Origin of the sequence: Enterovibrio nigricans DSM 22720, assembly GCF_900167155.1 — a bacterium.
GTDB classification, from domain to species: Bacteria; Pseudomonadota; Gammaproteobacteria; order Enterobacterales; family Vibrionaceae; genus Enterovibrio; species Enterovibrio nigricans.
This window is the reverse complement of record NZ_FUXU01000001.1, coordinates 115,344-173,014: the sequence shown is the minus strand read 5'-3', so window position 1 is coordinate 173,014 and position 57,671 is coordinate 115,344. Positions and strand designations below refer to the sequence as shown.

The 57,671-nt window shown below is 47.3% G+C and carries 38 protein-coding genes, 2 pseudogenes and 1 other annotated feature (2 of these 41 cut by a window edge); of the genes and pseudogenes, 17 read left to right on the top strand and 23 right to left on the bottom strand.

From position 1 onward, the window contains the following. The 4 genes from B5D35_RS00690 to hemL form a co-directional block, all read right to left on the bottom strand. Positions 1-1,674 carry the beginning of a hybrid sensor histidine kinase/response regulator gene (locus B5D35_RS00690; RefSeq protein ID WP_078750708.1) on the bottom strand. 1,707 nt of this gene lie to the left of the window's left edge, so only the first 1,674 of its 3,381 coding nucleotides appear in the window; it begins with the start codon at positions 1,672-1,674; the stop codon falls past the left edge of the window. 224 nt (positions 1,675-1,898) lie between these two features. Then, positions 1,899-2,924, bottom strand: a complete 1,026-nt coding sequence (gene rsmC, locus B5D35_RS00685; protein WP_078750707.1) for a 16S rRNA (guanine(1207)-N(2))-methyltransferase RsmC — start codon at positions 2,922-2,924, stop codon at positions 1,899-1,901. 80 nt (positions 2,925-3,004) lie between these two features. Next, the gene (locus tag B5D35_RS00680; RefSeq protein WP_078750706.1) at positions 3,005-4,090 is read right to left on the bottom strand and encodes an AI-2E family transporter; all 1,086 of its coding nucleotides are present in this window, start codon (positions 4,088-4,090) and stop codon (positions 3,005-3,007) included. Positions 4,091-4,356: 266 nt separating this feature from the next. Continuing rightward, the gene (hemL, locus tag B5D35_RS00675; RefSeq protein ID WP_078750705.1) at positions 4,357-5,646 is read right to left on the bottom strand and encodes a glutamate-1-semialdehyde 2,1-aminomutase; all 1,290 of its coding nucleotides are present in this window, start codon (positions 5,644-5,646) and stop codon (positions 4,357-4,359) included. Positions 5,647-5,869: 223 nt separating this feature from the next. Here hemL and erpA point away from each other — a divergent pair, with 223 nt between their 5' ends. The 3 genes and pseudogenes from erpA (at position 5,870) to B5D35_RS00660 (ending at position 10,605) form a co-directional block, all read left to right on the top strand. Beyond that, positions 5,870-6,211 (top strand): iron-sulfur cluster insertion protein ErpA, encoded by a 342-nt coding sequence (gene erpA, locus B5D35_RS00670; protein WP_078750704.1) that lies wholly within the window; start codon positions 5,870-5,872, stop codon positions 6,209-6,211. 118 nt (positions 6,212-6,329) lie between these two features. Next, a complete protein-coding gene (locus tag B5D35_RS00665; RefSeq protein WP_078750703.1) occupies positions 6,330-7,418 on the top strand; it encodes an efflux RND transporter periplasmic adaptor subunit in 1,089 nt (362 codons plus the stop codon). 11 nt (positions 7,419-7,429) lie between these two features. Continuing rightward, positions 7,430-10,605 (top strand): annotated as a pseudogene (locus B5D35_RS00660) (efflux RND transporter permease subunit). Between the two features lie 57 nt (positions 10,606-10,662). Here the strand turns inward: B5D35_RS00660 and shyC are convergent. Continuing rightward, positions 10,663-11,982, bottom strand: coding sequence for a peptidoglycan DD-endopeptidase ShyC (shyC, locus tag B5D35_RS00655; protein ID WP_078750702.1), 1,320 nt, complete (start codon positions 11,980-11,982; stop codon positions 10,663-10,665). 188 nt (positions 11,983-12,170) lie between these two features. Here shyC and tyrS point away from each other — a divergent pair, with 188 nt between their 5' ends. After that, a complete protein-coding gene (gene tyrS, locus B5D35_RS00650) occupies positions 12,171-13,358 on the top strand; it encodes a tyrosine--tRNA ligase (RefSeq protein ID WP_078750701.1) in 1,188 nt (395 codons plus the stop codon). Between the two features lie 41 nt (positions 13,359-13,399). Here the strand turns inward: tyrS and B5D35_RS00645 are convergent, their stop codons facing one another. The 10 genes and pseudogenes from B5D35_RS00645 to gltB (B5D35_RS00600) all read right to left on the bottom strand — a co-directional run bounded on the left by B5D35_RS00645 (position 13,400) and on the right by gltB (B5D35_RS00600) (position 30,360). Then, positions 13,400-13,951, bottom strand: a complete 552-nt coding sequence (locus B5D35_RS00645; protein WP_078750700.1) for a flavodoxin family protein — start codon at positions 13,949-13,951, stop codon at positions 13,400-13,402. A 27-nt stretch (positions 13,952-13,978) separates the two neighbouring features. After that, positions 13,979-14,394: pseudogene (locus B5D35_RS00640) on the bottom strand (VOC family protein). Between the two features lie 147 nt (positions 14,395-14,541). After that, a complete protein-coding gene (locus B5D35_RS00635) occupies positions 14,542-15,153 on the bottom strand; it encodes a TRIC cation channel family protein (protein WP_078750699.1) in 612 nt (203 codons plus the stop codon). A 103-nt stretch (positions 15,154-15,256) separates the two neighbouring features. Further along, entirely contained in the window at positions 15,257-16,078 is an 822-nt protein-coding gene (gene btuF / locus B5D35_RS00630) for a vitamin B12 ABC transporter substrate-binding protein BtuF (RefSeq protein ID WP_078750698.1), read from the bottom strand. Continuing rightward, complete coding sequence (locus B5D35_RS00625; protein WP_078750697.1) at positions 16,078-17,043, bottom strand: cobalamin biosynthesis family protein; 966 nt, start codon at positions 17,041-17,043, stop codon at positions 16,078-16,080. Before B5D35_RS00625 ends, btuF begins: the two co-directional genes overlap by 1 nt. Then, a complete protein-coding gene (gene mtnN / locus B5D35_RS00620; RefSeq protein WP_078750696.1) occupies positions 17,043-17,744 on the bottom strand; it encodes a 5'-methylthioadenosine/S-adenosylhomocysteine nucleosidase in 702 nt (233 codons plus the stop codon). The genes B5D35_RS00625 and mtnN overlap by 1 nt, the downstream gene beginning before the upstream one ends. Before the next feature lie 206 nt (positions 17,745-17,950). After that, on the bottom strand, positions 17,951-19,369 hold the full coding sequence (locus B5D35_RS00615) for an FAD-dependent oxidoreductase (RefSeq protein WP_078750695.1): 1,419 nt from the start codon (positions 19,367-19,369) through the stop codon (positions 17,951-17,953). A gap of 11 nt (positions 19,370-19,380) precedes the next feature. Then, entirely contained in the window at positions 19,381-23,847 is a 4,467-nt protein-coding gene (gene gltB, locus B5D35_RS00610; RefSeq protein ID WP_078750694.1) for a glutamate synthase large subunit, read from the bottom strand. A 503-nt stretch (positions 23,848-24,350) separates the two neighbouring features. Beyond that, complete coding sequence (locus B5D35_RS00605) at positions 24,351-25,820, bottom strand: glutamate synthase subunit beta (protein WP_078750693.1); 1,470 nt, start codon at positions 25,818-25,820, stop codon at positions 24,351-24,353. Next, positions 25,813-30,360 (bottom strand): glutamate synthase large subunit, encoded by a 4,548-nt coding sequence (gene gltB, locus B5D35_RS00600; protein ID WP_078750692.1) that lies wholly within the window; start codon positions 30,358-30,360, stop codon positions 25,813-25,815. The genes B5D35_RS00605 and gltB (B5D35_RS00600) overlap by 8 nt, the downstream gene beginning before the upstream one ends. A 579-nt stretch (positions 30,361-30,939) precedes the next feature. Here gltB (B5D35_RS00600) and mnmL point away from each other — a divergent pair. From mnmL to arcB, 3 genes are all read left to right on the top strand, one after another. Continuing rightward, the gene (gene mnmL / locus B5D35_RS00595; protein WP_078750691.1) at positions 30,940-31,848 is read left to right on the top strand and encodes a tRNA modification radical SAM protein MnmL/YtqA; all 909 of its coding nucleotides are present in this window, start codon (positions 30,940-30,942) and stop codon (positions 31,846-31,848) included. Between the two features lie 154 nt (positions 31,849-32,002). Next, positions 32,003-33,748 (top strand): sensor domain-containing diguanylate cyclase, encoded by a 1,746-nt coding sequence (locus B5D35_RS00590; RefSeq protein ID WP_078750690.1) that lies wholly within the window; start codon positions 32,003-32,005, stop codon positions 33,746-33,748. A 109-nt stretch (positions 33,749-33,857) separates the two neighbouring features. Next, positions 33,858-36,203, top strand: coding sequence for an aerobic respiration two-component sensor histidine kinase ArcB (gene arcB, locus B5D35_RS00585; RefSeq protein ID WP_078750689.1), 2,346 nt, complete (start codon positions 33,858-33,860; stop codon positions 36,201-36,203). 50 nt (positions 36,204-36,253) lie between these two features. Here arcB and arcA read toward each other — a convergent pair whose 3' ends face one another. Beyond that, positions 36,254-36,973 (bottom strand): two-component system response regulator ArcA, encoded by a 720-nt coding sequence (arcA, locus tag B5D35_RS00580; protein WP_078750688.1) that lies wholly within the window; start codon positions 36,971-36,973, stop codon positions 36,254-36,256. Between the two features lie 832 nt (positions 36,974-37,805). On the opposite strand from arcA, the gene B5D35_RS00575 reads away from it, so the two are divergent. Next, on the top strand, positions 37,806-38,300 hold the full coding sequence (locus B5D35_RS00575) for a putative 4-hydroxy-4-methyl-2-oxoglutarate aldolase (RefSeq protein ID WP_078750687.1): 495 nt from the start codon (positions 37,806-37,808) through the stop codon (positions 38,298-38,300). Positions 38,301-38,358: 58 nt separating this feature from the next. On the opposite strand, the gene B5D35_RS00570 is transcribed toward B5D35_RS00575, so the two are convergent. Continuing rightward, complete coding sequence (locus tag B5D35_RS00570) at positions 38,359-38,832, bottom strand: hypothetical protein (protein ID WP_078750686.1); 474 nt, start codon at positions 38,830-38,832, stop codon at positions 38,359-38,361. Positions 38,833-39,052: 220 nt separating this feature from the next. Beyond that, positions 39,053-40,768 carry a bifunctional isocitrate dehydrogenase kinase/phosphatase gene (aceK, locus tag B5D35_RS00565; RefSeq protein WP_078750685.1) on the bottom strand — a complete coding sequence of 572 codons (1,716 nt, stop codon included), beginning with the start codon at positions 40,766-40,768 and terminating at the stop codon, positions 39,053-39,055. A gap of 243 nt (positions 40,769-41,011) precedes the next feature. Continuing rightward, positions 41,012-41,129, top strand: a sequence feature (Thr leader region). Between the two features lie 89 nt (positions 41,130-41,218). Here aceK and thrA point away from each other — a divergent pair. The 3 genes from thrA to thrC are packed head-to-tail and all read left to right on the top strand — an operon-like array spanning position 41,219 to position 45,919. Next, positions 41,219-43,678 (top strand): bifunctional aspartate kinase/homoserine dehydrogenase I, encoded by a 2,460-nt coding sequence (gene thrA / locus B5D35_RS00560; protein ID WP_078750684.1) that lies wholly within the window; start codon positions 41,219-41,221, stop codon positions 43,676-43,678. A 1-nt stretch (position 43,679) separates the two neighbouring features. Then, positions 43,680-44,639 (top strand): homoserine kinase, encoded by a 960-nt coding sequence (gene thrB / locus B5D35_RS00555; protein ID WP_078750683.1) that lies wholly within the window; start codon positions 43,680-43,682, stop codon positions 44,637-44,639. After that, a complete protein-coding gene (thrC, locus tag B5D35_RS00550; RefSeq protein ID WP_078750682.1) occupies positions 44,636-45,919 on the top strand; it encodes a threonine synthase in 1,284 nt (427 codons plus the stop codon). Before thrB ends, thrC begins: the two co-directional genes overlap by 4 nt. Before the next feature lie 67 nt (positions 45,920-45,986). On the opposite strand, the gene grcA is transcribed toward thrC, so the two are convergent. Further along, the gene (grcA, locus tag B5D35_RS00545) at positions 45,987-46,364 is read right to left on the bottom strand and encodes an autonomous glycyl radical cofactor GrcA (protein ID WP_078750681.1); all 378 of its coding nucleotides are present in this window, start codon (positions 46,362-46,364) and stop codon (positions 45,987-45,989) included. Between the two features lie 334 nt (positions 46,365-46,698). Between grcA and nfo the strand changes: the two genes are divergently transcribed. From nfo to B5D35_RS00530, 3 genes are all read left to right on the top strand, one after another. Next, positions 46,699-47,565 carry a deoxyribonuclease IV gene (gene nfo / locus B5D35_RS00540; protein WP_078750680.1) on the top strand — a complete coding sequence of 289 codons (867 nt, stop codon included), beginning with the start codon at positions 46,699-46,701 and terminating at the stop codon, positions 47,563-47,565. Positions 47,566-47,607: 42 nt separating this feature from the next. Then, positions 47,608-48,288 carry a uracil-DNA glycosylase gene (gene ung, locus B5D35_RS00535; protein WP_078750679.1) on the top strand — a complete coding sequence of 227 codons (681 nt, stop codon included), beginning with the start codon at positions 47,608-47,610 and terminating at the stop codon, positions 48,286-48,288. 189 nt (positions 48,289-48,477) lie between these two features. Further along, a complete protein-coding gene (locus B5D35_RS00530; RefSeq protein WP_101210041.1) occupies positions 48,478-48,987 on the top strand; it encodes a hemerythrin domain-containing protein in 510 nt (169 codons plus the stop codon). A gap of 163 nt (positions 48,988-49,150) precedes the next feature. Here B5D35_RS00530 and B5D35_RS00525 read toward each other — a convergent pair whose 3' ends face one another. Continuing rightward, positions 49,151-49,333 (bottom strand): DUF3545 family protein, encoded by a 183-nt coding sequence (locus B5D35_RS00525; RefSeq protein WP_078750678.1) that lies wholly within the window; start codon positions 49,331-49,333, stop codon positions 49,151-49,153. Positions 49,334-49,944: 611 nt separating this feature from the next. On the opposite strand from B5D35_RS00525, the gene B5D35_RS00515 reads away from it, so the two are divergent. Continuing rightward, positions 49,945-51,390, top strand: coding sequence for an alanine/glycine:cation symporter family protein (locus tag B5D35_RS00515; protein ID WP_078750676.1), 1,446 nt, complete (start codon positions 49,945-49,947; stop codon positions 51,388-51,390). A gap of 110 nt (positions 51,391-51,500) precedes the next feature. Continuing rightward, positions 51,501-52,274, top strand: a complete 774-nt coding sequence (gene yaaA, locus B5D35_RS00510) for a peroxide stress protein YaaA (protein ID WP_078750675.1) — start codon at positions 51,501-51,503, stop codon at positions 52,272-52,274. Positions 52,275-52,347: 73 nt separating this feature from the next. Here the strand turns inward: yaaA and B5D35_RS00505 are convergent, their stop codons facing one another. The 3 genes from B5D35_RS00505 to B5D35_RS00495 all read right to left on the bottom strand — a co-directional run bounded on the left by B5D35_RS00505 (position 52,348) and on the right by B5D35_RS00495 (position 56,215). Further along, positions 52,348-53,892 (bottom strand): alanine/glycine:cation symporter family protein, encoded by a 1,545-nt coding sequence (locus B5D35_RS00505; protein ID WP_078750674.1) that lies wholly within the window; start codon positions 53,890-53,892, stop codon positions 52,348-52,350. Positions 53,893-54,126: 234 nt separating this feature from the next. Further along, entirely contained in the window at positions 54,127-55,380 is a 1,254-nt protein-coding gene (gene srmB / locus B5D35_RS00500; RefSeq protein ID WP_078750673.1) for an ATP-dependent RNA helicase SrmB, read from the bottom strand. Between the two features lie 112 nt (positions 55,381-55,492). Beyond that, positions 55,493-56,215, bottom strand: coding sequence for a tRNA1(Val) (adenine(37)-N6)-methyltransferase (locus tag B5D35_RS00495; RefSeq protein WP_078750672.1), 723 nt, complete (start codon positions 56,213-56,215; stop codon positions 55,493-55,495). Between the two features lie 278 nt (positions 56,216-56,493). On the opposite strand from B5D35_RS00495, the gene brnQ reads away from it, so the two are divergent. Further along, positions 56,494-57,671, top strand: partial view of a branched-chain amino acid transport system II carrier protein gene (gene brnQ, locus B5D35_RS00490; protein WP_078750671.1) — the 5' portion only. Its footprint extends 127 nt past the window's final position; the window shows 1,178 of its 1,305 coding nt (coding positions 1-1,178); it begins with the start codon at positions 56,494-56,496; its stop codon lies off the right edge, out of view.

The following is a 57,671-nucleotide window of genomic DNA, read 5'->3' as shown; positions in this document are numbered from 1 at the left end:
ACGGACAGGTTTACCACCCAGTAAATGACTGGAAAGCTCAATTACCAAACGCGCAGCCGTAGCGGTATCAACGGCTTGTGGTGAAATTTCAAGGTCACCATATCGCATTTTGTGGTAATCGAGTAAATCATCAACCAGCGTAGACAGTCTTTCGCCACTGTTGATGAGCATTTGAAGCTGCAGTTTCTGTCGTTCAGGCAATGGCCCTTCAACGCCAGCAAGAATGGACTCTGCAATACCAATCATGCCGTGCAACGGTGTGCGCAGTTCATGAGATGTAGTTGCGAGGAAGTCATCTTTCATTCTGTCGGCTTGCTGTAACTCTTCATTCTTTTGCTTGATGGTTTGAATGTTGTGTTCCAGCTCTTTGTTTTGCTCTCGGATCAATGCCAATTTTTCTCGTACAGAACGCTGCATCCGCGCGAAGCTAATAGCAAGTCTTCCGATTTCATCGTCACGGTCTGTGCTGCTAATCTTTTGGTCTAAGTCACCGGCAGACACTTGCTCCGCAGCCCATGTTAAACGTAGCAAAGGCGCTGTAATGGAGTTGGAGAGTAAGTGAGACGCAAATACCACAAGCAAGATAGCGATCACCATGACAACGATGAAAATTTTCTCTAACTGATAGATACGCGCAAACGCTTCTTCCTCGGGGAGCTCTAAAATAAGTGCCCATTTATTGCCGTACACGGATATTGGGGAATAAGCCCCTAGTACGCGTTCGCCATCAGCACCGAGAAAACTACCGACTTCGGTCAGTCCTGATAGCGCTGCATCTATGGCTGAGCTAGTGATGGGTGTAATAGGTTGTGAGTCGTTTGCATTGCGAGGAATTAAGTCTGCGCCTACCACCAAAGAGCTAATAAAGCCTTTCTCTCGTGGTTTGTCATTTAGCATGCTTGCCAGCGCAGTATTGGGCAGCTTAAACAACACATAGCTGTGAAGGTAGCCTTGTTGTTTAATAGGAGCTGCAAACCACGCGTAAAGTTTGCCATCGCTGGACTGCGAAAAGTCAGTAAATGCAATCGGTGTCGAATCTAAGTCGCTTGCGGAGGCGTTAGTGAGTGTTTGAATTTCTGTAAATGTGTTACCAACGGCGGTATTCGCCCAAAGTGGTTCGAGTAAATTTGCGCCGAAGTTACTTTCTTTCAACGCTGAATACACGACATTCCCATCAATATCGACGAGGAGAATATCGGTAAAATCAGAACGTTTTAGATGTTCCTTGAACGCCCAGTCATAACGTTTGTGTAATAGTCGGTAGCGCTCGCTGCCAACATAGTTACTGTCATTTGTAGGGTTTGCCTCGGTACCTGCATTTTTGCCCGCATCGTTACCATAGTCTTTACGAGCTATTTTTCTCGCTTCCTCCCGCGTGTCCCCCAATAAATGAAACGACGCAACTAACCCGTAAAAGCGTCCGCCTGTGACGGTTGCTAACTCAGAGCGTGAAAACGATTTTACTTCGGAGTGCTTAGCATCAAAGTAACTGTTGATTTGTTCTTGTTTGTTGTCGCGGAGAAACGCCAAATGCGTGGTGCTTTGGGTTTCGAGGTCACTGCTGTGGGATTCGAGGAAAAAAATCGCGAGCAAGGTGAGTGGCGTGATACTTAACGCCAAGAAAGCGAGCATAAGCGTATGCTGCAATCGCTTAAATCGTTGTTTCTTTTGCATGTCTCTGCCTGACAAGTGAAAATCAATTAGCGCGGGAATTCAGCCGAATTTGTCGGTTTTGACGGCTATGAAAGCAAGCGCAGATGAAATAATCCTTATCGGGCTCTTATACGGACTTAATTTTTGTTGGCAAGTAAGTTATCAATGAAGTACGTGCTGGGGCGCAAAATTAACGTAATTAACGTTGGGCTATGGTGTAGCCCAACATGCTGGGTAAGTAGTTATTACGCGTTTTTTATCGCGTGATAAATGGCAAATTTGTTGTTTTTTGCTGGTGTGTTGCAATGGCCAAAGGCTGATTCGATGAACGCGGGATAGCGAAGAAAGCTATTTGCCACAATCATCAATTGGCCGTTTTTGGATAGGTGTTTTGGGGCAAGTTCCAAGAAGGTTTCTGTCGCAGCATAGTGCGTTTTTAACCCTGCATGGAACGGAGGGTTGCTGATCACATTGTCATAATGACCGTCGATATCGCTGTAGACATCAGACGCCAGTACCGTTCCGTCAAGATTGTTAAAACGCAGCGTTTCCTTGGCGGATTCTACTGCTAAGGCACTGATATCAACCATGGTGATATGCGCATTGGGATTGAGCAGTTTGATCGCTGAGCCAATCACACCTGCACCGCAACCAAAATCTAAAACTGCCCCTTTAAGCGCGGGTAACGTATTGAGTAGCAGTTGGCTTCCTGCATCGAATTCGCCGTGACTGAATACGCCCGGCAATGAGCGAACGGTCAGTGTCTGACCGTGGATATCGAGAGGGTAGCTTTTATACCAATCATCAATATTAAACGGTGCAGGCGTATTGATGCACTGGCCCCAGTAGAAACTGCAGCGTCGGGCTGAATCAAATTTCGTTACGCGACCGTATGGAGGAAACATCTTTTCGATGCTTTTCACACCACTGCGGTTTTCACCGACGACGACAATCTCAGTGTCTTTGCCTAATGCGGCCATGAGCATAGCGAGTAAAAATTCGGCTTCCGCTTTGGCTTTTGGCCAATACAACAACACCATGTCTACATTTGGTTGTGCTTGATAGCTGGCACCAAATTGCACGTTAAGGTTGTCAAAACGCTTCATCTGATTGGCATAAGCAAGATTGGTCGTAAAGATGCTGACGCTAGCTGCAGTGCTCAGAAGTTGCGTTGCGAACGTATCTTCGAGTTCGCCAGCAAGCAGGACGTGTTTACCGTCGAAGTACTCAAGTTGACGCTCAACCACTTGGCTTGGAGTGCTGTAAGACATGGATGCCTCTGGGATTCAAAATGGAGCGCGGATTCTCCCACAAAGACAGCAATGTGGAAACAATCCGCGCATCAAGATTGTCAGGTGTTGTCCTGTTTCTCTAGAAAGTTGTGGAACTCTGCTTCATACATACGAAACAGAACCAGGGTCAGCGAAAAAATAATAGGGCCGTAAACCAAACCCATCAGGCCATAAACCTGAAGACCACCAATCAAAGAGAAGAAGATCAGCAAGGTATTCATGCCCGAATTGCCCTGCATGAGTAGCGGACGCAGAATGTTATCAACCGAGCCGACGACGACGACGCCCCAAATTGCTAAGAACAGCGCCCACTGCCATTCACCAGTCAGGAGTAAATACCCGGAAGCGGGAACCCAAATGAGTGCGGTACCGACGACTGGAATAAATGAGGCGAATGCCATCATTGTTCCCCAGAAAAGACCAGCGAAGCCTGCAATCCACATCGCAAATCCACCCACGAAACCTTGAGCGAGTGCAGTTAAAAAAGAACCCATTACTGCAGATTTAGCGACTTTTTCGACTTCATCGAGGATCATATCCTCTTGAGTTCGAGAAAGAGGGCTGACGTGGCGCAGGGTCTGAATGATTTTCTCGTGGTCACGCAGCAAGAAGAACAACACGAACAACATCAATAAGAAATTGACGAGTACGCCCGTTACATCGCCGAGTATTTTTGAGCTCATCCCTATCATCTCAGAACTCAACGAGGAGACCGTTGATGCTGCGCGAGAGATCAGTTCCTGAGGTTGAATAGAGTCGAAAGGGAGCCACTTGTTGAGATACTGCAAAGACGATTGCACAAACGTCATGGAAAGAATTTCTTTCGCCCCTCCTGTACTTAACCATTCGTAAGCCCCTGTAAAAAAGGTGATACCTTGACGAAGAATGGCGATGGCGACAAATGTCATTGGGATAATGATAATGACGGTCAAGAGTGTGCATGACAGTGCAGCGGCGATGTTTGGATGAGATTTAAGTCTATGCTCTATGCGGTCGTGTACGGGGAAGAATAGCAGCGACACAATGAATGCAAGGACGATTGAACCCATATAGGGGGCAATAAGTGCGTAACAGGCGTATGCAGCGAGTGCTAATGCGCCAATAAGTGTCCAGTGCCTCGGTTCAACCTTAAATGATGATGCCATTCATAGGCTCCTTTTATTGTCGCCAGAGAGATCTGGAGAACAGTGTAGTTTGAGGCGTATGATACGTTGTGACTTTTAATGGAAAAAGGATAAATATTGTGCCGTGTTGCGAAGGTCAATGTCAGTCCAAGAAAAAACGCAAAATTACGCTGCCTTTCGTCATCTTTGGTGTGTTGTTATTACTGGTGATCGTCAACTGGCAATAGCTCAACAAAAAAGCGGAGCCAGAGCTCCGCTTTTGAACCATGCTATGCGTGCTTTTGGGCTTATTTAGCCGCCAATTTGGCAAATGCACGATCGGCTGCTGCCAATGTTGCTTCTAACTCTGTCTCGCCATGAGCAAGGGAAGTGAAGCTTGCTTCGAACGCCGAAGGCGCAAGGTAAATACCTTCCTCTAGCATCAGGTGAAAGAAGCGCTTGAATGCGTCGATATCACATTGCTGTACATCAGCAAAACAGGTGATTGCTTCTTTATCGGTAAAGAAGAAACCAAACATGCCACCCACTTGGTTAGTGGCCAGTGCGATACCATTTTTTTCTGCAGCCGCTTTAAATCCGTCAGCCAGGCGTTTGGTGATACTTGCCAAATGAGTTTCATTGCCCTCTTTGCGCAGCTCGTTCAGTGCGGCTTCACCCGCCGCCATCGCAACTGGGTTACCTGACAGAGTACCTGCTTGGTAAATCGGGCCTGTTGGCGCGATGTATTCCATCACGTCACGGCGACCACCGAATGCACCCACTGGCATACCACCACCAATGACTTTGCCCAGCGTTGTCAGATCCGGTTTGATGTTGTAATGCGCTTGTGCGCCACCCAGAGCTACGCGGAAACCCGTCATCACTTCATCGAAAATTAGCAGTGCGCCAAATTCGTCACACAGTGCACGCAGGCCTTCCAAGAAGCCTTCTTGTGGTGGGATACAGTTCATGTTACCCGCAACCGGTTCTACGATGATGCACGAAATGTCTTCTGGGAACTGCTCAAAAGCAGCACGTACAGAGTGCAAGTCATTGTAAGTACACGTCAGGGTATGCTTTGCAAAATCTGCGGGTACGCCAGGGGAGGTAGGTTCACCCAGTGTGAGCATTCCTGAGCCCGCTTTTACAAGCAGGCAGTCAGCATGGCCGTGGTAACAGCCTTCAAACTTGATGAATTTATCGCGGCGAGTAAAACCACGCGCCAGACGAATTGCACTCATAGTCGCTTCAGTACCTGAGCTCACCATGCGTACCATTTCCATCGATGGCACCAATTGGCTCACTAGTTCTGCCAATGTGATTTCACGAGCAGTCGGTGCACCGAAGCTCAAGCCGTTTTGCGCTGCGGCGATCACTGCGTCACGAATAGCTGGGTGGTTATGGCCCAGAATCATTGGCCCCCAAGAACCGACGTAATCAATATAAACTTTGCCGTCTGCATCGTAGATGTATGCGCCGTCTGCACGCTCAATGAAAATAGGGTCACCGCCAACACCGGCGAATGCACGAACCGGAGAGTTCACACCGCCAGGGATTGTTTTGCGGGCTTGCTGGAATAACTCGGCTGATTTGGTCATGGTTCTTTCCTAGGCCTGAATTTTTATTTTGTGTTGGCGTATTGTAAGGGATGCTCGATTCTCAGGCGAGTTTGTTGATGAGGTAAGCATCACATCCACACCGATATTGGTGTATATTTCGACCTCCCGCAGACTCTCTTTGGTAAAGATGAGCAATACTTGAACAAAATAGTCAGGTATTGGATAATGCGGCACTATATAAGAAGAAGTTTGTGAGGTTGAAATGAGTGATGCCCCATTGCCGCTGAAATTTACTGACGCGGCAGCGATTAAGGTTAAGACGCTGATCCAAGAAGAAGAAAACCCTAACCTGAAGCTGCGCGTATACATTACCGGTGGTGGTTGTAGCGGCTTCCAATATGGTTTTACGTTTGATGAAAGCGTCAATGATGGCGACATGACAATTGAAAACAGCGGTGTGACCTTGGTCGTTGACCCAATGAGCCTGCAATATCTTCTTGGTGGCGAAGTAGATTACACAGAAGGGTTAGAAGGCTCACGTTTCTTCGTTAACAACCCTAACGCAACCACAACTTGTGGTTGTGGTGCGTCCTTCAGTGTGTAAAGTATTAGACACTCATTGAACAATGGGTCGCTGAATTAAGCGGCCCTTTGATTCTCTACAGGCCAGATGGAACGAGCCTGTTTCAATTTTCTGCAGTAACCGCGTTAGGACGAATACAATGGCGAATGCAGGCACAATAGTCTCTTTTCTCTCGCAGCGCCCATGGATCTATTCACTGGTATTGTTGTTCGTACTTGTTTTTTGGATAGGCAGTGGAGACAGCGAAGCTGAAGTAACCGTCCAAGAAGAGAAATCTGAGGCACCTCTAAGCCGTGTCTCGGTTGAGACCTTCATGACCGAGCCTGTTACGCGTTCAATTTCACTCTATGGAAGAACGGCACCTGACAGGGATGCCACCATTTCTGCAGAAGCCGATGGCCGTATCGTTTCCGTGCGTGCAAAAAAAGGCGCTTTTGTGGAAAAAGGCGAGCTTCTGGTCAACATAGATAAAGCTGATCGTGAAGCTCAATTAGCGCGTGCGAAGTCACTGTTAATTGTGCGTCAAAAAGAGTTCAACGCCGCAAAGTCTTTGAAGAAGAAAGGGTTGCAAGGAGAAGTGGCCTTTTCGCTAGCGGAAGCCAATCTTATTGATGCAAAAGCAACTGTTGAAAACCTCAATCTTGCTCTGTCTAACACGGAAGTGCGTGCACCTTTTGATGGGATAGTTGATGATCTGATGGTGGAAGTGGGTGACTACCTGAGCGTTGGCGATCCTATTGCAACCATCGTTGATCTTAATCCGCTGATTGTCACCGCGGACGTGAGTGAAAAGCATATCAGTCATGTGAATGCGAATTATCCTGCGCGTATTATTTTGGTCAATGGCACCGAAAAAGCGGGGACACTTCGCTATCAATCCAGTATTGCATCTCCGACTACAAATACCTTTTTGATAGAACTTGAAATCCCCAATCCACAGCAAGCTCTACCTGCTGGTATTAGTGCTGAAGTTGATCTGATTTTGGATGAACAACAGGCGGTGAAGCTGAATCCATCTATGCTGGCTCTCGATGAAAAAGGCAACCTAGGTGTGAAAATCCTGACCGATAATAAAGTCGCTTTTATCCCAGCTAAAGTCGTCAAGGCTGAGCAAGATGGCGTGTGGTTATCAGGGTTGGGCGATCAGGTTGAGGTGATAACGAAAGGGCAGGGATTTGTGCGTGATGGCGACGATGTCATTGCCGTTCGTGAATCTCAAGCACAGTAAGGAGAACGACGGTGACTAACCTAATCGATGCCTCCTTAGCACGTACACGGACGATGGTTACCCTGCTGATATTTCTCATCGTTGCAGGTTTTTATACCTATCAAACTATTCCCAAAGAATCTGATCCTGATATTACGATCCCTGTGATTTACGTGTCAGTGGGTCATGAAGGCATATCGTCAGAAGATGCAGAAAGGCTTTTGGTTCGCCCAGTAGAACAAGAACTCCGTTCTATTGAGGGCATTAAAGAGATGACGGCAATTGCGTCAGAAGGCCACGCTTCTGTCACGCTGGAATTCAACGTAGGTGTCGATCTTGATCAGGCGATGGCAGATGTTCGTGAGGCTGTTGACCTTGTGAAACCGCGTCTTCCTGATGACAGTGATGAGCCCACCGTTAATGAAATTACACTCGCAAATCAACAGCCAGTATTGTCCGTAGCCCTCTATGGCGATGTGTCCGAGCGTGCCATTGTAAACATCGCGCGTAAACTTCAGGAAAAATTAGAAGGCTTTAAGCAGGTTCTGGAAGTCGAGATTGCCGGTGACAGAGACGATGTGGTGGAGATCATCGTCGAACCGCTATTGCTTGAAAGCTATGGCTTGGATCAGGAAGACATCTTTAACTTGGTATCCAGGAACAATCGAGTTGTCGCGGCTGGATATGTGGATACAGGTTATGGACGTTTCTCGGTCAAAGTACCGTCAGTGTTTGAGTCAGTTACGGATGTGCTAGATCTGCCGATCAAAACAGATGGTATACAAGTCGTTACCGTCGGAGATGTTGCAACGGTTCGACGTGCATTTAAAGATCCTGAAAGCTTTGCTCGATTAGACGGTAAAACCGCGGTTGTACTGGATGTGAAAAAGCGAGCGGGTGAAAACATCATTGAAACGGTTGAGCTAGTGAAAGCCGTGATCGTTGAAGCCAAAGCGTCGTCACAATGGCCGGGTGCACTGCAAGTGAAATATACCTGGGACGGCTCTGAAAATGTGCGCACTATGCTGACGGATCTGCAGAATAACATCCTGTCAGCAGTGCTCTTGGTTGTGATCGTTATTATTGCCATATTGGGGGCAAGAACGGCGTTGTTGGTGGGGATTTCCATTCCAGGTTCTTTTTTAACGGGCTTGGTCGTGCTCGGGCTGTCGGGTTTAACGATCAATATCGTGGTTCTTTTTTCCCTAATCATGGCCGTGGGTCTATTGGTAGATGGTGCTATTGTCGTCACTGAGTACGCCGATCGACGTATGCGTGAAGGTGTTGATAGAAAGAAGGCGTATCAAGAAGCTGCCCACCGCATGGCGTGGCCAATTATTGCATCGACGGCGACGACGTTAGCCGCGTTTGCCCCCTTACTGTTCTGGCCGGGGATTACGGGTGAGTTCATGGGGTATATGCCACTGACTCTCATCGCCACCTTGTCTGCGTCGCTGATAATGGCGTTACTTTTCGTTCCTGTTTTGGGAAGTTTGTTCGGTAAACCACTGCCTCTATCGTTAAAGCAAAAGACCAGAATGCAAGCGATAGAGCGAGGCGAGTTTGAACAGGCCACAGGCATTACGCGTGCCTATATAAAAACACTCTCTGTCGCGATAAAACACCCTTTTAAAATCTTGGTAGCAGCCATATTTGTCGCGGCTGGTGTGGGTTTTACTTACGACAAATCAGGCTTAGGCACAGAGTTTTTCCCTGACGTAGACCCTGCTTTTTTTAATATTAAGGTACGTTCCTACGGTGATTTATCGATCCACGAGCAAGACACACTGATGAAAGAAGTTGAGCAACGTGTGTTGGGCTTGGACGAAATTGAAAGTGTTTATACCAAAACGGGTGGGGATGACGAAATCGGGGTGATCCAGATGAAGCCCGTCGCTTGGCAGGATCGCCGTAAGGTTAATGTAATTATCCAAGAGCTTCGTGATAAAACCGCAGATCTATCCGGCATAGAGCTGGAATTTAAAAAACCGGATGCCGGGCCGCCGAGTGAGCATGATTTATCGATAGAGGTGATTGCAGATAATACAAAATGGCTGGAGTCTGCGGCAAAGCAAGTTCGTAACCTTCGGAGGAGAATCCAGAATTTACCAACTTCAGCGATACGCTGACGAAACCAGGTATTGATTGGACGATTGATATCGATAGAGCAGATGCAGCGCGTTTTGGTGCGGATGCGACAATCGTAGGTAACACCGTTCAGTTTGTGACAAATGGTTTGAAAATTGGCGATTATCTTCCAGATGATGCTGACGAAGAAGTCGATATTCTTGTCCGTTACCCCGAAGATAAGCGAGATATCGGGCGATTCGATGAGCTTCGCGTAAATACGCCCTATGGTCTGGTGCCTATAACTAACTTTGCGACGATTAAGCCGGATGTAAAGCAAGGCAATATTGACCGTGTTGACGGACTGCGCGTGGTAAAAGTAATGGCAGATATGGCTGAAGGGGAAAACCTAAGCTTAGCCCTCCCTGGCCTGAAAGCGAAAATAGAGGCGTTGAATTTTCCAGAGGGCGTCGACATTCGCATTCGAGGGCAAAACGAAGAACAAGAGGAAAGTCAGGCGTTTTTGATAAGTGCATTTTTGGCAGCATTGGGCGCAATGGCGCTGATACTCATCACGCAGTTCAATAGCTTCTATCAAGCCTTTCTGATATTGAGTGCAGTGCTGTTTTCCACTGTGGGTGTGTTTTTAGGTCTGTTGATTTTCCAGAGACCTTTTGGCGTCATCATGTCTGGCGTCGGGGTGATCACGTTGGCTGGGATAGTTGTGAACAACAACATTGTTCTTATTGATACCTACAATGTATTGCGTCGCAGAGGCATAGCCAAAGCGGAGGCCATTATTCGCACCGGTGCTCAGCGTTTACGACCCGTACTTTTTACTACCGTCACCACGATTTTGGGTTTGTTGCCAATGGTGTTGGAGATGAACGTAGATCTGCTTAATCGAGGTGTTGAATTTGGTGCGCCGAGTACTCAGTGGTGGTCGCAGTTAGCAACCGCTGTGGCTGGGGGATTGGCATTCTCAACAGTCCTGACTCTTGTACTTACGCCTTGTTTACTCATGCTGGCGAGGGAGCCAAAAGCCAATAATAGCGTGCGTGATATTGAAGCATTGCTATCAGATGGCAAAAAGGAAGAGCCTCCCAAAGCCACTTACCGAGAAGTTGGTGCGGAAGCATAGGTGACATTGTCATTCGGTTCAGGAAAAAAAGCAGCGCATTCGCGCTGCTTTTTTTGTTTATGACGACACCCGTTCAATAGTACCGATTGAGGCGAGTAATTGACTGAATTTGTTGAGCTGAGACATTCTGTCTTTTGCCATTGTTAGGAATTCAGTTTTCTCTTTGCCTGATAGCGATGTGGCTTGAGGCAGGCTTACGGTTCTTGGGTTTTTGTGAACGCCATTGACCAAGAATTCGTAGTGAAGGTGCGGGCCGGTAACGCGGCCAGTGCCGCCAAGCGTACCGATGGTCTGGCCCTGCTTCACACGTTGACCTGTCTTCACTCTACGTTTGGTCAGGTGCAGGTACTTGGTGATATAAGTAGAGCTGTGGCGAATAAAGACATAGTTTCCGTTGTATTTGTTATAAGCCGACTTCTGGACAATACCATCACCAGCGGCCCAAATAGGGGTGCCCACGGGAGCAACATAGTCGGTACCGCGGTGTGCTTTTCTTTGCCCTGTAACAGGGTGTAGACGGCGTGGATTGAAATTGGAGCTGACGTAACGGAAGTTAACCGGAGAGCGTAAAAAGGCCTTTTTCATCGCTCGGCCGTTTTCGTCATAGTACTTACCCGACATGGCGCGGATTGCTGTGAAGGTCTCGCCTTGGTTGGTAAAGGTTGCTGCCAGAATGTTTCCGCGGCCAATCAACTCCCCTTCAACCAGTTGTTCTTCAAACAGGACGGAGAATTTGTCGCCCTGGCGGATATCCAATGCAAAGTCGATATCCCAACCAAAAATTCCTGCCAACTCCATGATTTGATTGGCGTTAAGCCCCGCGCTGACACCTGCATTCCAAAAGCTGGAATTGATGGTGGCTGAAGCGAAATTCACTTGGGTATCGATTTGCTTGGATTCGACATGAGAAACGAAGTCATCGCCAATGCGATTAACAATTAGCTTTTCGTTGGCACTTTTCGGTTGAATCAGCTGGGTAAAGAGGCCGTTCTCGTCAAAGCCAATGTGGATTTCATCTCCGACATTCAGTGCGGTGAGTGATTTTGTGCCTTTGTCACTGTTAATAAAACGGTACAAGGTAGTCGGGCTGATGCCGACGCGATCAAAAATGACAGCTAAACTTTCGCCCGGTTGCACGACAAACTTTTGCCATTCCAGTGTCAAGGGAACACTGAGTAACGGCATGTCGTCTTCCGGTGGTAAGAGAGAGCTTATTTCAAGCGGGACACTATATTGTTTACCGATCTGAAACCTCGCATCGGGATGTTGTGCTGGTGTTTCTGAAGGGATCAAAATCAGCACAACAAGTAATGCGCTAATCGCCGTAATAAGAATGCGGTGTAGCTGTGGGATCGCTTTTAATTTTTTAACAGGCATTAAGAAACAGTCACTAAGAAATAAAATTTATCTAGAACACACTTGCTTTATGCCAATTCCTTCGAAAATTCGATCGGCCCGTGAATTCCTTTTCGCTTTGTGTAAGTTTAACTGGTTTCAAATATCCTCGCTATTCAAGTAGTATGTCGCTTTACGAAAATTTGCCGATTCTGTGGGAGCGATAAAATATGGCGAGCATTGAAGCCGCGCTAGCTGAAATCAAGCGTGGTGTTGAGGAGTTGATTCCTGAAGAGGGACTCATAGCGAAATTGAAAGAGAACCGTTCTCTTCGCATCAAGTTGGGCGCGGATCCAACTGCACCAGATATTCACTTGGGTCACACGGTGATCATGAATAAACTGCGTGCATTCCAGGAGCTGGGCCATGAAGTTATCTTCCTGATCGGTGATTATACCGCGATGGTAGGTGACCCAAGCGGCAAGAACACAACGCGTCCGCCGTTGACGCGTGAGCAAGTTCTGAAAAACGCAGAAACGTATAAAGAGCAGATCTTCAAGATTCTGGATCCAGCGAAGACGCGCATTGAGTTTAACTCAACGTGGCTGAGCGAGCTGGGCACTGACGGTATGATTCGTCTAGCTGCAAGCTCAACGGTTGCTCGTATGCTTGAGCGTGATGATTTTAAAAAACGCTACAGCAATAACCAGCCAATTGCGATTCATGAGTTTATCTACCCGCTGCTGCAAGGCTACGATTCCGTTGCTTTGAAGGCTGATGTGGAATTGGGTGGTACCGACCAGAAATTCAACTTGCTAATGGGACGTGAACTGCAAAAGCAAAACGGCCAATCTCAGCAAGCAGTGATCACTATGCCATTGCTGGTGGGTTTAGACGGCGTTAAGAAAATGTCGAAATCAGCCCATAACTACATTGGCATCAGTGACGTACCGAACGAAATGTTCGGTAAAATCATGTCGATTTCTGATGATCTGATGTGGAACTACTATGAATTGTTGTCATTCCGTCCTCTGGAAGAAATCGCACAATTTAAAGCTGACATCGAAGGTGGTAAGAATCCACGTGATGTGAAGATCTTACTAGCAAAAGAGATCATTGCGCGCTTCCACTCTGAAGCAGAGGCGGAAGCGGCAGAAGCGGAATTCATTAACCGTTTCCAGAAAGGCGCAATGCCAGATGAAATGCCTGAATTTACCTTTGAACAAGGCGTGGCAATCGCCAACTTGCTGAAAGATGCGAACCTCGTGGGTTCAACTTCTGACGCAATGCGTATGATCCGCCAAGGTGCGGTGAAGATGGATGGCGAAAAACTGGACGACACCAAACTGGTTCCAGCAGTAGGTACTGCAGTATACCAAGTTGGTAAGCGTAAGTTTGCTCGCATCACGCTGGCATAATGCGATAAATACGATGAAAAAGGCACCGAAAGGTGCCTTTTTTATACCAGTAATTCTGCTACACGCTCCCCAAGACGGATGGCTGTTTTCGCGTCGATGGGGTTTATACCGTCCTCTTGGTCGTCCAAGGCTATAACGCCAACTGATGCCCCTAGACGGTTGAAATTGGTACTGCTTGTTCCCTCTGGCACATCAATACCAGCCCAAAGCATACTGTGTTGGGTAGACAGAGTGTATAAATACTCCATGGTACTTTGGAGTTCACCACAGGGACTACTTCCAATAGTAAAACCCGCGGCCAGCTTGTTTTTCCATTGCTGCTTTGACCAACTAGGGCTGCTAGCGTCTGCAAAGGCTTTGAATTGTGCCGATGGGCCACCCATGTAAGTTGGAGTGCCAAAAACAATGGCATCCATTTCGGGTAGCTTTTCTAACAATGCAGCGTTTTGAAAGCGCCCCTCAATGATCTCTGAGCCTTGAATACGGTGAGCAAAGACCTTTGCACCTTTTGATTCAGCACCGTGAGCAATAGCTTGTGCTAACGCGTCAGTGGTGCCGTTTTTGGAATAGTAAACGATGGCGATATTCTTCATTCTCTTTCTTCCTTGAATTTGATGTCGTTACAACAGGTAGTCGTTGCGGCTTTCCATTGCATCGGTGAGGTATTCAGTGAACTCCCATTCGATGCCATCGCCATCCAAAAAATAGGCACGAATTCGGCTTGGATGGCTTTTATTGAATTCCACTGGGTAAAGCCTTTACTGTTCAGTCGCTCAGATACTGTGGTGACATCGTCGACGACAAAACCGATGTGGTTCGTACCTAATTGGCGGTAGGGAATGCGCTCGACGGCTTTATCAATCACTACTTCCTGTAAGGCAATGTAAGAGGTGTCAGTCCCCAGATGGCACCAGCCGTAGTGCTGGTTGCGACCTTCTCCACGGACTTTGAAGTCTGGCATCGCGGACTGCAGAAAGTGAATAGTGCTTTTGAGGTTATTCACCGTGATATTGGCGTGTTCGACATAACTGCCCATGGTGATCTCCTTTGTGGTCAATTTAGTAAAGTTACTTGTTTACATAATAGTCGCAAACGCACTTATGTAAAGCTATTGCTTTATTAATGGTGCGACAGGTATAAAAAAACGCACTGCAAAGGCAGTGCGCATTTATCATTCGTTCGCTTACTTGCTTAGCGCAAAGGTAGGGAGAGAAAGGTGCCAGCGAATCGCTGCGAGTCGAATGGAGAGGGTGGTGATCATACCGACAATCGAGGCAAATTCAGCCCCAGCATTTGACGCAAGGACAAGCGTATGCATGATGCCTCCTGCAATACAGGCTGTGGCATACACTTCTGTTCGCAAGACCATCGGTATTTCTCTGGCAAGCACATCGCGAAGAATACCGCCGCCACATCCGGTTAGGACACCCATTATAACCGCCACAATGGGTGAGGCGCCGTAGCTCAGCGCTTTATCGACACCGATAGCGACAAAGACGGCAAGGCCAATAGCATCCGCTACAGGGAGTACATACCAAGGCAAGCGTCTAGGGTGGCGGATCAGTAGCATGCTCAACAGGCAGGTAATGAGGATCACCCAGAGATATTCCGGCTCATTAACCCAGAAAACTGGGGTTGCACCGAGTACCATATCCCGGATTGTTCCTCCGCCAATGGCGGTCACCATGGCCAGCACCACAACCCCAAAGGGATCCATGCGGAGCTTGCCTGCCAATAATACCCCCGACACCGCAAACACGACGGTGCCGAACATATCCAGAATATATAAAAGCATGAAGGGCTATCTCATTATAAAACGTAAAAAGCGGCGCGATTTTACGTCAAAGATATGCCCTAGCAATCCGAAGTAATCACTTGTTTGGCGTGAGAATTTCGAATTAGTGACCGAGATCGCTTCTTACTTTGTCCATGGCCGCACAAATTTGATCTACCGCTTTGAGTGCACGAGGCGTCGGGCGGTTTAACCAGTCCCCCGTGATAGCGTAAATGTGCTCGTTTTTAACCGCAGGGATGTAATCAGCCCATTTTAACCATAGTGCGTCAGGTCTCGATTGTGTGTTTGGATAGAACATCACTTGCGGTTTTCTTACCACAACTTGTTCGACACTGATCTGAGGGTAGGGCGCAGCACTGTTGCCAAAAATATTCTTACCACCGCATAGGTTGAACAAAGGTTGTGGCCAATGGTTGGCATTATTGGTAAGCAGAGGGGTATCACTTAACTGATAGAAGTAAGGTACCTCCGGCTTCCCTTGTTGCGTTGTTTCTATGTTTTTCAAGGCTGAGCGAATGGCATCGGCTCGTTGCTTTGCTTTCTCAGGATCGTCAGACCACTTTCCAAGCTTTTCAATATTGTCAGCCGCTTCATACAAAGAGTGTGGGTTGGAATAAAAAACCTCAATACCCAGTCGCTCAAGTTTTGCGAGTTCTTTGTCTGGGTTTCCACCTTTCCAGGCCAGCACCAGGTCGGGTTTCAGGGTAACGACCCGTTCAATGTTGATACCACGGTAGTTGGCGACCTGCTCAAGCGACAATGCTTCAGGCGGGTAATCACTGTGGGCACTGACGGCGACAAGATTGTCTCCGAGTCCCGCTTCATAAGCGAGCTCAGTGGTGTGAGGTGAAAGGCTGATAACGCGAAGAGGCGCTGCGACTGCCAGTGTTGGCAGGCAGAAAAGTAAAACCAGAAAACGAAACATTATAAAAATCCGTGTGCGAACCACATGATAAAGCTTTGAGTGACAATCCAAATCAGTGCTTTTTGTTTGAGCTGTTGGTTCAGTATTGCTAGGTGTAACGATGATGGGGTGATGGAGCCACCAAGTGTCGGTCGAGACACTTTGGCATTGTCATATATCACGGGTCCGCCTAGTGCGACTTGAAATTTGGCACCTGACGAAGCAAGTAGCCATCCTATTCCATTCGTAGACCACTGATTTCCACTTAGTCTTATTGCCTCAATCGCTTGATGGAAGCGAAGGCCTGTGGCAATAAGCACAGCAAACAATCGATTGGGTACCGAGTCCATGACGGTAAGAAATGCCGCGGTAGGTACGCCGAAGTCAGCATACTCTTGACGTCGGGTTGGCCAACATCGAGCAAGCTGAACGAGTAAAGCGTAAAGAAACGCTGCAATACCACCGCCGATCGCATACCAAAAGAGTACGCTGATCAAGCCTCGGGCATATCCAGCCAGCAGGGTCTCACAGCCAGCTTTAGCAATGCCGACTTGAGACAAGGAGCACGTATCTCGATTCAAAATCTGCGATAAAAAAGTGCGAGCGGTTGGCTTATCATCGCGATTTAAAGCCTGTTCAATGTTATAGGCTGTCACTGTTATCTGTTTCCAGCCAAGTGCAAACCAGAGCAAAAGCAAGTCAAACAGCCACATCGTCCAAATGAGTTGCTTCAACGCGATCAACAGAACGGCAATGGTCAGCCACATGATTGATAGGGAAAGTGCGCCGGCCAGTCTTTGCTGCGATGATGGGTCTTCGAAATGGTTTACTTTTTCGGCAAGAGCAATGGCCACACGTCGCCACAGCGAGAGGGGCGTGATATGAGGAGGTGCTGGAAGAAACCAATGTAAAATGAGTGCTCCCCACATTGCCAGTAGGGTCGAATGATCCATCAATGCACCAAACGGAGTGGGGAGCTCTGTCATTATGCTTTCAACAGCTCAACCATTTTTTCAACCATGGCACTTGATCTTTTCGCTGCCAAAGGCAGGAACTCGTCAAATGTCATTGGGGATTCTTTGTCTGCAACATCAGAGATGGCGCGAACAACCACAAACGGCACTTTGAATTGATGGCAAGTTTGCGCAATAGCTGCTGCTTCCATTTCCACTGCAATGACAGATGGGAAGTGTTTACGAATGTAGTTTTGGCGCTCAGCCGTGCAAACAAATGCATCACCGGTGCAGATCAGACCGCGAACGGCGTGAGGTGCAGGCTCCATCGCTGCCAGCGCTTGTTCTGCCACATCCATCAGTTTCACATCAGATTCAAATGTTGCAGGTTGGCCTGCCATTTGACCCATAGTGTAACCAAAAGCCGTAACGTCAGCATCGTGGTATGCAACGTCAGTAGAGATAACTACATCACCCAGGTTCAAGCTAGAGTCAAAACCGCCAGCGGAGCCTGTGTTGATAACCAGAGATGGCTTGAAGCGATCCAGCAGAACAGCAGTACTCAGTGCCGCCGCTACTTTACCAATGCCTGATTGCAGAAGAATCACATCCACACCGTTTATGTCGCCTGTGTAGAATTTAGAGCCTACAATTTCTTGAAGTTGGCAGTTATTGATCAGGTTTTTCAGCAGGGTAACTTCCTGCTCCATTGCACCGATAATACCGATTTTCATCTATGTTCTCGTTGAGTTTTTGTCAATGTAGAGAGTGTATCATGCCGACTTCTTTGACTGATAATAACTCTGAGTGTTAGGTCCGATTTTCGGGCAGTGATAAACGTTTGTCCTTGATTGTTGCCCCCCTCCTCCCCCCGAAACCAAAAAAATCCTCCCAAACGTGGGAGGATCTATTTCGTCATAGGGAAGTGACGCGAATAACACTAGACGTTGAGGAAGTCCATGATGCCTTCGGCGGCTTTCCGTCCTTCGTCTATTGCGGTCACAACCAGATCAGAACCGCGTACCGCATCGCCACCAGCGAAGATCTTTTCATTCGTGGTTTGATAGGAAAAGGCCCCTTGCGAGGGAGCTTTTATGCGTCCCCATTGATCTAGTGCTACATCAAAGGGCGCAAGCCAATCCATGGCATGAGGTTGGAAACCAAACGCCATGATGACCGCATCTGCGGGCAGTATATGTTCGCTGCCCTCAACGGGTTCTGGGCGTCGGCGTCCTGCGTTATCGGGTTCACCCAATGCTGTTTTCACCACTTTAACCCCACTGACTTTGCCCGTTGTATCCAGTTCAATACCCAACGGCTGAAGGTTGAACATGAAATTCACGCCTTCTTCGCGTGCATTTTTTACTTCTCGGCGAGAACCCGGCATGTTTGCTTCATCACGACGATACGCACACACAACGTTCTTGGCACCTTGGCGAATGGATGTTCGTACACAGTCCATCGCAGTATCACCGCCACCGAGTACCACCACTTTTTGACCCGCCATATCGATAAATTCAGGTGCATTGTCTTCTTCCAGTTCCATCACGCGGTAAGTGTTGGCAATCAGGAAGGGCAGTGCATCAAATACGCCTTCTGCGTCTTCGTTTTCCAACCCTGCACGCATAGATTTGTAAGTGCCAACACCGAGGAAGACAGCGTCATAATCTTTAAGAAGGTCTTCCATGGTCACGTCGGTGCCGATCTCAGTGTTGAGTTTGAACTCTACGCCCATTTCTGAGAAAACGCGTTGGCGGTTACGCATCACGTCCTTTTCCAACTTAAAGGAAGGAATACCAAACGTCAGCAGGCCACCAATTTCCGGATAGCGGTCAAAAACAATAGGCTTCACGCCGTTTCTTACCAGCACATCCGCACAGGCAAGACCTGCTGGTCCTGCACCGACAATGGCGACTTTTTTGTCTGTCCATTCCACTCCCGACATGTCCGGTTTCCAGCCCATCTCAAACGCTTTGTCTGTGATGTACTTTTCGATATTACCGATAGTGACAGCACCGAAATCGTCATTGAGAGTGCAAGAGCCTTCGCACAATCGGTCTTGTGGGCAAACTCGGCCACAGACTTCAGGAAGGCTATTGGTTTGATGCGAAAGCTCTACCGCTTCGATGATCCTGCCTTCATTTGCGAGCTTTAACCATTGCGGAATGTAGTTGTGAACAGGGCATTTCCATTCGCAGTATGGGTTGCCACAATCCAAGCAGCGATCCGCTTGCGCGGAGGCTTGCTTGTGATTGAAAGGTTCATAAATTTCAATAAATTGTGTTTTACGTGCTTTGACCGGTTTTTTTCGCGGGTCGATACGTTGCACGTCGATGAATTGGTATACGTTCTGGCTCATAAGGTCCTCCGTTACTGCGCCTGAACACGCAGTTCAGCTGCGCTTCGGCTTTGGTGACCGAGCAGAGAACGGACATCCGCTGCTTTGGGTTTCACCAGATAGAATTTACTGATCCATTGTTCAAAGTCGGCGAGGATCTCCTGCGCACGACACGAGCCTGTTAGCTCGAAATGTTGATCAATGAGCCCTCGGAGGTGTTCTTGATGAATGGTCAGCTTATCGAGAGACAGTGCTTCAACCAGTTCAGGATTAACGCGACCTGTAAAGTCACCGCTCTCATCAAGCACATAAGCAAAGCCGCCTGTCATTCCCGCACCGAAGTTCACACCAGTACGACCAAGAATAGCGATGATGCCGCCCGTCATGTATTCACAGGCGTTGTCTCCTGCGCCTTCCACCACGGCGAGTGCGCCGGAGTTACGTACCGCAAAACGTTCACCGGCTTTGCCAGATGCAAAAAGCTTCCCGCCAGTTGCGCCGTACAAGCAGGTGTTACCAATGATGGTTGACTCGTGAGAGTTAAATGCAGAGCCGATGGGGGATTTGATAACAATGTTACCTCCTGCCATGCCTTTACCGACGTAATCGTTGGCATCACCGGTTAGCGTTAAGTTCACCCCTCCTGCATTCCATACGCCAAATGATTGACCAGCGGTACCTTGAAGGTGAATGTCCAGTGGCGTTGACGCCATCCCTTGGTTGCCATACCGCTTGGCGATGGCGCCGGAGATGGACGCACCGACAGAACGGTCGGTGTTTCGTACGTCGAGGTACGCGCTTGCAGCACGACGTTTTTCTATCGACGTTTCAAACGCTTCAAGTAATTTTTGGTTGAGTACAGCTTTATCGAACGGTGTATTAGGTTGGTTCCAAAACACCGCATTTTCGCCAACGGGCTGCGGACTTTCCAAAATGTCAGAAAGGTCGAGCTTGAGCTGTTTTGCGGTAAACCCGTCGATAGCCTGGAGTAAATCAGTACGGCCAATTAAGTCAGTAAGTTTTTCTACGCCTAACTGAGACATCAATTCACGGACTTCCTCACCCAAACCTTTAAAGAAGTTCATTACTTGCTCAGGTAAACCTTTGAAGTATTCGCGGCGTAGGGTGTCATCTTGCGTCGCAACACCCGTTGCACAATTATTCAAGTGACAAATACGCAGATATTTACAGCCAAGGGCGACCATAGGGGCGGTACCGAAGCCGAAACTTTCAGCGCCTAATATCGTCGCTTTAATGATGTCGAGACCAGTTTTCAAACCGCCATCTACCTGAAGGCGTATCTTGTGACGCAATCCATTGGTGACAAGGGCTTGCTGAGTTTCTGCCAAGCCTAGTTCCCATGGACTTCCCGCATACTTCACTGATGTCAGCGGGCTTGCACCCGTACCGCCATCATAACCGGAGATGGTGATCAAATCGGCGTAGGCTTTCGCAACACCGACGGCAATGGTGCCTACGCCGGGCTCAGAGACCAGTTTGACGGAAACCAATGCGTTGGGGTTTACCTGTTTAAGATCGAAGATAAGCTGAGCCAAATCTTCTATTGAATATATATCGTGATGTGGCGGCGGTGAGATTAGCGTCACGCCTTGAACAGAGTATCGCAGACGTGCTATTTCTGCGGTAACTTTGTGGCCGGGAAGCTGACCACCTTCGCCAGGCTTTGCCCCTTGCGCCACTTTGATTTGCAGAACATCGGCATTGGTCAGGTAATGTGGGGTTACACCAAATCGGCCTGAGGCTATCTGCTTGATGCGTGAATTACGCTCTGAATTAAAGCGACGAGGATCTTCGCCTCCCTCTCCCGAGTTGGAGTTCCCGCCTAAGCGGTTCATGGCGATCGCCAGAGCTTCATGCGCCTCCGGGCTTAAAGCACCAATGGACATGGCAGCGGAATCAAAGCGTTTAAATAGCTCACTAGCTGGCTCAACCTTCTCGATCGCAATCGGTGTTTTAACCGGTTTCAACGCCATCAGGTCGCGAAGAGAGGAGACAGGACGATTATTGACGGTGTCCGCATAGGTTTTGTAATCCATCGCCTCGCCTGAACGAACTGCAGATTGCAATGAATTTACCACGTCTGGGTTGTAGGCATGATACTCACCACCATGGACATATTTCAGCAAGCCTCCGTGTTCAATCGGTTTGCGTTTCAACCATGCAAGGCGTGCTAAGTTGTAGAGATCTTGCTGAAAGTCGGCGAAGTCTGCCCCTTCAATACGACTGGCGACCCCTTTGAAACATAAGTTGACCACGGTACTGTTCAAACCAATAGCTTCAAACAGTTGGGCACAACGGTAAGAGGCGATGGTTGAGATGCCCATCTTGGACATGATCTTAAACAGCCCCTTGTTGATTCCGTTGCGGAAGTTAAGCATGGCGTCACTCATGGGCTTGGAGATGACACCTTTTTCGACCATTTTTCCGATAGATTCATAGGCTAGGTATGGGTAGACGGCGGTTGCTCCGAAGCCGAGCAGTACCGCAAACTGGTGAGGATCACGGGCTGAAGCTGTTTCAATCACAATGTTGGCATCGCAGCGTAAAGCACTTTCTACCAAGCGTTTTTGTACCGCACCTACGGCCATCGCGGCAGGAATAGGCAGCTTTCCTTTTGATATTCCCCTGTCAGACAAAACGATCAGAACCGCACCATCTCGCACAATGCGTTCAACCTGATCACAAAGATCGATAATCGTGCCTTCCAGATCTTTTTCGTTAGGATCAAAATTGATGTCAATGATGCTGTTTTTGTAGTGCTCGTCATCTAATTCAAGCAATTGCACCATGTCAGAGTAGAGCAAAACGGGGCTCTTAAATGCGACGCGCTGTGCATGTCCATCGGTTTCAGAGAACACATTCATTTCTCGACCGATACAGGTCGCAAGCGACATTACGTGATTTTCTCGTAATGGGTCGATAGGCGGATTGGTGACCTGAGCAAATTTTTGGCGGAAGTAATCTGCTATGTTTCGTTCTTTCGAAGAGAGGACTGCCATTGGTGTGTCGTCACCCATGGAGCCCGTCGCTTCTTGCCCAATGTCACCTAAGACCCGAAGCACTTGATCGAGTTCTTCACCCGAGACCCCAAACATCTTCTGGTATGTATGAAGTTCGTCATCATCCATGCTGCGTTGGCCAGCGTTATCTTCCGATGATAATTCTTCAAATGGTGTCAGACGTTTTACGTTGGCATCGAGCCATGAACGGTAAGGGTGACGGTTTTTCAGTTCGTTATCGATATCTGCAGAGTGCCAGATCTCACCTTCAAACGTATCAATAACTAAAAGCTCACCAGGACCTACTCGACCTTTCTCTGCCACTTCATCCGGTGCGTAATCCCAAATGCCAATTTCGGAAGCAAGCGTGATGAGTTTGTCTTTAGTCACCACGTAGCGGGCGGGACGAAGACCATTTCGGTCAAGGTTACACGCGGCGTAACGACCGTCAGACATTACGATGCCTGCTGGGCCATCCCACGGTTCCATATGCATGGAGTTAAAGTCGTAGAATGCGCGAAGATCCGGATCCATATCTGGGTGGTTTTGCCATGCAGGCGGCACAAGTAAGCGCATAGCGCGAAACAGATCCATACCGCCAGCGAGGAATACTTCCAGCATATTATCGAGGCTGGAACTGTCTGATCCGGTTTCATTGACGAAGGGTGCTGCCTCTTTCAAATCCGGAAACAGCGGGGAGTTGAATTTGTAAGCACGGGCGCGAGCCCACTGGCGATTCCCATCTATCGTATTGATTTCACCATTGTGTGCTAAGTAGCGAAACGGTTGAGCCAGCGGCCATTTCGGCTTGGTATTGGTGGAGAAGCGCTGATGGAACAAACAAATTGAAGATTCAAGGCGCAGATCTGCCAAATCGAGATAAAAACGGGGTAGGTCTGCGGGCATACATAAGCCTTTGTACACAATGGTACGTGTGGAAAGGCTCGTGATATAAAAATCGGCATCGTCAGCGAGGGCTTTTTCTGCTCGGCGACGAGCAATGTAAAGACGACGCTCTAAATCACGTGCTCGCCAGCCTGCAGGGCCATTTACAAAAACCTGTTCAATGTGGGGGACTGAGCTTAATGCAATCTCACCCAGTACATCAGAGTTTGTGGGAACGTCTCGCCAACCCACAATCGACAAGGTTTCAGCTGCGATTTCGCGCTCAAAGATGTCTTTTGCTCGCTGTGCTTGTTTTGGATCTTTGCTGAGAAAAATCATACCGACGCCGTAAAGCTTACTGAGCGTCCAGTTATTTTCTTCTGCGATAATACGAAAGAAGGAATCGGGCTTTTGAAGTGATAAGCCGCAGCCATCACCGGTTTTCCCATCAGCGTTTATCGCCCCTCGGTGGGTCATTCGGTCTAGTGCGGAAATAGCTGTTCTGACGAGTTTGTGGCTGGCTTCACCTTCTGTATGGGCGATGAGGCCAAAACCGCAGTTGTCTTTCTCCAGCGTAGGGTCGTACAGCGACATTGCAATTCTCCCTTGCGACTGCTCCAAGCAGTGACTGCAGTATTTCAATGCTTTCCTAGCATTTTGATTTTGACAGAGTGTAAGTATTAGGTCATGGATGCGCTAACCCATCAGCTCTTGTGATTGAGTAAGAATGACTGGGCCCTGCCGAGGCTCACAATTTTCTTTTCGATATTTCAAGTTATCGACAATTTGCTAATAGGTCAAATTTCGTCACATTACATTAACTTTGGGAATAAACAGCTATATATGTCGAAAAGGGCGTATGTAGGCAGGATTTTATGGTGATTTTTTTAACCCTGTCGCAGAGATTAACCTTGCCATATAGCGGGGCTTTTTAATCTTTTAGTTGCGATTTGGTCCTGCTTATCGCTAACAAAGCGAGTAGCGGTAGAAAGTGAAAATGATTGCGTGATGACAGCGAGGTCATAACTGTTTGGGAGATAAAGAAAAAAGCCAGCCACAGAGGGCTGGCAAAACTGGAAGATAACACTTACTTATAATTATGCGGAAAGCATCAGTGAATCAGCTTTAGCTTCAAGGTTTGTATTGCCCATCAAGTATTCATCGATGGCTCGTGCACATTCGCGGCCTTCATTGATACAACGTACAACCAGAGACTGGCCCGTACGCATGTCACCTGCAGCGAATACGCCTTTTTGGCTGGTTTGATAGCCTTGCGTTGCCACGTTACCGCGGTCATCCAATGCGACGTCCAACTGCGCGAGTACGCCGTGAGGTTCTGGATGAAGGAAGCCCATCGCTAAGAATGCGTTATCACAAGGGATAACACGTTCAGAGCCCGTGACTTCCTCAAAACCTGGTCGTTCGCCTGGTGCAGCATCCTTCCAAACAATGTCAGCGATACGCAGTGCTTTTACATTGCCAGCGTCGTCACCGATGAATTCTTTTGTCAGGATGTTCCAATGACGATCACAACCTTCCTCGTGAGAAGTGGAAGTGCGCATGATCATTGGGTATTGCGGCCAAGGCATGTTTGCAGGGCGCTTTTCAGGCGGGATAGGCATGATTTCCACTTGGGTTATGCTCTTCGCACCATGACGATTTGATGTACCCACGCAGTCAGAGCCCGTATCACCACCGCCAATTACCACAACGTGCTTGTCTTTTGCGTGGATTTCTTCGGTTTTCAAATCCATACCGTTTGCACGGCGGTTGTTTTGACCAAGGAATTCCATCGCAAAGTGAACGCCTTTCAATTCACGGCCCGGGATAGGTAAATCACGTGGCACAGTTGAGCCACCTGTTAGCAGTACTACATCGAAATCTTGACGAATTTGCTGTGCGTTAACGGTGACACCGACGTGCGCATTCACTTCAAACTGTACGCCAGCTTCAGCCATCAAGTTGATCTTGCGATCGATTATGTCCATGCCGAGTTTGAAGTCAGGAATACCGAAACGTAGCAATCCGCCGACTTTCTCATCACGTTCAAAAACCGTGACTGAGTGGCCTGCACTGTTAAGTTGCTCTGCAGCGGACAGACCCGCAGGGCCTGAACCGATGATCGCCACTTTTTTACCGGTGCGAGATGTTGGGATTTTCGGTTTGGCATAGCCTTCACGATAGGCCGTCTCAACGATGGTTTTCTCGATATTACAAATCGTGATCGGATCTTGATTGATACCAAGAACACACGCGGTTTCACAAGGTGCAGGGCACACACGTCCAGTGAATTCAGGGAAGTTGTTGGTAGAACTTAGAATGTTCCACGCTTCTTCCCAGCTGTCGCGATAGACCGCGTCATTGAATTCAGGAATGATGTTGCCGATAGGGCAACCGTTATGACAAAACGGTACACCACAATCCATACAACGTGACGATTGTTCGTTAATCTTTTCACCAAACTCTTCGTTCAGGACAAATTCCTTGTTGTCTTGAATACGAACAGCAGGGTCTTTTTTGCCCGGGAGTTCCCGGCCGAATTCTAAAAATCCAGTTGGCTTACCCATTTACAGCCTCCACTTCTTCCTTGTTTTCGGCTTCCGCTTTGCGTTGTTCTAGCACAGCTTTGTAATCGCGAGGCATCACTTTCACGATACGCTTGAGGTTCTCATCAACGTTCGATAAGAAGGTCCCTGCAACGGCGCTGCCAGTCAATGTTTGGTGCTTACCAATCATCTCTTTCAACAGTGCGATGTCTTCTGCATCCAATGGATCCAAGTCAACCAATTCAGGGTTTAGCTTAGATTCAAAGTCTTCGAATTGATCCCAAATATAAGCAACACCGCCACTCATACCCGCAGCAAAGTTACGGCCTGTTTGACCCAGAACGATGGCAACACCACCGGTCATGTATTCACAGCCGTGGTCGCCAATACCCTCGACAACCACTCTCGCACCGGAGTTACGTACACAAAAGCGCTCGCCTGCAACACCGCGAATGAATGACTCACCAGAGGTTGCACCATAGAAACAGACGTTACCGACAACGATGTTGTCTTCGGCAATGATGTCGCTCTTGGCATCTGGATACAGCACCAAGGTACCGCCAGACAAACCTTTACCCCAGTAATCGTTCGCGTCGCCTTCGACTTCGAATTTCACGCCTTTAGCAAGGAATGCACCAAAGCTTTGACCAGCAGAGCCTTTGAATTTCACATTCATTTGCTCTGGTAAGCCTTGGTCTTTGTAGATCTTCGAAATCTCATTCGACAACATGGTACCGGCACTGCGGTCTGTGTTGACGATTGCGAATTCTGCATCAACCTTACGGCCTTCATAAAGTGCACTTGAAGCGGCTTCAATCAAGCGGCGATCCAGAATCGTTTCAAGACCGTGGTTTTGCTCAATTTGACAATACATGCCGTCGCCTTCGCGTGGCTCTTCTTTGTGAAGAACAACGTTCAGGTCTAGGTTCTGGTATTTCCAGTGACCAACATCGCTGCGTACTTTCAAGTGCTGAGATTGACCTACCATGTCGTTAATGGTGCGGTAACCGAGCTCTGCCATCACTTCACGTAGGCCTTCAGCCATGTAAGTGAAGAAAGTCACGATGTCTTCTACGCGGCCATCAAAACGCTCGCGCAGAGTTTTATCTTGTGTTGCGATACCAACAGGGCAGGTGTTGAGGTGACACTTACGCATCATGATACAACCTTCAACAACCAGTGCTGCGGTTGCCACGCCCCATTCTTCTGCGCCCAGTAGCGTCGCGACAGCAAGGTCACGAGGGGTTTTCATCTGGCCGTCTGATTGAACGACGATACGGTTACGTAGGCCGTTTTTCAGCAGTGTTTGGTGTGTTTCCGCCAGACCCAGTTCCCAAGGCAAACCTGCATGTTTAATGGACGACAATGGTGAAGCACCCGTACCGCCATCAAAACCGGCAATCAGAACCACGTCAGCTTTAGCTTTTGCTACACCGGATGCGATAGTGCCTACACCTGCTTCTGAGACCAGTTTGACGTTAATACGCGCTTCGCGGTTCGCATTTTTCAGGTCATAAATGAGCTGCGCCAAATCCTCGATAGAGTAAATGTCGTGGTGTGGCGGTGGTGAAATTAAGCCAACGCCTGGTGTGGAGTGACGTGTGCGACCAATCCAGTCATCGACTTTGTGACCTGGAAGTTGACCACCTTCACCTGGCTTCGCGCCTTGCGCCATTTTGATTTGGATCTCAGCGGCATTGGTCAAGTAGTAAGACGTCACACCGAAACGACCGGATGCAACCTGCTTGATCGCAGAGCGTTCCCAATCACCATTTTCTTTCTTCTCAAAGCGGGCAGGGTCTTCGCCACCTTCACCTGAGTTAGATTTCGCGCCTATGCGGTTCATTGCTACAGCAAGGGTTGAGTGCGCCTCATGCGAAATAGAACCAAAACTCATTGCACCGGTTGCAAAGCGCTTCAGGATGCTTTCGATGGGTTCAACCTCTGCAAGAGGAATGCTACCTGCTGGGTTTTTCACAAATTCGAATTGGCTGCGAAGGGTCGCCGCGTCATCGCCTTGGCTATCAACCGTGTGGCAATATTCTTTAAACTGCTTAATGTCTTTGTTACGTGTTGAATTTTGCAACAAGTGGATAGTTTCAGGGTTAAACAAGTGCTTTTCACCACGTTGTTTCCACTGATAAACACCACCAACATCCAGCATTTGAACGGGGATTTCACGCGTTGGGTAACCCAGACGGTGACGGATCAGTACCTCTTTCGCGATGTCATCAATGCTCAGGCCTTGAATACGTGAAACGGTACCGGTGAAGTATTTATCGACAACCGCTTTGCTGATACCCAATGCTTCAAAAATTTGTGCACCGTGGTAAGACTGAAGGGTTGAGATACCCATCTTCGAGAAGATTTTCAGCAAACCAGCATTGATGGATTTGCGGTAGTTCTCAAACAACGCATCCACATCTGCTTCTGGGTCCAATTTCTTCGTGCGCTGTAGATCGACCAAAGTTTCGTAGACTAGGTACGGGTTAACAGCATTCGCACCGTAGCCAACGAGTGTGGCGAAGTGATGGGTTTCACGAGCATCGCCCGTTTCGATAACAATGTCCGCTTTTGCACGTAGGCCTTTACGGATCAGGTGATGGTGAACGGCACCGACAGCAAGCATCGCAGGGATGGCTGCATGGTTGGAGTTCACTGCACGGTCAGTCAGAAGGATGATGGAGTAACCATCGTTAACGGCATCTTCTGCATACTGACAAATACGCTTTAGTGCGCGTTCTAGCTTGCCGTTCTCGCCGCTTGCACGGAATACGATATCCAGCGTTTTTGCTTGGAGGTGATCGTTATCAATGGCACGCAGCTTTTCGAGTTCTGCATTGCTTAGAACTGGGGTTTCCAATTCTACCTTGCGGCAATGTTCTGGTGTTTCGATCAGCAGGTTTTGGTCTTTACCTAGGTAGGTTTTTAAAGACATGACCATACGTTCACGAATCGGATCGATTGGTGGGTTGGTCACCTGTGCGAACAACTGCTTGAAGTAGTTAGAAAGGTGCTGAGATTGGTGAGACAGCACCGCCAGAGGCCAGTCGGCACCCATTGCGCCAAGTGGCTCTTTCCCATCTTTCGCCATCGGCAACAGAATTTCGTTTACTTCTTCCGTTGTGACACCAAACGCTTGTTGGTGATGAAGGAGACGTTCTGGCGATGGTTGTTGGTGTTTGGAGTCGGCTTCTGGAAGCTTATCCAATTGCAGCAAATTCTTTTCAACCCACTCTTGGTATGGTTGTGCAGACGCGATTTCGTTCTTCACTTCTTCATCAGAAATGATGCGACCTTGTTCTAAGTCGGCAACGAAGATACGGCCTGGTTGCAAACGGCCACGGAAGTGCACGTTTTCTGGTTCGATTTCTACTACACCTGACTCGGATGCCATGATGAGGTAGTCGTCTTTTGTGACGGTATAGCGGCTTGGGCGCAGACCGTTACGGTCTAGTGTTGCACCGACTTTTACGCCGTCAGTGAAACAAAGAGACGCCGGGCCATCCCACGGTTCCATGATATTGGCGTGGAATTGGTAGAAAGCACGGAGTTTCGGGTCCATGTCTTTCTTCTCTTGCCATGCTTCTGGCACCATCATCATCAATACATGGGGCATGCTGCGACCAGACAGCGTTAGCAGTTCCAGCGCCATATCGAAGTTGGCAGAGTCAGATGCACCTTCTTGACAGATAGGCAGCAGCATTTTGAGTTCTTGGTCGCTGAACAGTTTTGATTCTAGCAACGCTTCGCGGGCTTTCATCCAGTTCAAGTTACCGCGAACGGTATTGATTTCGCCGTTATGCGCGATGTTACGGAAAGGCTGCGCCAAGCGCCAACGCGGGAAGGTATTGGTCGAGAAGCGAGAGTGAACCAGTGCCAGTGCGGTGACCATTGAAGCATTCTGAAGGTCTAAGAAATACTGTGGCACCTGCTCCGTGGTCAATTGGCCTTTGTAGACCAAGGTTTTGGCGGAGAATGAATTGATATAGAAATCATCGCCAATGTTCGACACGCTTTCTAAGCAGAGGCGTACCGTGTAATTACGCAGTACGAAAAGCTTGCGCTCAAGCTCATCAACAGTGAGGTGTTCGCCCCCTGTTACGAAAGCATGTTCGAATTGAGGTTCTGTGCTGAGCGGGTCTGCACCAATCATCGAGTTATCTGTTGGCAGAATGCGGTAGCCAATAACCTCTAGATCTAAACGCTTAGCGTTACGCTCGAAAATGTCACGGCATTGCTGACGTTTGTTTTCGTCTTTAGGGAACAACATGACACCGACACCATATTTGTCGGCAGACGGTAATTGAATACCCAGTTTACGTGTTTCTTCGAGTAGAAACTCGTGCGGTTTTTGAAGAAGAATACCGGCACCGTCACCACTGCATGGATCGCAGCCTTGACCGCCACGGTGTTCCATACGCGCGAGCATGTCTAGTGCTTGAGTTACTATCGCGTGGGACTTTCTATTTTTGAGGTGGGCAACGAAGCCAATACCACAGGCGTCGTGTTCCATTTCGGGCACATAAAGCCCCTCTGTGCGTAGCACTGAATCAGTCATGTTTACGTCCTTCCAGTTGACACAAATGCTGGGGGGAGCATTTGTCTTCCTTAGCCGTACCTGTTGCGGGCACGGGCTGAGCGGGTACCAAGTTTGAGAAGACAAAAAAGTGTTTTCTCGCGTACCCAAGCCCGGATACAGCTTGGTGGGCTGTATCCATCTCCTTTAACTGCAATCCTATGCAAAAATGCTGCGCTGTATTTAAATCGCCAAATAAGCATCTAGTTAAGTGCACAATTTGGCGAATTTTATTGCTCACAATTTAGGCGCAGCTGTATCTATCCTACATATTTCGAAATTTAATTACCATAAAAAATTGCTTTTTGATAACAGCATAAGCATACATATCAGCGTAACCTTGCGCTATTTATGAATAAAAACTCGCTTTGATGGTCTGTGTGTGAATATTCAAGGAGTGTGAAAGGTGAGGTGAAAAAAGGCATGTAAACGAATTGTAATTAACTTTCATTTTTAGGTGAAAATACTTCAACCAATATTGATGTAGTCGAGCTTTTTAACCCATTTTCGGTGTTAGAATCCGCCGCTTTTTTGAACGACACTAATTTCAGGCGGTAGGCGATGGAGCTTCATCATTTAGTGAATACCTTTGGTCAGGATTTGCAACGCAGGTATGGCGAAAAAGTTCACAAACTTACGCTTCACGGCGGCTTCAGTTGCCCTAACCGCGATGGCACTTTAGGGCGTGGCGGTTGCACCTTTTGCAACGTTGCCTCTTTTGCTGATGAAACTGCCCAGCAGTTATCTGTTACCGCTCAGCTTTCTATGCGCGCCCAAGAAGTGAATCGAGCAAAGCGTTATCTCGCCTATTTTCAAGCGTATACCAGTACATATGCGGAAGTTGAAAAGCTGAAAGCAATGTATGAAGAAGCACTAAAAACGGCAGATATTGTCGGTTTGTGTGTTGGCACTCGACCAGACTGTGTTCCAGACGAAGTACTTGATTTGCTGGCCAGTTATAAAGACCAGGGCTATGAAATCTGGTTAGAATTGGGCCTTCAAACAGCGAATGACAAAACGTTACAGCGCATTAACCGCGGTCACAATTTTGCGAGTTATGAGACTGTCACTCGAAAAGCTCGCGCGTTGGGTTTAAATGTGTGTACCCACCTGATTGTGGGTTTACCGGGTGACACGAAAGCAGATCATATCAGTACAATTGACCGAGTTGTGGAGACGGGTGTGGAAGGGATTAAACTTCATCCTCTTCATATCGTTGAAGGTAGCGTCATGGCAAAATCGTGGCGAGCGGGTCGCTTGTCGGCGATCTCAATCGAAGACTATGTAGAAAGCGCCGCTGAAATGATCCTGCGTACACCTGCTGACGTGGTGTATCACCGTGTGTCGGCCAGTGCGCGTAAGCCTACCTTACTGGCCCCTGAGTGGTGTGAGAACCGCTGGCTGGCAATGACCGCCTTGGCGCGCGTTTTAACCGTAAAAGGGTCTCAAGGGACGCTGTTAGGAAATTAATTTCATATTTCAGGATAATGTGACTAGCGTTTGATAGCTCGCAAAATAAGCGGAGACGGTTCGTTTTCTTTCATCTGCGTGTGGCAAGATTAATCCGTGATGTTGATGCAAAAATGCAAGGCAACATTCACGGTTTACGGCAAAGGATGATTGAATGATTGACGGGCCATTAGGCGTAGTGCTGATTTTGATAGGGTTTCTGGTAGGGGCATTATGGGCATCGCGTAAGCGTGTCGTATCGCTCAAAAACTGGCAATCCTATCTCTCCAATCTCCATTCGCCAAAGGCTATTGTCTCTCACAAGGACGGCCGTATCTTTTTTGCTAATCGCAGCTTTGTCCGTTTGTATGATATCGATACAGAGCATGGCGATTTTCGTATGCGGAGTGAGCAGGAGCAAAATGCGATTGCACACATGCTACGTCACCGACGCTGGCCCACACCTTTTATTGATGTTACCGCGGATATTCGCACGTCTTTTTCTCACAAAGTTCCCCGCTACGCCCGATTCTCTGGGTTACCCATTTGGTGTAAAGGCAAACACGCATGGATTGTATCGTTAGAGCCCGAATCAGAGAGCGTCTATAGCGAGCCGTTTATTAACGATGACAATCAGATTTTTCGTTCTGTGATCAATTCGTTGGCAGAACTCGTCTGTTTCCAAGATCGCGAAGGAAAAGTGGTGGGAACAAACCAAGCGTTTGATCGCTTCTGGAAAGGACGGGAAGAAGAAGGCCTTTTCTTTAATTCGACAGAAGATGTTGCCAGTCGCCGCACACAACAAAGCTGGACCACGAACCCGAATGGCGACAGCTGCTTATTAGAATCTAATCAAACGGTGTTACGAGACACGGATAACCACATCTATGGCACGTTAAGTATCAGCCACGATGTGACCAACTGGCATATGATGCGTCAGGTCATGGAGCAAGAGATTCAGGCTAGACATGAAGTTGAGCAGCAATTGAAAAAACACAGCAACTTGCTGACGTCAATTTTTCAAGCCAGTGTGGATCCGATTGGCATCTACAACAACGACTACGAATTTTTAGGTGGGAACCCTGCTTTTGCTGAAGCGATGGGTGCGCCTCATGATGACCTTGAAGGGGAATTGGCTGAAGAAATCGTAGAGCCAGAAATCCTGGCGCAGCACCAGAAAATGGATCGACCCGTTATCGAAGATGGCGACACCGTAAAATATGAAGACTTGGTGATGAAGCGTGACGGTAGTATGGTCTGGTATGAAATGACCAAAACACAATTTGTCGATCCAACCGATGAAACGACAGGTGTGCTTGTCATTGCACGCGACGTGACAGAGCGAAAGGCGACGCAGCAACAATTGGCTGACGCCATCATGGAATTGGAAGAACTCAGTTTTGTTGACGGTCTAACAAAGGTCGCCAACCGTCGAAGCTTTGACGAACAACTGGTGAAAATGTGGCATTCGCATATTCGTGAGGGCGAGCCACTGTCACTGATCTTGTGCGATATCGATTTTTTCAAACCTTACAACGACAATTATGGTCATCAAAGCGGTGATGCCGCGCTACGTAAAGTGGCCGATGTATTTCAGCACGTTATTCGCCGACCACTTGATGCCGTAGCCCGATACGGTGGTGAGGAGTTTGCGATACTCTTACCGAACACAACAGAAACTGGTGCAATACATGTTGCCGAAAATATTTCATTAGAGTTAGCCGCGGCAAACATTCCGCATGAATTTTCTGGCGTGTCTGATCGCTTAACTCTCAGCCAGGGTACGGCAACGATCTTTCCTAAAACGGGACAAGATTATGGCGAGTTAGTGTCATTGGCTGACAAGGCGTTGTATAAAGCAAAAAATGCAGGCCGCAATCAAATTACCTCAACGACTCAAGAGCTGGTGGACGTTAGCTAGTTTTTTCTTCTCGATAGCAACACGGCAACCGCAGTTTCATCCCCTTTTACTTTAGCTTCGGGGATCTCACCGTTATCATGTCTCTAGTTCGTGATGATCGGGAAGTTCAATGAAGCAAATTAAACTCTTAGCACAATACTATGTCGATTTGCTTGTAAAGCTAGGACTCGTGCGTTTCAGCATGCTCTTGGCGTTAGCTTTAGTGGCACTTGCCGTGCTGGTGCAAATAGGGATCACGCTGTTTCTCAATGGAACAGTGCATAACAGTGACATCATTCGTTCTGTTTTCTTCGGTTTGTTAATTACGCCTTGGGCTGTTTATTTTCTCTCTGTTGTGGTCGATCAATTGGAGGAGTCGCGTCAGCGCCTATCTAAGCTTGTTTCAAAGCTAGAGGAAATGCGAGCGCGTGACATGGAACTCAATCGCCAACTCACAGACAACATCACACAGCTCAATCAGGAAATAGAAGAGAGAAAACGAGCAGAAGAAGCGCGTGAAGAGGCCATGCAGGATCTGGAAAATGAAGTTTATCAGCGTGAAAAAGCGCAGTTGGATCTTGCTGAACAAACCGTATTGCTTCGTTCTTTTATCGATGCTTCCCCCGATCTTATTTACTATCGTAATGAAAAGGGACAATTCTCAGGCTGCAATAAGGCCATGGAAGTTCTGACGGGTAAAAAAGAAAAGGACCTTGTTGGTCTGACTCCCTGGGACGTTTATAGCGAAGATGTTGCGAGTAAAGTGGTTGAGACGGATCAGCAAGTATTCGATAACACCGTATCATTAACCTACGAACAGTGGTTGGAGTACACAGATGGCACGAAAGCGTATTTTGAACTGCGCAAACTGCCTTTCTATGCCCGTGATGGTCGTCGTTTAGGAATTGTCGGTTTTGGCCGAGAGATCACTGAGCGAAAACGTTATCAAGATGCCTTAGAGAAGGCGAGCCGTGATAAAACCGCCTTTATTTCAACCATTAGCCACGAGCTCCGTACACCATTAAATGGCATCGTAGGGTTAAGCCGTATGTTGCTGGAAACGAAGCTGACAGGCGAACAAATGGGGCATTTGCGTACCATTCACGTCAGCGCGATTACCTTGGGTAATATCTTTAACGACATTATTGACTTGGATAAGTCAGATCGGAGCCGGTTGGAGTTGTCTCCTCAGCCGGTTGATTTTCATGATTTCGTTTCAGAGATTGAAAATATTAGCGGTTTGATGGCTGAACAAAAGGGTCTTCGCTTTAGCTTAGATCGCCTTACTGATTTGCCATCCTCGATTAAAGTCGATGCGACGCGCCTTCGTCAGATACTTTGGAACCTTGTTGGAAATGCGGTGAAATTTACCAAACAGGGTGCTGTCAACGTGGCTGTGCGCTGTGATGTAGAAGGCGACATCGCTCACTTAGAATTTGATATCGAAGATAGCGGTGTTGGCATTCCGTATGACGAGCAAAGCAAGATTTTCGCTATGTATTATCAAGTTAAACAAGGCGAAGACAATTTACATGCTGTAGGAACAGGGATTGGTCTCGCAGTTTCTCGCCAGTTAGCAAGGTTGATGGAAGGGGACATCACCGTAGACAGTGATGTCGGCGAAGGTAGCGTCTTTACGCTGACGTTATCTGTTCCGCTTTGTGAGCATGCAGAAAACGTAGAAACGGTGAAGGAAGAGCAAAGTCCGTTGCAAATCTTGCTGGTCGAAGATATTGAACTGAATATCACGGTTGCCAAAAACCTGTTAGAAAGTTTGGGACATACGGTGTTGGTTGCGCGAAATGGCAAGGAGGCACTCTCGATGTTTAGTCAACAAGAGTACGACCTGTTGCTACTTGATATCCAATTGCCAGACATGACGGGTTTCGACATTGCGAAAACATTACGAGATAGTGGGCAGAAGTTACCGCCGCTTGTGGCATTGACGGCCAATGTTATCAAAGACAAAAACGAGTACATCAAGAAAGGCATGGATGATGCCATCAGCAAGCCTATTAGCGTAGTTGCTGTTGCTGGGGTGATTGAGCGATTAGCCTTACAGTGCCCGATTGCAATCGAGCGTAAGGAAGACGTTCAGCGAGTCATTGGTAGTGAGGTTATGGATACACTGCTTGATCTGGAAATGCTGATGTCATACGTCGATATTGTAGGCGCTGAGCCGGTATACAAGAGTATTGAGATGTTTGAGCAGGTAATGCCTGAGTACATCAAAATCCTAGATAGCAACATGACGGCAAAAGATCAGGAAGGTATTGCAAGTGAGGCGCACAAGATAAAAGGTGCCGCTGGCTCAATCGGTCTTAAGCACATTCAGAAGGTTGCACAGCAAGCGCAATCACCAGAGTTGCCTGCTTGGTGGGAGAACATTGCTGACTGGGTTGATGAAATCAAAGACGGCTACTTGCACGACCTTGTTGTGCTCAAGCAGTGGCTGGATGAGTATAGCCATAAGTAAAAACAAAAAAGCCCGCTATAGCGGGCTTTTTCTCATTCGAACGGAAAGAATTAGAAATCTTCCAGTTCACCACAGAAGCGGTAGCCTTCACCGTGGATAGTCGCAATGATCTCAGGTGTGTCACCGAAAGATTCAAAGTGCTTACGGATGCGGCGAATGGTTACGTCTACAGTACGATCGTGTGGCTTAAGCTCACGACCTGTCATCTTCTTAAGAAGATCTGCACGTGTTTGGATTTTTCCTGGGTTTTCACAGAAGTGAAGCAGCGCACGGAATTCCGAACGTGGCAATTTGAACTGCTCGTTGTCTGGGCTAATCAATGAACGGCTGTTGATGTCCAGAATCCAACCATTGAAAACGTAGCGGTCAACTGAGCGCTTGTCTTCTAGCGGAGAACCTTGGTTCATTGCACGAGTTAGCAGGTTACGAGCACGGATAGTTAGTTCGCGCGGGTTGAATGGTTTGGTGATGTAATCATCAGCACCAATCTCTAGACCTAGGATCTTATCAACTTCGTTATCGCGGCCAGTCAGGAACATCAGCGCCATATCGCCTTGCTCACGCAGTTCGCGAGCCAGCAACAGGCCGTTTTTACCTGGAAGGTTAATGTCCATGATTACCAGGTTAACCTGATTGTTAGATAGCACTTGGTGCATTTCTTCGCCATCATTGGCTTCTAGAACGGTATAACCTTCAGCTTCGAAGATGCTTTTCAGCGTATTACGAGTTACATGCTCGTCTTCAACAATCAGAATATGAGGGGTTTGCATTGGCGTTACCTAATTTCTTAAAAAATCTGGTATAACAGTCACAGCGTAACATTACATTGTGAAGAAAACTTACAAACAAGAAAAGCAGATCAAAAGACTTTCACTCAGCGATCGAACAAACTTTTCTGTATCAAACGCCATCCTTAGAGAGGGTGAATACGAAATCGTATCACCATTCTGCATGCTACCAATCAAGACGCTTTTGGGCAGCAATTCCATTGGATAGCACGATTGTATTCATTTAACAGCGTGCTAACAATATTTAGTAATAAATCAACGCAATATTTTTTAAGCTTTATTGATATACGTCAATCTCGCTCAAAAAATCAACGATGCTGGTGTTTCAAGGGTAGATTTCGTTGTAAATATTAAAAGTGAGTTTCAACCTTTTCGTACTATTACAACAGCTGTGAAAAATGTGTAACGGTACGCATTGAAAGTAAGGATATCAGAGCATTTTGCTAGATCTTGGTCAATCGCTTCGATTCAATAATAATGGTGATATCACAGCTTTTATTCCTCAAACTACGCGAATTTCCTCATCTTACGGGATCTTTTAATGATTCCCGCTCCTTATATCTTCAAACTTTTATTGAAATAATAATCTGAATAGTTCGTATTGGTTGACAGATATGACTGTTACCTTGCTCTTCAATCACGTCAGTTTTTATGGATAGCTATTCTTCATCAGGTCGCGAATCGATCGCAAACGGCAGACAGTCTCCTTATTACTAAATCCCACTTTAGCGATGAAATCGCTGCTTGGTTTGGAATTCTTGCTAGGGTTAGAGTCACGTATCTGTCACGGTTTATTTACGATATGGGAGAAAACATGGACGATCTCTTGCCAGATTTATGCGATGAATTTGAAGGTTCTGTCACTTGGATACCAGTTCAATGGCAAGATTACGGCGGAAACGTGTGCTTTTCAGGGTACATAGAAACATTGCGTTGCTATGAGGATAATTCAAAGGTCAGAGAGTTACTGGCCTCTCCTGGTGAAGGGCGCGTGCTGGTGGTTGATGGACATGGCAATCTCAATCGCGCTTTACTTGGCGATTTGCTGGCAGAGAAAGCCGTCAGCAATGGCTGGAGCGGTGTGTTGGTTTATGGCGCTGTCCGAGACGCTTCGGCTCTGCAAAAAATGCCACTTGGTGTGAAAGCAATGGGGGTTTGTCCTATCAAGACTGAGAAGAAGGGGCTGGGTGAAGTTGGCGTCAACTTGCGTATCGGAAGCGTGCTGATCGCATCGGGGGACTATTTGTATGCAGACAAAAATGGCGTTGTCGTCAGCGCAGAGCCGTTAACAACGGTTGAGCCGATATAACCTAAGCGAAAATGAAAAAAACCGCCAGAAGAAGGCGGTTTTTATATGTATGTTTGAATCAGAACCTATATCCAACACCGAGTTGGTAGTTTGTTGAATTTTCGGGCATTTGGTTGAAGTTATAGTCGACTTTGGCTTCAAGGTTTAATGAGTCAGTGATCCTATAGGTACTGCTCATACCAAACACACCAATGGTTTCTTCATTTATCCGTTCGGCCTGAATACTACTGTCAAAGGTCAGTGTCTCATTGACATTAAACTGCACACCACTGGCGACACCTTTTGCGCCGGATGAAATAACGGAGTCTGTTGTTAGTTCTGTCGCGAGAAAGACATTCACTTTTTTATGGACTGGGTAGTGATAGCCGCTACTAATTGTCCAACTGTCAAAAGTTTGATTTCCCGTTTTTAGCGAGTTAGAGAACCAAGGCTTATCGTTCTCTTCAACATATTCATACAGCGGTAACGAACCCTGCGCGAATGCCAAAAAAGCCACTAATTGCAGGGTGATGGCGAGCAATAATTGTCTCATTGAGCCTCCTTCCCTGATTCGTTTTTATTAGATTGAGTTGTTATTTTAGATCACTTGTCTCAATTTGGATAAAGCTCTTTGCATGTTTTTTAAACACAATTTAGGTATTGTGACATTGCTCCGGCATCTTATTGCCACACCAAGTCATGCCCAATTATTGAGCAAGTTATGTACCTGAATAACGTCAGGTTTTTGACTTTATGAAATATTGATCGCAATTTCAGTGATTAGTAAACCGACAATCATCACTGTAAGGGAACACGTCATTGAAATGGCCGTGTTGGATGTTGTCTTGCAGCTCTTTCCAATAATCAGCATCAAAGAGATCGGCATGAAGCTCATCAAACAATGCACGTATCTTAGGGTTGATTAACAAGAAGGTACGAAACTCTTCTGGGAAGACATCATTCTCTCCAACGCTATACCATGGTTCTGCAGCCATTTCGTCTTCTGGGAAGCGTGGCGGCGGGATGCGTCTGAAATTAACTTCTGTCAGGTAAGAAATTTCATCGTAATCATAAAAAATTACGCGACTATGGCGGGAGACACCAAAGTTTTTAAACAACATGTCGCCTGCAAAGATGTTTGCCGCGGCCAGTTGTTTGATAGCATCGCCATACTCTTGCACGGCTTCTCGAAGCTCATTATCGTCGGCCTGCTCAAGGTAAATATTTAACGGGATCATCCGTCGTTCCATGTACAGATGTCGTATGTGGATTTCCTTGCTGGTCAGTTTGATATTTGACGGTGCCACCTGAAGCAGTTCGTCTAACAACGCCTCACTGAAACGATGCCGGGGGAATATGTAGTTCCGATAATCAAGGGTATCTGCCATTCGGCCGACACGATCGTGCTCTTTAACTAACTGGTATTTCTCTTTGACCATAGCGTGGGTTATGTCTTTTGGGGGCGCAAATCGGTCTTTGATGATTTTGAAAACGAACCCATAGGAGGGCAGGGTGAACACGGACATCACCATGCCTTTTATACCCGGGGCAATGACAAACTGGTCGTCTGAATGTTCCATATGAAGGAGAAACTCCCGATACAGTTCTGTTTTGCCATGTTTTTGACACCCTATAGAGGTATAGAGCTGTGAGGGGGTTTTATGTGGCATTAATTGACCAAGAAAATCGACCAAGGTTGCAGGCGCGGGGGCATACACCATGAAATATGAGCGAGCAAAGCCAAAAATGACACTGACATCATCAGAGTCGATGATGCAGGCATCCACATAAAGTTGATTTTGCGAATTAGTCAGTATCGGGATCACTAGCGGACGAGTCTGGTTTGCCAGATCAATGCGACCGATAAGGTAAGCGGCTTTGTTACGATAAAATGGCTCTCTGATCATGTCGATGATCACTTCATCGGTCAGTTGAGGCCCCAGCGTATGCTGTAAGGCTTCGACGATACGGTGAATATCTCTAGCCTTGTCGACCCAATTCAGTGTGAAAGGCGTGTCGTCCAGAATGCGCTCGACAGTCTGGATGAGACTATTTTTTGACGGATACCTTTTAAGTAACGGCGTCGGGTATTTAGGAATTCGGCCACCCTGAGAACTGTTTACAAATAATTTGTCACGACGGATATTGCGATGGTCGAACATTCGGCAATACACCGAATTAAAGAAGCTCTCTGCAATGTCATAGCGGGGATAATCATCAAGCAGTCGACTGTATTCCTCTTTGACAGCCATGAGGAAAGAACGCGTGGCATGTTGTTTTGTCAGCATGGTTTTCAATTGTTGGCTAACAAGGCCGACATGATGGTCGTAAAAACTGATGCGTGTTTTTAATGCTTTTTGTACGCTTTTCCAGTCGCGTTGCTCAAAACGTTCTTGCGCCCCTGCTGTGACATCCAGAAAACGGCCGTACATAGCATCTGCACCTTGTAATATGGTTTGTGCGACCAACTCTTCCATTGCAACTGCCATTGGTTCCCTCCTTTGGTGTTGCTGTTTTTCTGCTCAATTCAATTAACTATGTCGTGCAGGTAGCAACTCCGCAAGGTGGAGTGCGGAAAATTAAGGTATTTCTCATCTTTTAAATTTGATAATGAAGAGTTGCGAATTACAGCGTTTTTTTGAGAGATAACTTAAATTTTTGTTGACCTTATAGGCTGCATTCTGTAAACGTTATAGAAAGGCAAAACGATAGGTTTTTAACCATGTTTAACGCGGTCGGCACCACAACCATTATTACCACGATTACCATCACCATGTGTGAGGGTGCGGGCTGACATGCACTGAATTTTTAAAAAAGGCCCGTACCCAAAAAGGTACGGGCTTTTTTTTAACCTGCTTATTACTGAATTATAGGATTTATACCAACCCAAGCTTCAGACTGTTAGTCAGGTTGGTATCAACAAGGAGTTGGAGGAAAGGATGCGAGTTTTAAAGTTTGGTGGTACGTCACTGGCAAATGCTGAGAGGTTCAGCCGTGCAGCAGAGATCATCACAAGCAATACCTGTCAAAGTGAAGTGTCGGCGGTTTTATCTGCGCCTGCGAAGATCACCAATGCTCTCGTGGATGTGATTGAAAATACGATCAAACATGGCGAAGCAGAACTGCAAGTGGCAGAAATCCAATCCATTTTCTCAGCATTGTTTGACGGCCTGTCAGACATGGAAGCTGATTTCGACAAAACGTCATTGTATCAAGCACTCGACAGCACTGTGGCTCAACTCAAACAATATGTTCATGGCATTGCACTGTTGGGTCTTTGCCCAGACAACATTTATGCACGTATCATCAGTAAAGGTGAGCGTCTCTCGATCGCAACCATGTCTGAGCTATTGAAAGCACGTGGTTTCAATACGTATGTGATTGACCCTGTACACTATCTCCAGGCCAAAGGCGACTACCTTGAAGCCATGGTCGATATCGAAGTGTCTTCTGATCGCTTCAAGAAAGAACCAATTCCTGCGAATCATATCGGTTTGATGCCCGGCTTTACCGCATCAAACGAGCAAGGCGAGTTGGTCACGCTGGGCCGCAATGGCTCTGACTACTCTGCAGCCGTCTTGGCTGCGTGTGTTCGCGCTGAGTGCTGCGAGATTTGGACTGACGTTGATGGCGTTTACAGCTGCGATCCACGCCTGGTGCCTGACGCGAAGTTACTGAAATCCCTCAGCTATCAAGAAGCGATGGAGCTTTCTTATTTTGGTGCCAAAGTGCTTCACCCGAAAACCATCCTTCCTATCGCTCGCTTCCACATCCCTTGTCTGATTAAAAACACTGCTAACCCTCAAGGTGCAGGGACGCTAATTGGCAATGACAACCACGAAGATAACTTGGCGGTGAAAGGCATTACGACCTTAAGCAAATTGAGTATGGTCAATGTGTCTGGCCCTGGCATGAAAGGCATGGTGGGCATGGCCGCACGTGTGTTTGGCGCAATGTCTTCTGCCGGTGTGTCTGTTGTACTGATCACGCAATCTTCATCTGAATACAGCATCAGCTTCTGTATTGAAGCGGAAGATAAGCCGCTGGCAATGCGAGCGTTGCAAGAGAATTTTGAGTTGGAACTGAAAGACGGGCTTCTTGAGCCAGTTGAGTTTGTTGATAACGTAGCGATTGTTTCGTTGGTCGGTGATGCGATGCGCACAGCAAAAGGTGTTGCGTCTCTGTTCTTTACCTCATTAGCTGAAGTGAACGTAAACATCGTGGCGATTGCGCAAGGTTCTTCAGAGCGCTCAATCTCAGCGGTTATCCCTGATAATCGCGTGTCAGAAGCCGTTAAAGCGTGTCATGAAAACCTGTTTAACTCTAATCACTATCTCGATCTGTTTATAGTGGGTGTCGGCGGTGTCGGCGGTGAATTGGTAGAACAGGTACAACGTCAGCAAGCGAAACTGGCAGATCAAGGTATCGTGATTCGAGTCTGTGGTCTGGCAAATAGCCGCGGTATGTTACTCAACAGTAGAGGTATTGATCTGAGCACTTGGCGTGATGAGTTGGCGAAAGTTGATGAGCCGTTCAGCCTACCGCGCATGGTTCGCTTGGTTCAGCAGAATCACATCATCAACCCTGTGTTTATTGATTGCACATCAGATCAAGCGATTGCTGACCAATATGCAGACTTTTTGTCATCGGGTTTCCACGTTATTACGCCAAACAAGAAAGCGAATACTGCGAGCATGGCGTATTACCAACAGCTGCGTAAAGCTGCGCGCGCAACGCGTCGAAAATTTATGTATGACACAACGGTCGGTGCTGGTTTGCCTGTTATTGAAAACTTGCAGAACTTGATTGCCGCAGGCGATGAGCTGGAAAAATTTACCGGCATTCTGTCCGGTTCCTTGTCTCATATCTTCGGAAAGCTGGATGAAGGCCAAAGCTTCAGTGAAGCAACAAGCGTTGCCCGTGACAGTGGCTTTACTGAGCCTGATCCACGCGATGATCTCTCGGGTATGGACGTAGCGCGTAAACTGCTAATTCTTGCCCGAGAAGCCGGTATGCACCTTGAATTGGAAGATGTCGACGTTGAGCCTGCACTGCCTCCAGGCTTTGATGCGTCAGGTGATGTTGCAGCATTTATGGCAAAGCTGCCAGAAGCGGATGCTTACTTTGACAAACTGGCAGCCGAGGCTCGTGCTGACGGTAAAGTTCTACGCTATGTCGGTAGTATTGATCGTGGACACTGTTCGGTGAAAATTGAAGCAGTTGACGCGGATGATCCGATGTTCAAGATCAAAGAAGGTGAAAATGCCCTGGCGTTTTACAGCCGATACTATCAGCCAATTCCATTGGTACTGCGCGGTTATGGTGCGGGTACTGCGGTAACAGCTGCTGGGGTATTTGCTGACCTGATGCGTACACTTGGCTGGAAGTTGGGGGTATAAGATGAGTGTCGTTGTTTATGCGCCTGCTTCTATTGGTAATGTCAGCGTAGGGTTTGATGTGCTGGGTGCTGCTGTTTCACCCATCGATGGTAGTTTGTTGGGAGACCGTGTAAAAGTTGCGAATGGCGGCTCAACATCTTTTCAGCTGGATTGCGTCGGTAGCTTTGTTGATAAGCTGCCTGAAAACCAAGAAGAGAATATCGTTTATCAGTGTTATTTGGTGTTTTGCCGCGAGTTGGAAAAGCGTGGTGAGCCAATTCGCAATGTTGCGATGACACTAGAAAAGAATATGCCAATTGGTTCGGGTCTTGGTTCCAGCGCTTGCTCCATCGTCGCAGCGCTAGATGCGCTGAATAAATTCCATGATGAACCGTTGGACGAAACGTCCTTATTGGCACTAATGGGAGAAATGGAAGCGGCAATTTCAGGCAGCTTGCATTACGACAATGTCGCGCCGTGCTACTTGGGTGGTCTGCAATTGATGGTCGAACAGATGGGGATCATTAGTCAGCAAGTGCCGTGTTTTGATGAATGGTATTGGGTCATGGCCTACCCGGGTATCAAAGTACCGACAGCGGAAGCTCGCGCAATTTTGCCGGCGCAATATCGTCGTCAAGATGTGATAAATCATGGTCGACATCTGGCAGGCTTCATCCATGGCTGTTACTCTGGTCAACCCGAATTAGCGGCAAGTATGATCAAAGATGTCGTGGCAGAGCCATACCGCGAAAAGCTTCTTCCAGGCTTTGCAGAAGCAAGACACTATGCAGAAGACGCGGGAGCATTGGCGACGGGGATTTCGGGCTCAGGCCCGACGCTGTTCAGTATCACCAGTGACAAAGCGGTGGCTGAGCGCGTTGCCAAGTGGCTACAGGAAAATTACGTTCAGAATGAAGAAGGATTTGTCCATATCTGTCGATTGGATTCAACAGGATCGACAGTGACAGGAAGTGAACTATGAAGTTATACAACATCAAAGAAAACGACGAACAGGTCTCGTTCAGTCAGGCTGTAAAACAAGGCCTTGGCCGTAATCAGGGGCTGTTCTTCCCAAGCGAACTCCCAACATTTAATGATATCGATGCTCTGCTGGCGAAAGACTTTGTCAGCCGTAGCAGCGATATTTTGTCTGCCTTTATTGGTGAAGAACTGTCAGCCGACACGGTTCGCCAAATGGTCGATGGCGCATTTCAATTTCCAGCACCAGTTCAGAAAGTAACGGACGCTATCAGTGCATTGGAGTTGTTCCATGGCCCGACGTTAGCGTTCAAAGACTTTGGTGGTCGCTTTATGGCGCAATCACTGGCTGCAGTTTCTGACGGTGGCAAAGTGACCATTCTAACGGCAACGTCAGGTGACACTGGTGCAGCGGTTGCCCATGCGTTTTACGGTATGGAAAACATCAATGTTGTGATCCTGTATCCGAAAGGCAAAATCAGCCCGTTACAAGAAAAGCTCTTTTGTACCTTGGGCGGCAATATCCATACGGTGGCGGTGAGCGGCACATTCGATGATTGTCAGGCGATGGTGAAAAATGCGTTTGATGATGCAGAGCTTAGAAAAGCGATTGGTTTGAACTCGGCCAACTCGATAAACATTAGTCGCTTGATGGCACAAATCTGTTACTACTTCGAAGCCGCTTCCCAACTAACCCAAGAGCAGCGTGAAAATCTGGTTATCTCCGTACCTAGTGGTAACTTCGGTAACTTGACCGCAGGTTTGCTGGCGAAAGCGATTGGTTTGCCAATCAAACGCTTTATTGCCGCTACGAATGTGAACGACACCGTACCACGCTACCTGAAAACCGGTGAATGGACACCAGAGGCAACCATTCCAACATTGTCGAATGCGATGGATGTCAGTCAGCCCAATAACTGGCCGCGCATTGAAGAGCTGTGCAAAATTAAAGGTTGGGGCTTGAATGAGCTAGGCTCAGGCGCAGTGACGGATGAGGAAACGGCAGAAACATTGAAGGCGATGTTTGATGCTGGCTACTTGTGTGAGCCGCACGGCGCGATAGCGTACCGTGTGTTGGAAGAGCAACTTCAAGACGGCGAGTTTGGCCTGTTCCTTTGCACTGCGCATCCTGCGAAATTCAAAGAGTCGGTCGATGAGATATTAGGGCAGGATATTCCACTGCCGGGACCGTTAGCAAAACATGCCACGATGGAATTGCTGTCTGTTGAACAAGATGCAGATTTTGCGCAACTTCGCGAATACCTGATGAAAGTTGCAGGCTAAGCCTGATAGAGAAAAACAAAAAACCGGCCATTGGCCGGTTTTTTTATGCGTACTAACGGTCTGTCGATTACAGAGAGTTAGTGAAAGTACGTGCAATAACGTCGCGTTGCTGTTCAACAGTCAGAGAGTTGAAACGCACAGCGTAGCCTGAAACACGGATAGTTAACTGTGGGTATTTTTCTGGGTGCTTAGCTGCGTCTTCCAGCGTTTCACGCTTAAGAACGTTCACGTTCAGGTGCTGACCGCCTTCGATTTTCGCAGGTACTTCGATCGCGATGTCGCGGCTTTCGTACTCACCCAGATCAGCAGCTGGGATAACTTGGTCTGCTTCGAAACCAGCTTTCGCAGCAACACAACGTGCTTCGTTGGTCTCGCTGTCCAGCAGCCAGATTGAATTCAGTAGGTCGTCGTTAGCGGCTTTAGTAATCTGAATACCAGTGATCATAATTCTTTCCCCTTGATAGGCTTTGATGATTTTAATTATCGAACTTTTGATGAGCTGGGTACTTGTATACCGTATTGTTTTTAAGGTTATTTTGATTTTAGTCAAATTACAACCAAAATATGCAAAATTCAGACAATGAATTTATTGTTCTGAATCAAGAAAATATTAACTATTTGAAATAGTACAATTTGATAACATTTTGAATTATTGTCAAAAATTACATTTGTAATTTTATTACTACAAAATAGCGCGATGGGAAGGCAGTGAAATTCCTGTTTATCGTCAAAGTAAGTAACTTAAAATGTTGTCGGTTACGAAGTGGGAGCAAATTGAGATGAAATATATTGGTGCACATGTATCTGCTGCTGGTGGTGTGGACAAAGCACCTGTTAACGCCGCACAAATCGGGGCCAACGCGTTTGCGCTGTTTACAAAGAATCAGCGGCAGTGGGTGGCAAAGCCACTTGAGAGTCAGACCATCACATCTTTTAAAGCAAATTGTCGTCAGTATGGCTTCGCGCCGGAGGCGATTCTTCCCCATGATTCATACCTCATTAATCTTGGCGCACCGGAAGAAGACAAGTTGCAGAAGTCCCGTGAGGCCTTTTTCGATGAGATGGCGCGTTGTTGTCAACTTGGTTTACCGCTATTGAATTTTCACCCTGGTAGCCATTTAAAGAAGATCAGTGAAGATGCCTGTTTAGCATTGATTGCCGAATCTATTAATCTTGCGCATCAAGAAGTCCCTGATGTGGTGGCCGTGATTGAGAACACGGCAGGGCAAGGTACAAACCTAGGTTGGTCGTTTGAGCAACTCGCAACAATCATTGCGCAAGTGGAGGACAAAATGCGAGTCGGTGTATGTATCGATACTTGCCACGCCTTTGCGGCAGGCTATGATTTGCGCTCCCATAGTGCAGCAGAAGCAACCTTTGCGGAATTCGAAAAGATTGTCGGTTTTCAGTACCTAAGAGGTATGCACTTGAATGACTCCAAAACGCCGTTTGGCTCTCGGGTTGATCGTCATCATGCGCTTGGAGAAGGGGAGATTGGTTTGCCTTGTTTTGAAGTGATCATGCAGGATAAGCGCTTTGACGGTATCCCTCTTGTATTGGAAACCATTCAACCTGAAAAGTGGGCCGATGAGATCCGCCTCCTGCGTCAATTCGAAGTCACAGCATCTTCTTCAATAACCGCGTAGAATCGCGTCCAATTAAACAATAATCGGCAAGTTGGGGCTCACATGACACAAGTAACCACCTGGCAAGATGTGATTGGTCAGGAAAAAGAACAGGATTACTTTAAAGACACGATGACGTTTGTGACTGAAGCGCGCGAACAGGGCAAAGTGATCTACCCGCCAAAAGAAGATGTGTTTAATGCATTTCGCTTTACTGAACTCAGCGATGTGAAGGTCGTCATTTTAGGGCAGGATCCCTATCACGGACCGAATCAGGCACATGGTTTGTGTTTTTCTGTTTTGCCGGGCGTTAAGCCACCGCCTTCTCTCGTGAATATGTACAAAGAGCTGGCTCAGGATATTGAAGGGTTTAGCGTTCCGAGTCATGGCTATTTGAAAAGCTGGGCGGATCAGGGCGTATTGCTGCTAAATACAGTGCTGACGGTAGAGCAGGGCAACGCGCATTCTCATGCGCATTTGGGATGGGAAACGTTTACGGACCGCGTGATTGAGGCGGTTAACCTGCATTGCGAAGGGGTGGTTTTCTTGCTTTGGGGGGCACATGCTCGCAAGAAAGGGCGGGTGATTGACCGTCACCGCCATCATGTACTGGAGGCGCCGCATCCATCCCCTCTTTCTGCACACCGTGGCTTCCTTGGTTGCAAGCACTTCTCTTCAACCAACGCATTGTTATCAAAGATGGGGAAAGTGCCTGTCAATTGGCAACCAGATCTAGACGCTTAACGCTCTCTGGTAGCTTGGTGTCCCCTTTTGAATAGAAAACCCGTGTTCAGTGAAATGGATCGCGGTTTTTTTCTTTGGTGCCGCTTTCTCTAAATAACTGAACAAAAAATGACCAGGCGCAATTCGTCTAAGAATCGGCTGGATAGACTGTTGAAGTTGGAGAATAAAAAATCAAAGGAAGGGAGTCCTATGCTAATCAGTAGCATTCATGAAGATCATAATAATATTAGTAAGTTACTAAAACTTCTTGCTCGCAACCTCACTGCAATTAAAAACGAGAAGACAGTAAACTACAGTCTGATCCGCGATGCCGTTCGTTATTTACAAGAGCATGCGGAAAAATATCACCATCCGAAAGAAGACCTGATTTATCACTACTATGTTGATAAGTATAAAGGTGCGGCAGAGGTGGCTCGTTTAGATGCTGAGCATGACAGTTTAGCCAGCTTAACCGCGGAGTTTGCTGACACAGTTGATATGATTTTGATGGACGCCGTCATTCCATTGGATCTCTTTGCGGAGAAGCTGAACCGATTTGTGCTCTGTCAGCGCGAGCATCTGGAGTTGGAAGAGCACGCTATTTTACCATTGATTGAAAAGCAGCTGACGTCGGAAGATTGGTCTTATCTTCAAACACAATGGGAGTCTGAGCGGAGTGACCCGTTATTTTGGGAGCCGCGTCTCCGACAACTTTATTGAATTGGCTGCGGCGCTGAAGGCCTGAGATAGAGTGGCGTTTAAGACGCTGGAATGAAAAATGACATCGAATTGAAAAACATAAAAGGCACAGGAATGTGCCTTTTTAGATGAGGGTGCGCTATGCAGTGCACCAACAGGTTAAACGAGTGATAGAAACAGAAGGTTAAAAATCAAAGTCACTATCGGTAAAATCACCAGTCATATCGATGTCTTGCAACTCTTTTCTAAGGCGCTGTCTGTCTTTCAGAGCCTCAATTTCTCTCCACTTGCGTTTGACTTGCTTGTTTCGTCCACCGCGTTGTGTTCTGTCTTGATCGAAAATATCTTCGAAGGCAAAGCTATCCATAAATTCACCCCATATTACCGTGCGGTCAGTATTTAAGTATCAAACCTTCCCCAAAATAAAATTGAAGTGTTTCTCATTTGTTACTCTTTAGTGAATTTTTTATGAGAGTGACATCACCGTTTTCAGGGTTCTGGTTGTTTTTCAATCAGCTGGGTGGGGTGCAAATCATCTTTGAGGGATGTTTAGAGTTCATAACAAATTGAAAGGCAACTTGCTGTCATCACAGAATACTTTGTGCGTACATGTTCAATTTAACGCACCGAGAACAAGATAATGTACGTGGTTGGGGTGTTGTTATGTTGTTGGCGTCTTGTGTGTGCGATGTGTTTTTCAACGTGTTTTGGTATTTCGTTTGGACGATAATAGCAACTCAATATGCTTATGGGTTCATATTGATTTTTCAGGCGGCAACCTTCATCATCTCGCGGAATTTTGTGAGCTACGCTCATTAAATCAATACGAAAAATGCACATTTTCGGGGTTTCGGGCACGTTTGCTTGAAATGCCCACATCTTCATTCGCTGGCGATTAAGTCAGTTGCATCTCATCGCACCCTCGATCACCGGGGATTCTTACGTTGCGAGAATGTTTATACGTAAAGAGGGGGACGCGTGGTTAGTCTTATCAATTTTTTGAACGATTTGATATGGGGTTCTGTACTCATATATCTATTGATCGGTGGTGGCATCTTTTTCACGCTACGACTTGGTTTTATTCAACTTCGTCACTTTGGGCATATGTTCAGCGTGATGAGAAACAGCCGTAAATCAGACAGCGAAGGCATTTCTTCTTTTCAAGCACTTTGCACAAGTCTCGCTGCTCGTGTCGGTACCGGTAACATGGCGGGGGTCGCTGTCGCGCTGACCTTAGGGGGGCCGGGTGCAATCTTCTGGATGTGGCTGATCGCGTTTTTGGGTATGGCAACCGCATTTGCCGAAAGCACGCTGGCCCAGCTGTATAAAACCCGAGATGGCGATGGAAATTTCCGTGGCGGGCCGGCCTATTACATGGAGAAAGGCCTTGATATGCGCTGGATGGGTGTCGTCTTTTCCGTCCTGCTTATCATCGCGTTTGGATTGGTTTTTAACTCGGTACAGGCAAATTCAATCACACAGGCTGCCTATGTGGCATTTGGGTTTGACCCGCTGTATGTGGGGATTGCGCTGGTGTTTCTTTCTGCATTCGTGATTTTTGGTGGTATTCGAAAAATTGCGCGTACCGCAGAGTTGATTGTTCCAGTGATGGCCATGCTCTATCTAGCATTGGCGTTCTATGTGATGTTCACGAATCTTGAGAAAGTACCTGATGTACTGGCTTTGATTTTCCGCAGTGCATTTGGCCTAGAAGAAGCAGCATCCGGTGCTTTGGGTTACACCATCGCGCAAGGTATGGTTCAAGGGATTAAGCGTGCCCTGTTTTCTAACGAGGCAGGCATGGGCTCCGCGCCAAATGCAGCGGCAAGTGCAACGCCATATCCACCACATCCAGCATCGCAAGGTTATGTGCAGATGCTCGGTGTATTTGTGGACACCATTGTCATCTGTTCTGCGACCGTCGCCATCATCTTGATTCCCGGTGAGTACATGCCGGGTAGTGAAATCACGGGTATCGAACTGACGCAGCGAGCGCTGACCAACGAAGTGGGCAGCTGGGGCGGCATTTTTATTGCTGTCGCAATCTTCTTTTTCGCGTTTACATCGATCATCGCGAACTATTCGTATGCTGAAACGAACTTGATGTTCTTGGGACATAATTATAAAGCTGGCATCAATATATTCCGCTTTGTGGTCTTGGGTATGGTGATGTTTGGTGCGATGGCGGAACTGCCGGTTGTTTGGATCATGGCGGATACGTCGATGGGCTTGATGGCCATTGTGAATATGATCGCGATACTGTTGCTTTCGGGCACGGTTGTGTATTTGGCTAAGGATTACAACCAACAGTTGAAACGCGGAAAAATACCGTCGTTTAACAGCCGAAACCACCCTGAACTGCTTAATCAGATAGAGCCGGGTGTGTGGGGGAAAGCCGAAGATAAAATGGAACAAACCCGTTAAGCGTATTCGGTAATTTCTATTGCATATATCGGAAAAAGCCATGCCTTCAAGCGTGGCTTTTTTCGTTTGCAATGGTAACCTGAGTACAACTACTTGAAAGGAATGACACTATGCTGATCGTGGTTTCGCCAGCAAAAACGTTGGACTACCAGTCACCTCTGGCAACGGAGCGTTATACCCAACCAATGTTTATTGAGCACTCAAAAGCATTGATTGATGTGTGCAGAACACTAACACCAGCAGACATTGCTGGTTTGATGAAAGTCAGCGATAAAATCGCCGGACTGAATGCTGCGCGCTTTGAAGAATGGTCTATCGAGTTTACGACGGAAAATGCACGCCCGGCAGTCCTAGCTTTTAAAGGTGATGTCTACACGGGACTGAACGCAGAGACGCTGTTTGATGACGATTTTAGCTGGGCGCAAGATCATCTGCGTATGCTGTCAGGCCTTTATGGTTTGTTACGACCGTTGGATTTGATGCAACCATACCGCCTTGAGATGGGTACGCGTCTGGAGAACGACCGAGGCACGAATCTTTACCAATTCTGGGGCGATATCATTACAAATGCACTGAATGAGGCATTGGAAAGCCAAGGCGATGATGTGTTGGTGAACTTGGCTTCGAATGAATACTTCAAGTCAGTGAAGCCTGCCAAGCTGAAAGGTCGCATTATTACGCCTGTTTTCAAAGATCGTAAGAATGGTCAATACAAGGTGATCAGCTTTTTTGCCAAGAAAGCACGCGGCATGATGGCGCGTTATATCATTGATAACCGTATCGACTCAGTAGAAGCGTTGATGGCATTTGATTGTGCAGGTTACGGGTTCTGTGCAGAAGAATCGAATGAGAAAGAACTCGTGTTTAAGCGCGAAGAACAGTAACTCGGGTGCTGATAAGAATTTAAAAAATAAAAGGTTAGCTGAAGCTAACCTTTTTTGTTTATGCCGTGCAACGTTAGGCAGTTGGGTTTACTGGCTCGCCGGGTTTGTCGTCAGAGGTTGACGATTGTTCCTGCGCTCTTCGCGTCAGTCTGTGCTCCCAGTAGTCTGCATTTTTGATACCCAGTTTTACAGGGTCAAAGATGTATTCTTCTACACCTTCTTTTTGCTGACGCTCGTAGTCCTTCAAGGCCTTTAGTGCTGGCTTGCTCAAGAAGAAAATAATCACGATACCCACGATATTTAGCCATGCCATCAAGCCCACACCGATATCGCCCATTGCCCATGCCATACTTGCTGCTTTCACCGTGCCGTAAAATACCGAAGCAATCAGGACGAGTTTAAGAACAAACATCATCCCAGGTACTTTTATGGTGCGGCGAAGGTACGCGATATTGGTTTCTGCGATGTAGTAGTAAGCCAATATCGTGGTGAAGGCGAAGAAGAACAGCGCGAGAGCGATGAAGTTTTTACCCCAGCCTGACATGGTGCTTTCTACAGCCAGTTGCGTAAATACCGGACCGTTTGCACTGATATCTGCGGCCAGATTCTGGATGATAAATGCTTCACCCGGACCATGTACGTTATACGCACCGGTGATGAGGATCATAAATGCGGTGGCTGAACACACCAACAGGGTATCAATGTAGATGGAGAATGACTGAACCAAACCTTGCTGAGCTGGATGTTCAACATTGGCTGCTGCCGCCGCGTGAGGGCCGGTTCCTTGGCCTGCTTCATTTGAGTAGATACCACGTTTTACACCCCACCCAATTGCGGCGCCAAAGCCGGCCATTGGCGAGAAGGCATCACCCACGATAAGTGCGATAATACCCGGGACTTCGGTGATGTTTAGCAAAATGATCACGAATGCGATGATCACGTATGCCAGAGCCATGAAAGGTACGACAATCTGAGTAAAACTCGCGATCCGTTTTACGCCACCAAAAATGATGAAGGCCAGCAAAACAGAGATGAATGCACCTGTGGTAATTTTCGCAACGCTGAATGTACCCAACGCAGTTTCAATCATATCTCCGGAGCCAAATGCGGCTTCGATAGCATTACCGATACTGTTGGATTGCACACCCGGAAGTAGAACACCACATGCAAAGATGGTCGCGATAGCGAAGAGCCATGCATACCATTTCTGGCCCATGGCTTTTTCGATGTAATACGCAGGGCCACCGCGGAACTCACCGTTGTCTTCTTCTTTGTATATCTGCGCCAGTGTGGACTCGGAGTATGCGGTCGCTGCGCCTAAGAACGCGACGATCCACATCCAGAATACCGCACCTGGGCCACCAAACCCGATAGCCGCTGCGACACCAGCAATATTACCGGTACCAACACGGCCTGAGAGTGAAACGGCGAGTGCTTGAAACGATGAAATACCCTTGGAAGAGCTTTTGCCCGAAAAGAGTAGGCGACACATTTCTCTAAATTGTCGTACTTGAACAAAGCGCGTAATGATGGAGTAGAACAAACCTGCACCCAGACACAGATAAATGAGTACTGGACTCCAGATAATATTGTTTAAAAACTCTACAACAGATTGCATTGAAAGATCCTTTTAAAATGAAATATTGGATAGATCATTTAATATCCTGCCGCAGGATAATCTTAATTCGCTACATATTGTTACATCTTTGTGTTGTAAATGTTGCGCTTTGTGATCATGATCTTCAACTGCTAATCATTATGTTTAATAGCATAACTTGCTGCGACTGAGCGCGAAAAACAAAAAAGGAGGCATTATGCCTCCTTTCTGTGTTCTGGTTAGATTATTTAGCTGTTAATCAGTTGTTTTGGCTGCTTTTTTGGCTGCTTTTTTTGCCGATTTCTTTACTTTTCCTTTAACTTCTTTCTTCGACAGCTTTTTCTTTTTCTTCTTAAATTCAGCTTTTTTATGTTTCGGCTTCAAACCATCCACGTAACGTTCTTTTACATCTTCTTTCATATAACGGCAGATACGATCCATCATTTGTTGATCGTGTGCTTCAACGAGTGAAATAGCGTTACCTTTTTTACCCGCGCGAGCGGTGCGGCCGATTCGGTGAAGGTATACGTCGGCTTTGCGCGGTAAGTCAAAGTTGATCACGTGGTCGATGTCAGGCACGTCGATACCGCGTGCAGCAACGTCAGTTGCCAGCAATACGTTGATTTCACCGCTGGTGAATCGTTCTACGGCGTAAGTACGTTTTGCCTGTGCCATTTCGCCTTGTAGCCATGCGCAAGGGATTTTCGCTCTTGTGAGCTCTTCACGCACTGCGGCTAAGCGTTCACGGGTCTTAAAAAAGATGATTGCACGTTCTGCTTGATCGGCAAGGATCGATTTCAGCAAAGCATTTTTATGTGCCATGTCATCACAACGGTAGTACCACTGTGTGATTTTTTTGCGTTCACGACGTGGTGGCTCAGCAACCACTTCAACAGGATCGGTCAGAAGCGTGTTTTTGAAACCATCGATGCCTTTTCCTTCCAGCGTTGCAGAGAAAAGCATACTTTGCTTACGCCAGCGGCACTCGTGTGACAGACGATCAACGGCAGGGCCAAAACCCATGTCGAGCATGCGGTCAGCTTCGTCAAGCACCAAGCTTTCAATGGCGCGACAGTCAAAGCGTTCGCCTTCTACGTACTCCATCAAGCGACCTGGTGTTGCTACCACGATGTCTTGTGTTTTACCCAGAATTTCCGCGTGCTCTTGGTAAGAGATACCACCAGTGATCGTGATAATTTTCAGATCAGTATATTTTGCTAACGCACGGGCTTGATCAGCGACTTGAATCGCCAATTCACGAGTAGGAGTCAGGATCAATGCGCGTGCAGGGCCTGGTCTTTGACGTGGGTAATCCAGCAAGTGTTGCAGCAATGGCAATACAAATGCGGCGGTTTTACCCGTTCCGGTTGGCGCTGAAGCCAGTACATCACGGCCATCCATTCCATGAGGGATAACGTCAGCCTGGATCGCTGTTGGTCGCTCAAAGCCCATGTCATCCACAGCCATTAGCAGTTGAGGATCCAGTTCTAATTCAGCAAAAGTTCGCACGCGTAGTTTCTCCACTCATAGTTAGGGGGCGGATTATACCCAAATTCTCTCAAGATGCACCGCTTAGCGCGATTTACTACCTGTGAAATTGTTTTGATTTCAAGTGAGGCTGTCACATCTTTAGGTAAAAATCCTTCGTTAACGCCACAAATTCTTTCGTGTATGAATTATCTGATTGAATAATAAGCATTTCTTTATCCGTCTCGTTTTTTTTGTTTGCAGATAAAGCAATCAGTTTTCGGTTGACGGGTTTCGTCGGTGTTGTCTTGACATCCACAGTGCGACAGCAAAACAAGTGATGTTGATGACTTTTAGCGATCAACTGGTCTGCTTCATATGAAGGTAATATCAAATAAGCGACGCCATTGCGCGATAGTCGAGACGCCAAGACGTTTAGCAGATCGTCGTGGGACAACGAGTCAGTATGTCTTGCCATTGCTCGGCGCGCATCTTCTGCTTGAAGTCCTGAATTGAAATAGGGCGGATTGCAGATGATGACATCAAAGGTGTCTGTGCTTTTCCATGATTTTACATCTTGATGGGCGACGTAAATGCGTTTCGCCCAAGCAGATTGTTCTGCGTTGTACTTTGCCGCTTTAACAGCATGCAAATCGATATCCAGTGCAGTGATATCAGCGGATGGAAAACGTTGCGCCATCATGAGGGCTAGCAGCCCAGTTCCCGTGCCAATATCGAGAATAGACGCATCTCCGCTTGCGTGAGCCCATGCCCCAAGCAGCACGCCGTCTGTACTGACTGGCATACCACAACCTTTATCTTCAATCGTAAACTGCTTGAATTGAAAGCGTTTATTTGCTTTTTTCACAGAAGACATAACGTGTTAAACCTTAAAATACGGTTAAATATGTTGTTTTAATGTTGTTGTGATTTGGGCTTCTAACTTTTCTAAATGCGGTTAAAGTGAGCAAAGTTAAATTATAATTCCATTTATTTTATTAAAAATAGATTAATCATCTATTTTTAATTGCCCTATTGTCTGAGGGGTGAAACTTCGTCATTATTCTGCTTAATCGGTAAAGCTTAGTAAAAATAACCAAAAGGCTAACCGACTGATTACAGAAATAATATGCAAACACACAAAGGTAGTTCGAAGTGAGAGAGAGTTTAAAGGTTAGCGATATACTCGCGCTAGGGTTTATGACCTTTGCGTTTTTCCTAGGAGCAGGCAACATCATCTTCCCACCGCTGGCAGGTTTCATGGCGGGTGAGCACACCATGTCTGCAATGTTCGGTTTTCTTATTACAGCCGTCGGTCTTCCGCTCATTGGCATCATTGCAGTTGCCGTGGCGGGTGGTGGTTGGAAAGGTCTAACACGAGACCTCCCTGCATCAGTCGCAACACTGATGGCGGTGCTGATCTTCATTATTATTGGTCCAGCTTTTGCGGCACCTCGCGCAGGTCTTGTTGCCTATGAATTAGGCTTTAAGCCTTTCTTGGGTAATGTTGGTCAGTTTGAATTGACCATCTTCTCTATTATTTTCTTTGCTGTGGCAATGTTCTTCTCTTTGTCTCAAGGCAAGCTGATTGACACCATTGGTAAATTGTTGACGCCTGCGTTATTTGCGGCGTTGGCGGTTCTGGCAATTGCTGTGGTGGTTAACCCTCAGGGTGACATCGCCGCTGCACAAGGTGCGTACGTAGACCAAGCGTTTACGACGGGTTTCCTTGAAGGCTACAACACCATGGACACGTTTGCGGCGCTGATGTTTGGTATGCTGATTGTCGACGTGATTCGTAAGAAAGGCATCACGGATCAGGCGAAAACCTGTCAATACCTGATTTACGCGGGCATCATTGCGGCGGCAGGTCTGGCGTTTGTTTATGTGTCTCTGTTCTATCTGGGCGCGACAGCGACAGGTGTTGCCGCAGGCGCAACCAACGGCGGTGCGATTCTGTCTGCTTACGTTTTGGCTTTGTTCGGCCCTGCCGGTCAGATCATTCTGTCTACCATTATTGTGTTGGCGTGTCTGACCACGGTTATCGGCCTTGTATCAGCGTGTTCGGATTATTTCAGCACCCTGACTAAAATCACCTACCGTCAGTGGGTTGTGATTCTGTCAATTGCGTGTGCGGTAGTGGCAAATGTGGGTCTGAACCAGCTGATTGCGATATCAGTACCGGTGCTGTTCGCGCTGTACCCTGTGGCAATTGCATTGATTGCGCTGACTTTCCTGCGTCGTTTTATGCCAAACCCTGCATTAGCGTATCGTGTCGTACTGGGCGTGTCTTTGGTGTTTGCATTGTTTGATGCTGCCAAGGTCGCGGGGGT

Coding starts and splice junctions, on each gene's coding strand:
- rsmC (WP_078750707.1), bottom strand. CDS start 2,924: ATGTCTTACAGCACTCCAAGCCAAGTGGTTGAGCGTCAACTTGAGTAC.
- B5D35_RS00680 (WP_078750706.1), bottom strand. CDS start 4,090: ATGGCATCATCATTTAAGGTTGAACCGAGGCACTGGACACTTATTGGC.
- hemL (WP_078750705.1), bottom strand. CDS start 5,646: ATGACCAAATCAGCCGAGTTATTCCAGCAAGCCCGCAAAACAATCCCT.
- erpA (WP_078750704.1), top strand. CDS start 5,870: ATGAGTGATGCCCCATTGCCGCTGAAATTTACTGACGCGGCAGCGATT.
- B5D35_RS00665 (WP_078750703.1), top strand. CDS start 6,330: ATGGCGAATGCAGGCACAATAGTCTCTTTTCTCTCGCAGCGCCCATGG.
- shyC (WP_078750702.1), bottom strand. CDS start 11,982: ATGCCTGTTAAAAAATTAAAAGCGATCCCACAGCTACACCGCATTCTT.
- tyrS (WP_078750701.1), top strand. CDS start 12,171: ATGGCGAGCATTGAAGCCGCGCTAGCTGAAATCAAGCGTGGTGTTGAG.
- B5D35_RS00645 (WP_078750700.1), bottom strand. CDS start 13,951: ATGAAGAATATCGCCATCGTTTACTATTCCAAAAACGGCACCACTGAC.
- B5D35_RS00635 (WP_078750699.1), bottom strand. CDS start 15,153: ATGCTTTTATATATTCTGGATATGTTCGGCACCGTCGTGTTTGCGGTG.
- btuF (WP_078750698.1), bottom strand. CDS start 16,078: ATGTTTCGTTTTCTGGTTTTACTTTTCTGCCTGCCAACACTGGCAGTC.
- B5D35_RS00625 (WP_078750697.1), bottom strand. CDS start 17,043: ATGACAGAGCTCCCCACTCCGTTTGGTGCATTGATGGATCATTCGACC.
- mtnN (WP_078750696.1), bottom strand. CDS start 17,744: ATGAAAATCGGTATTATCGGTGCAATGGAGCAGGAAGTTACCCTGCTG.
- B5D35_RS00615 (WP_078750695.1), bottom strand. CDS start 19,369: ATGAGCCAGAACGTATACCAATTCATCGACGTGCAACGTATCGACCCG.
- gltB (WP_078750694.1), bottom strand. CDS start 23,847: ATGTCGCTGTACGACCCTACGCTGGAGAAAGACAACTGCGGTTTTGGC.
- B5D35_RS00605 (WP_078750693.1), bottom strand. CDS start 25,820: ATGGGTAAGCCAACTGGATTTTTAGAATTCGGCCGGGAACTCCCGGGC.
- gltB (WP_078750692.1), bottom strand. CDS start 30,360: ATGACTGATTCAGTGCTACGCACAGAGGGGCTTTATGTGCCCGAAATG.
- mnmL (WP_078750691.1), top strand. CDS start 30,940: ATGGAGCTTCATCATTTAGTGAATACCTTTGGTCAGGATTTGCAACGC.
- B5D35_RS00590 (WP_078750690.1), top strand. CDS start 32,003: ATGATTGACGGGCCATTAGGCGTAGTGCTGATTTTGATAGGGTTTCTG.
- arcB (WP_078750689.1), top strand. CDS start 33,858: ATGAAGCAAATTAAACTCTTAGCACAATACTATGTCGATTTGCTTGTA.
- arcA (WP_078750688.1), bottom strand. CDS start 36,973: ATGCAAACCCCTCATATTCTGATTGTTGAAGACGAGCATGTAACTCGT.
- B5D35_RS00575 (WP_078750687.1), top strand. CDS start 37,806: ATGGACGATCTCTTGCCAGATTTATGCGATGAATTTGAAGGTTCTGTC.
- B5D35_RS00570 (WP_078750686.1), bottom strand. CDS start 38,832: ATGAGACAATTATTGCTCGCCATCACCCTGCAATTAGTGGCTTTTTTG.
- aceK (WP_078750685.1), bottom strand. CDS start 40,768: ATGGCAGTTGCAATGGAAGAGTTGGTCGCACAAACCATATTACAAGGT.
- thrA (WP_078750684.1), top strand. CDS start 41,219: ATGCGAGTTTTAAAGTTTGGTGGTACGTCACTGGCAAATGCTGAGAGG.
- thrB (WP_078750683.1), top strand. CDS start 43,680: ATGAGTGTCGTTGTTTATGCGCCTGCTTCTATTGGTAATGTCAGCGTA.
- thrC (WP_078750682.1), top strand. CDS start 44,636: ATGAAGTTATACAACATCAAAGAAAACGACGAACAGGTCTCGTTCAGT.
- grcA (WP_078750681.1), bottom strand. CDS start 46,364: ATGATCACTGGTATTCAGATTACTAAAGCCGCTAACGACGACCTACTG.
- nfo (WP_078750680.1), top strand. CDS start 46,699: ATGAAATATATTGGTGCACATGTATCTGCTGCTGGTGGTGTGGACAAA.
- ung (WP_078750679.1), top strand. CDS start 47,608: ATGACACAAGTAACCACCTGGCAAGATGTGATTGGTCAGGAAAAAGAA.
- B5D35_RS00530 (WP_101210041.1), top strand. CDS start 48,478: ATGCTAATCAGTAGCATTCATGAAGATCATAATAATATTAGTAAGTTA.
- B5D35_RS00525 (WP_078750678.1), bottom strand. CDS start 49,333: ATGGATAGCTTTGCCTTCGAAGATATTTTCGATCAAGACAGAACACAA.
- yaaA (WP_078750675.1), top strand. CDS start 51,501: ATGCTGATCGTGGTTTCGCCAGCAAAAACGTTGGACTACCAGTCACCT.
- B5D35_RS00505 (WP_078750674.1), bottom strand. CDS start 53,892: ATGCAATCTGTTGTAGAGTTTTTAAACAATATTATCTGGAGTCCAGTA.
- B5D35_RS00495 (WP_078750672.1), bottom strand. CDS start 56,215: ATGTCTTCTGTGAAAAAAGCAAATAAACGCTTTCAATTCAAGCAGTTT.